The sequence below is a fragment of the Arthrobacter sp. Sr33 genome (assembly GCF_054511195.1).
Genome location: NZ_JBTNDD010000008.1, coordinates 1 through 56,663, shown reverse-complemented (window position 1 = coordinate 56,663; position 56,663 = coordinate 1). Strand labels below are relative to the sequence as shown.

The following is a 56,663-nucleotide window of genomic DNA, read 5'->3' as shown; positions in this document are numbered from 1 at the left end:
CGTGAGCGACGGGTGCCGCTGCAGCACATTACCGGCGTCGCGTATTTCCGCCGGGTGGAGCTGGCAGTGGGCCCCGGGGCGTTTATTCCGCGCCCGGAAACCGAATCGGTGGCGCAGCTCGCCATTGATCACGCCTTGACGCTGACCCGGCCCAGGGTGGTTGACCTGGGCACCGGGAGCGGTGCGATCGCCGCCGCCATCGCCGACGAAGTGCCTGGCGCCGACGTGTACGCGGTGGAGTTCAGCCCACTGGCGTATGCCTGGGCGGAACGCAATGTGGTGAGCCGGGGTGTGACGCTGATCCTTGGTGACCTGCGGGATGCGCTGGGGGAAGAAGACGGTAGCTTCGATGTGGTGGTGTCCAATCCGCCCTATATTCCGTCGGCAGCGGTTCCCCGGGAACCCGAAGTGGCGGACCACGACCCGCAGATCGCACTGTACGGTGGCGGCGCTGATGGCCTCGAGCTCCCCAAAGCGGCGGCGCTCAGCGCTGCCCGGCTGCTCGTCCCTGGCGGCTACTTCGTGATGGAACACGCCGAGGTCCAGGCACCCGCGATTGCCGCTCTTCTGACAGCAGACCTGAACTGGACCGCGGTTCAGACCCACCAGGACCTCACCGGACGCGACCGCTCCACGTCGGCTGTGCGTAGCCACCCTGCCCATCCCCACGCACCAGTGAAAGAATAATTCTGTGACCACCAGCTATGACTGCTCCGACCCCGCCCAGCGCAGCGACGGTTTAGCCCACGCCCAACGCGCCATCGCGGCCAACCAGTGTGTGGTGGTGCCCACCGACACCGTCTATGGCATTGCCGCCGATGCCTTCTCGCCGCAGGCAGTTGCCACCTTGCTGGCGTCCAAGGGGCGGGGGAGAAGCATGCCGCCTCCCGTCCTGATTCCCCGCGTACAGACGATGGATGGCCTTGCCGCCGAGATTCATCCGGACGCGAGAAAGCTGGCCGAGGCATTCTGGCCCGGCGGTCTGACCCTGATCTTCCGCGCGCAGCCGTCACTGACCTGGGACCTGGGCGACACTCTCGGCACCGTGGCACTGCGGGTGCCCGATGATCGGGTGGTCCTGGACCTGCTGGCCTTGACAGGTCCGCTGGCTGTCTCCTCAGCCAACCGCACGGGAGCGCCGGCCGCAACCACCGCCGCGGACGCCTTCGATCAGCTGGCGGGCTCCGTCCAGGTGTATCTGGAGGGCGGCCCGCGCAGCGCCACCGCCTCAACCATCATTGATGCGACGGGTGATGAACTGCGCCTGGTCCGTGCAGGCAGCATCAGCCTGGACCAGCTACAGGTCGTGGTGCCGGCACTCAAAGACCCGGCTGAGGCTACCGATTCGCCGGAGACTGCCGGCCCGAGCGACCCTGCCGGCCCGACCGGCCCTGACGACGCCGGGACGCCGCACTCTCCAACACCCCGCTGACACGTTGCTCGACCCGGATGCCCTGGGCTGCCGCCCAACCGGGCTCCTGGGCCTGGCCAAACCACATCAGCTCCACCCGGCGCAGGCTGCCGTGGAGCCGTTCGCCGGCAAGTTTCGATACCGCGTAGCCGGCGCGCAGCAGGACGCGGCACAGCCGTCGCGGCAGCACGATGGGCGTACCACCCGCAGCCTCCAGGACAGAGCGGACGGACATCCCCTCGCTCGGCTGGAGGACGACCAACGGGACCGGTCCCTCAAAGGTGCCCACCTTGACGACAAAATCGGCCAGTGATTCGACGGACGTGACCGGCGTCGCGGCAGTACCAGGGGCTGCAACGGAAGCCAGTGGTGAGGCAGCCAACCGGGCGAGCGCCGTCGTCGTCGGCCGGTTGGCACCCTGAACCGAGGTGGCGCGGACGATGACAATGCGTGAGGCGGACGCCGCCGCCTGAAGAGCCTGCTCGCCGAGGGCCTTGCTCCGGGAATAGGCCGAAAAAGGGGCGAGGTCCAGGGACTCGTCCAGTTGGTCCCGCTGCCCCTGGACGGCAGCACTGCTGAGGTGGATTAGACGATCGACCCCGGCCGCTGCACAGGCCTGCGCAAGGATTGTTGGCAGCAGGGCATTCGCTCCACGCAGTTCGGGGGTATCACCGCTGCGGGGTGCGGCCAGGCCTGCTGCGTTCACCACCACCGAAACCCCTGCCAGCGTGGCAGTGAGCCCGGCGAGGGTCGGATGGGTGGATCCCTCGGCAGCAAGCTCGGCCACCGTCGTCGCCTCGCTGCTGAGTCTGGGCGCCGGAGCGCCAGCCACGTCGAGGCCCGCGGCCTCGGCGGCCTGCAGGATCGCCGATCCGACAAAGCCGGTGGCGCCGAGAATCAGCCAGGACATGGTCAGCGGGTTTCCTTCACGTGGGCGGTTCGGTCGGGGTCGACCGGCGGCATTGGCTGCCACTCGGGGTCCCTGAGGATACCCCGCGATTCGATCCAGCCCCGCCACAGGGGAGCGAGACCGGACAGGGAGTGCTCGACAGCCACCAGCCGGAGCACCTCCTTGGCCGCAGTCAGGAGGGTTCCCAGGCCAAACCCCCAACGGTTGAACCTGCCATTGACGCGCAGGTACCGCGCCAGGTGGCCACGGTTCCGCATGCCGCAGTAGCGGCCCAGGTCGTTGGAATCATTCAGGTGGCGCACGCCAAGGTCGATCTGCTTCTGCGGTCTGGCCTTCTTCAGGACATATTCATTGATATAGGCGACCGGTTCGGACTGGGCGATCAGCCAACCGTAGGTGGTGTCGTCTCCGTTGAGGAAAAACCGTGGATCCGGTAGCCCAACGCGGCGCACCACATCGGCGTGCACCAGCATCCCCTCGAAACACCCAACATTGGTGTGGAACACCGGACGGTGCCTGAACACGTTGCCGCGGACCGGGAAGTGCACGCCAAGGAACGCATTGAAGTGGTGCTGCCAGAAAAACGGCTTGCCGGAGTGGTCGAAGCGGCGGCCGTGAAGGCACCGATAGGTTCCCATCCAGGGCTGAAACGCGGCGATCGCACCAGGCAGGGCTTCGACGTCGTCGTCCATCAGCCACAGCCATTCGGCACCCTCGGCGAGGGCCCGCTCAGCCCCAACCGAGAAACCACCGGACCCGCCAACGTTTTTCCGCAACCGATGATGGATCAACGGCATGGGAAGGTTCGCGGATGCGATCACCTCGTCGGTGTTGTCAGTGCTCGCATTATTGACGACGATGACGCTGCTCGGTGCGGGATCCAGGCGTGCGATCGTTTCCAGCAGGACGCGCAGGTAACCGGCGCGGTTGAAGGTGGTGACAACCACCGTCACCGCCGTGGCGGAGGAAGCCACCTCAGTAGCCCTGATCCGACGGTGGCCCGAAGCCACGCCCGCGGACACCGGTGGAATAGGCCTTGAACCACTCAGCGAATCCTCGGAGGTCGCGGTGCTTCAGGAAATATAGCGGGTACCCCACCCCATCAGCGACCAGCGATTTGACCCGCAGATACCGGCGGGTGAGGTACCCGCGGTTGCGGTAATAGAAGTAGCGTTTGAAGGCGGTCTCGGGCACCAGGACATGCAGCCGGTCACCGAGTACCTGCTGCGTCTCGGCCCACCCGGGAGGATGGCTGAGGGCGACTGTCGTCACGGTGCCGAAGGGGATCCCGGCCCGACGAAGGCGGAGCATGAAGTCAGTCTCATCACCGCGGATGAACAGTCGCAGGTCGGGGAGCCCCACCCTGAAAAACACGTCAGTACGAATCAGCGCACCATTGAAAAACTGGCCAACATCCTTGATGATCCCCAGCTTCTCGACCTCGGCCCGGTCATGCACCGATCGCCCCGCCACCCGGAACGGGAAGGACAGCCTGGTCGGTTCGCCGGGTGCCACAATCAAGGGCACGACGACGTCGAGTCCCTCGGCTTTGGCGGCCGCCAATAGAGTCCCAAGCGCCTCGGGGTCCTCGGGGTGGGCGTCGTCGTCCATGATCCAGACCCACTCGGCACCACTGGCCATGGCGGAGAGGATCGCCAGGGAAAAACCACCGGCGCCGCCCAGGTTGCTCAGGGAACGGGTGTAGTTCACAGGTGCATCGGATTCGCGGGCAATGCCTTCGATATCCTGCGTCCCGGAATCGACCAATGCAACCGATGTGAGCGGCACACTCTGTTGGGACAACGCCAGCAGGAGGGTACGGAGGTCGTCGGGGCGGTCAAAAGTTACTGCCGCAACGGCCACGGTATCCTGCAAAACAGTCCTTTCCGGTCCACTCACAACACGCCTCGAAGGCGGTCAGGGCCGGGTAGTGCGGTTAGTATTCTCGGGTAGAGAGAGTCTATTACACCAGCACGGGCTGAGATTCTGCCGTGAGGACTCTCAGCGCACGTTTGAACATTCGCCGAGCCGTTGTTAGGAACCATGAAACTCGCTGACAGCGTGGATCCAGCCCGGGACGGGTCCGGACACCGCACCACGCCCCGATCGGAGAAGCCAGCAATCTGGCTCTGGTCACAGTATATTTTCGACTCAGTCGCCTGGATTGTCGCAATTCTTCTGGCCCTGGTGCTTCGGTATGAACTGCTGATCAACCAGATCAATATGACCGGGGTAGTCGTGTTCTGCGCTGTGGCGCTTGTCGCCCAGCTCGCGGTCGGCCTGAGTTTTGCCCTGTACCGGGGCCGGTACAGCTTCGGCAGCTTCCACGAAGCCAAGCTGCTGGTCATCGTGACCGTCATCGTGTCGGTGATCCTCCTGCTGGTCAGTGTGGTGTTCTTCTCCATTATTGAGATCCCCCGCAGTATCGGCATCATTGCTTTCCCCTTCGCCTGCATGTTCATGGCGTCGACCCGCTATCTCAAGCGCATGTTCGTGGAGAGCAAAGCCAAACCCGGCGAAGACGCACAGCGGACCCTGATCTACGGCGCAGGGTTCCTCGGCGGGTCCCTTGTCGGCCGGATGATCCAGGACCGCGAATCCCCGTATTTCCCGGTGGGCCTGATCGACGACGACCCGGCGAAGAAGCATCTCAGGCTGGCGACGGTGCCTGTACTGGGTCGGCTGGAAGACCTCCCCGGCATCATCGCCCGCACCCGCGCCTCAGTCCTGGTGATCGCCTTCGCTGATGTCGAGGCGGCGCAGGTGCGCAAGGTGTCGGATCTGGTGGCTGGGATGAATATCAAGGTTCTGGTCCTCCCACCGCTGCGCGACATGCTGGCCTCCGGAGGATCCGGTGCTGGATTCTCCGATTTCCGGGAAGTTGCGGTCGAAGACCTGATCGGCCGTCGGCCCGTGGATATCCATGCAGATGAGGTGGCAGGTTACATCACGGGGCAAAAGATTCTGGTCACCGGAGCGGGCGGGTCTATCGGGTCCGAACTGTGCCGTCAACTCGCGCAGTTCAGCCCAGCCGAACTGATCATGTTGGACCGCGACGAAACCGGGCTGCAAACCACCCAGCTGTCGATGACGGGCCGCGGCCTGCTCACCGGCAGAGACACGGTACTGGCCGATATCCGCGACGCGGATACGCTGCTCGGGATTTTCGAGGAGCGCCGGCCCGAGGTGGTGTTCCACGCAGCAGCGCTCAAACATGTGTCACTGCTGGAGCAGTACCCGGAGGAAGCCTGGAAGACCAACGTGCTGGGCACGCAGAATGTGCTCAATGCGGCCAAGGCAGCGGGGGTGAAGCACTTTGTCAACATCTCGACCGACAAAGCCGCGAACCCCACAAGTGTGCTCGGACATTCCAAACGGGTCGCCGAGAAGCTCACCGCCTGGCAGGCCAGCCAGACCGCAAACAGCTACGTGTCAGTCCGGTTCGGAAATGTCATTGGGAGCAGAGGTTCGATGCTGCCCCTCTTTACCGAGCAGATCAGGGTCGGTGGACCGATCACTGTGACTGACCCGGAGGTCACCCGCTTTTTCATGACCATCCCTGAGGCATGTCAGCTGGTCATCCAGGCCGGGGCGATCGGACGCCCAGGCGAGGTACTCATTCTGGATATGGGCGAGGCAGTCAAAATTCTCGACGTCGCCCAGCGAATGATTGCCATGTCCGGGAAGGACATCGAAGTGGTATTCACCGGGCTGAGACCGGGGGAGAAGCTGCATGAGGAACTGGTGGGGTTCGGCGAAGACGGCGCGCGGCCCCTGCATCCCAAGATTTCCCACACGTCAGTGTCAACACTGGACCCGGTGCATCTGAACCTGGTCGACTGGAAGCGCAAGGGCGGAATCGAAGGTGTATAGCGTGCAGCTGGCGGTGGTGGTCGGGGCCGCCCTAGTGCTCAGTGCAGTGTTGCCTTTTGTCCTCAAACCCCTGCTGGAAAAGCTGGGCGTGCTGGACATCCCCAATGAACGCTCCTCCCACACCACAGTGGTCATTCGGGGGGTGGGTATCACCGTTGCGGTGGGAATCGCGGCGGGTCTGATCCTTTCTCTTGTTACCGGCCTGGTAGCTGTTGACCGGTCGCTGATCCTGATTATCCTGGGGATGCTTTCGGCAGCGGCGCTGCTCGGCTGGGTCGAAGACTACCGCGGCATCTCGATCCAGGTGCGTGCGGTGCTGCAGCTGGCGATCGGCGCGCTGGGCACAGCAGCCCTGGCGTGGACCATTGGCCAAAGCTTCTGGTGGGTGCCCGTCGGCGCACTGGCGGTGGCGGCCTACGTCAACGCAGCCAACTTTATGGACGGAATCAACGGGATCTCCGGCCTGCACGGGGTAGCAGTCGGAGTGTTCTACGCCGTGGCCGGAGTCCTCAACAGCCAGCTGTGGCTGGTCGTCGCAGGCCTGGTCGTCGCGGCAGCATTCGCCGGGTTCCTGCCCTGGAATCTGGGCAGGGGATTTGTCTTCCTCGGCGACGTCGGGAGCTATCTGCTCGGCGCATCGATCGCAGCCATTGCGGTGACAGGCCTGCTCGCGGGCGTGTACCTCGAGTATCTGCTCTCGCCGGTGCTGATCTACCTTGCTGACACCTTTACTACGTTCCTGCGCCGGGTCCGGGCCGGTGACCGTTGGTACGCCTCCCACCGGGAGCATGTCTACCAACGCCTCACCGATGTGGGTCTGACCCATGTGCAGGCGGCGCTGGTCGTCACCGGCGCATCGGTGCTTACCGGAGCCGCCGGATTTGTTGCCGCGACGGCATCGCCGCTCGGAGCGGTCGCCTTCTCGCTCCTCGCCGCAGCAGTAGTGACCCTTTATCTGTATTCCCCGCGAATCTTTGCCGGACGGGCGCGGGCCACCCGCGTACCGTAGGTTCCCACCTCTTCAGCCAGCACGGAGCGATTTCTATGTACGGTAGAATTGAACCGCAGTCCGCGGCATTCATCCCGTGGCCTGAGTCGGGGACTTCCCTCACATCGAATCTACGGATGGATTCCCTATGAGCACACCTGACGCCTCGGGCGTCGGTGCCCGTCGAGGCACTGCCCATCCCGCCGCTGATCCTTCGGGATCCCTGTGGTTGGGAATTCTGAAAAAATGCGTTCTGGTCACTACCTCAGCCATTGCTGTGACTGCTGCGGTCGCGGCTTTCGTCACTGGCCCGGGCGCTGCCTTGAGCGCGCTGTTCGGGTTCGCGGTCGTCGTCGCTTTCTTCGGCATCAGCCTCGCGGTCGGTCACTTCGCCGGCCGCAACAACCCCTCAGGCGCGATCGGCCTCTTCGCCGTAACCTATGCCATCAAGGTCGTCGGGTTCGCGGTTGTCCTCTTCGTGTTCGGCACTCCACCCTGGCTTGAGGCGAACTGGTTCTTCGGGGGAGCGGTGGGAACTGTGATCCTGTGGCAGACGGTGGAGCTCTACGTCTTCTCCAAGGCCCGGCACCAGCTCTACAACGACCCCGCGCCGACAGCGCCGGTACCAGGAAATGAGTTCGACCGTGGCTGAAACCCATCCTCAGGACCCCCAGCAGGGCGCCTCCCGAGCCGACGCCAGCGACGACGTCAGAGGCCCCTACGGCGAGGGCGGATACAACGCTGGGATAGCAGTCTTTAGCTATATTATTGGCGGGATACTCGTCTGGAGTTTGATAGGGTGGGGGCTGGACAACCTCCTGGGAACACAATGGATAGTGCTCGTTGGAGGTCTCTTGGGTGCAGTCGGGGGTTTCTACCTCTCCCATATGCATAACCTCACCCGCGCTACACCAGCTGATCCCGGTTCGACGCCGCGGGACAGTGGCGGGAAGGCTGGGGAGAACCCTAAGTGAATGTCGAAAACTTAATGTGTCGGAGCAGTAAATCCATGCCCGATCAGAACCTGCCCAACGATGGACACTGCAGAGAGGAAACGCGTTGATCGCGCTTGCGCTCCCGGCCACTACAACGGATGAGGGTTTCATAGCCCCCACAATTGACGACACCCACTACCGGGATATTTTCCCGTGGGGCGGTGAATACGGCGTCTGGTTCGAGGGTGGCTTCGGCAAGCAGATGCTGATGATCATCCTGTCAGTCATCTTTATTGCCATCTTCTTCATCATTGCCTCCCGCAAGGGAAAGCTGGTCCCCGGCAAAATGCAGTTCCTGGGGGAGTCCGCTTACGGATTCGTCAGGAACTCCATCGGTAAGGACATTATCGGCGGCAAGGACTTCATGAAGTATGTGCCGTGGCTCTTCACCGCATTCTTCTTCGTCCTCGTGAACAACATTTTCGGCGCCATTCCGTTCCTTCAGCTGCCGAGCTTCTCCCATCCAGGTAGCGCCTACGCCATTGCGGCGATTTTCTACCTCCTCTGGGTTGGCATTGGTATCAAGAAGCACGGACTGCGTTACTTCAAACTGGCAGTTGTCCCGTCAGGAGTTCCCTGGTACATCCTGCCGATCGTGGTACCCATCGAGATCATCTCGAACTTCCTCGTCCGGCCGGTGACCCACTCACTCCGACTCTTCGCCACAATGCTGGCAGGTCACCTCATCATCACCCTGGCCGGTTCGGCCATTGAATACATGGTGCTGACGGGAAACATCCTGCTGCAGGGTACGAGCGTGCTGGTACTCGTGGGAGCCGTCTCCATGTACATGCTTGAGGTGCTGATCATGATCCTCCAGGCGTACGTGTTCACACTGCTGGCAGCCATCTACATCGAAGGCGCACTCCACGCCGACGCTCACTAGTCCTCACGACTAGCCTAAATTTCACGACTAACACATACAGACTTCCCCGTCGGGGATGATCCCAAACAACCTGTCGCAGCAAGCGGCATCTTGAAAGGAACACAATGGAAGTACAGGGTAGCCTCAACCTCGTTGGATACGGTCTCTCCGCAATTGGTGGTGGTATCGGTGTAGGACTCGTCTTCGCCGCATACATCAACGGTGTAGCGCGTCAGCCAGAAGCCCAGCGGGTCCTCCAGCCCATCGCCTTCCTCGGACTGGCATTGACTGAAGCACTCGCCATCCTCGGCTTGGTCTTCGCGTTCGTTATCGGCGCGTAATTACGCGTCCGCTACGGTCCATAGACTAGCTAAAGAAAGACGGGTGAAACATGCTTAACGCAGCGATAATGGCGGCAGAAGAGGGCACAAGTCCTCTGGTCCCGAATCTGTGGGAACTGCTCGTTACGTTGGTGGGCTTCGCGGTGCTGATGTTCATCGTCATCAAGTTCGTGATGCCGGCGTTTGAGAAGACGTTCGCAGAGCGGACTGCAGCCATCGAAGGTGGCATTGCCAAGGCTGAAGCAGCACAGGCTGAAGCAAACGCAGCGCTTGACGAATACAAGCAGCAGCTGGTGGATGCACGCACTGAAGCCAACCGCATCCGTGAGGAAGCACGCGCCGAAGGTGCGCAGATCCTCGCGGAACTGAAGGAAAAGGCCGGGGCTGAGTCAGCTCGTATCACCGAGCAGGCACACGTCCAGATTGAAGCAGAACGTCAGGCAGCTGTTGTGTCACTGCGCGCCGAAGTTGGCACGCTGGCAACCGACCTCGCCAGCCGCATCGTCGGGGAGTCGCTCTCTGATGATCAGCGGTCCGCGCGGGTAGTCGATCGCTTCCTGGCCGACCTCGAAACTCAGAGCGCAGGTGCATCGAAGTAATGGCAGGTGTATCCAGCCAGTCCCTGGCAACGGCACTCAAAGATCTAGAAACCCGTCTGCCCGGCGCAACGCTGTCGCTCGCCGAGGAACTCTTCGGGGTCCTCGACATGCTCGACAACAACGCCGGTCTCCGTCGTGCGCTGACCGATCCTTCCCGCGAAGGCAGGGATAAAGCCGCACTGGTTTCGACCCTGGTAGCTGGCAAGGTCTCGGAGCAGACAGCGTCGGTGGTCAGGGATCTGGTCTCCATGCGCTGGGCAGTGGCCCGCGATCTCGGGGACGCGCTGGAAACCCTCGGCGCAACCGCTGCAATTGCTGTAGCGGAGAACCGGGACAATGGTGCAACGAGTCTTGAGGGTCTGGAAAACGACCTTTTCGACTTCATCAGGACCGTTGAATCAAGCCACGAATTGCAGCGTGCTCTGTCCGAGCGGCAGGCAACCGTCGACGCAAGGGTAAACCTCGCGTTGAAACTGGTGCCACACGCCGGAGCCGAAGCGCAGCTGTTGGTGCGTCAGGCAGTTCAGGCGCCCCGCGGCATCAAGCCCACTCACTTGGTGAAGCGGTTCGTAGAGCTCGTGGCCAAACGGCACGACCGCTGGATTGCGAACGTCAGCGTTACCCGTCCGCTGACCGATGAACAGTTCGCACGGTTGCAGCAGGGCCTCAATTCCCTGTTCGGTCGCGAGCTCAGGACCAATGTCACAGTGGAGCCGTCGCTAATCGGCGGGGTCCGCGTCCAGGTTGGCGATGAAGTGGTTGACTCCACGGTAATCGCCAGGCTGTCTGAACTGCGGCGAAAGCTAGCGGTGTAGGCCGGGCAACCGTCCTATCCCAGACACACAACAGACTTCAATCACACACCGGTCGCCGTGAAGCAGCGGCGATCACAACACAGGAGAGCAGGGACTGCAGATGGCCGAATTGACCATCAACGCCGAAGACGTCCGTAATGCGTTGAACGAGTTTGCGGCATCCTACGAGCCCGGCAACGCCGAACGCGTTGAAGTAGGCCGCGTAAGTACCGCCAGCGATGGCATCGCCAAGGTAGAGGGTCTGCCTTCGGTGATGGCCAATGAATTGCTGCGTTTCGAAGATGGCACTCTGGGCCTCGCCCAGAACCTCGACACCCGTGAAATCGGCGTCGTCGTCCTCGGTGATTTCACCGGCATCGAAGAAGGTCAGGAAGTCCACCGCACTGGGGAAATCCTCTCCGTGCCAGTGGGCGACGCCTTCCTTGGCCGAGTGGTTGACCCCTTGGGACAGCCCATCGACGATCTCGGCGAGATCAAGGCTGAAGCACGCCGCGCACTGGAGCTTCAGGCTCCCGGCGTGACCGAGCGTAAGTCGGTGCACGAACCCATGCAGACCGGTCTCAAGGCGATCGACGCCATGATCCCGATCGGCCGGGGCCAACGCCAGCTGATCATCGGTGACCGCCAGACCGGTAAGACCGCCATCGCGGTAGACACCATCATCAACCAGAAGGCCAACTGGGAATCCGGCGATGTCAAGAAGCAGGTTCGCTGCATCTACGTCGCAATTGGACAGAAGGCCTCCACCATTGCTGCGGTACGCCAGACCCTGGAAGACAAGGGCGCCCTGGAGTACACGACGATCGTTGCATCACCTGCCTCCGATCCTTCAGGCTTCAAGTACCTGGCCCCCTATGCAGGTTCGGCCATTGGCCAGCACTGGATGTATGCCGGCAAGCACGTACTGGTGATCTTCGATGACCTTTCCAAGCAGGCTGAAGCCTACCGCGCGGTGTCGCTGTTGCTGCGTCGTCCACCGGGACGCGAAGCCTACCCGGGCGACGTGTTCTACTTGCACTCCCGTCTGCTTGAGCGTTGCGCGAAGCTCTCCGACGAGCTCGGAGCGGGTTCGATGACCGGTCTGCCGATCGTCGAGACCAAAGCCAACGATGTCTCGGCGTTCATTCCGACCAACGTCATCTCGATCACCGATGGGCAGATCTTCCTGCAGTCGGACCTCTTCAACGCCAACCAGCGTCCAGCAGTGGATGTCGGCGTCTCGGTGTCACGGGTGGGTGGTTCAGCACAGGTCAAGGCCATGAAGAAGGTCTCGGGCACGTTGAAGCTGGACCTCGCGCAGTACCGGGACATGCAGGCGTTCGCCATGTTCGCCTCGGACCTGGATGCAGCATCGCGTCAGCAGCTGACCCGTGGGGCGCGCCTGATGGAACTGCTCAAGCAGGGCCAGTATGCACCGTTCCCCGTAGAGGATCAGGTTGTTTCGATCTGGGCCGGCACCAACGGCTACCTCGACGACGTACCGGTTGAGGACGTCCGCAAGTTCGAAGGCCAGTTCCTCGAGCACCTGCGGCACAAGTCGTCGGTCCTGACCACTCTGGCCGAGACCAACCTCCTTGAGGACTCCACCGTTGACGAGCTGAAGAAGCAGATCGACGACTTCAAGCAGGGATTCTTCGGCGAAGGCCACGATGGTCTGGTAGCCGGTCACGAAGAGTACAGCGCCCTCTCCGAGGACGAGGTCGACCAGGAGAAGATCGTCAAGCAGAAGCGCTAGGGAAACCGGTGCCGGGGTGCGTCAAGCGCCCCGGCACCACCCCCGGCCTTAGCCGTAATCCCCAGGTGGACTACGAAGGAAAGGACATGTATGGGAGCCCAGATCCGGGTCTACCGCCAGAAGATCACGTCGACCACGTCGATGAGGAAGATCTTCAAGGCGATGGAGCTGATCGCGACTTCTCGCATCGGCAAAGCAAGGGCACGAGTTTCCTCGTCCCTGCCCTACGCCAATGCGATCACCCGTGCCGTCTCAGCAGTGGCATCGCAGTCAGAGATCGATCACCCGCTTACCACCGAGCCGGAGCAGATTCGGCGATCGGCGGTTCTAGTGATGACCTCAGACCGCGGACTCGCAGGATCCTACTCAGCGAGCGTGCTGAAGCAGGCCGAATCACTGATCGAGCTGCTTCGGGAGGAAGGCAAGGAAGTCAAAACCTACCTTGTCGGTCGGAAGGCGCAGGCCTACTTCGACTTCCGCGACCGCAAATTCGAGAACGTGTGGATCGGCGGTACTGACGCGCCGGATTTCGAAACGGCACGCGAGATCGGCAAAGCACTGCTCGCCGAGTTCGGTACGGACTTCGAGGACGGCGGCGTCGACGAGATCCACGTGGTTTACACCCGCTTCAAGTCAATGGTGTTGCAGGAACCTACGGTAATCCGCCTGCTTCCCCTTGAGGTCGTTGAAGAGGAAGCAGCGTCCGAGTCGGATCTGTTGCCGCTCTACGAGTACGAGCCGGAGCCCGAAATGGTTCTGGACGCACTGCTTCCCCGCTACATCGAGTCGCGGATCTTCGCGGCCTTGTTGCAGGCCGCAGCGAGCGAACTCGCCGCTCGTCAGCGGGCAATGAAGTCCGCAGGCGACAACGCAACGGACCTGATCAAGAAGTACACCCGGCTCCGCAACACTGCGCGCCAGGCGGAGATCACCCAGGAACTGTCGGAGATTGTGGCAGGTGCGGACGCGCTCAGCGCATCCTGACTTCGCCCCGATCGACCAGTTCCAGAACCTGCTCCACCCTAGTTAGACTTAGCCCCACGCCATCTACGTAAGTGAAGTGAGAGAGATGACTGCCCAGACTATTGAGCACGGTAGTGACTCAGTTGCATCCGGCGGCACAGGTCGAATCGCCCGTGTCATTGGCCCGGTTGTCGACGTCGAGTTCCCGGCTGACGCCATTCCCGCAATCTACAACGCGCTGACCACTGAGATCACTCTCAATGGTGAGACGCACATGATCACCTTCGAGACCTCACAGCACCTCGGTGACAACCTGGTGCGTGCAATCTCGCTCCAGGCCACCGACGGTCTGGTCCGGGGAACCGTTGTCCACGACACCGGCAGCGCCATCTCGGTACCTGTTGGCGACGTCGTCAAGGGTCACATCTTCAACGTTCTGGGCAAGCCCCTCGACGTCGAGGAGTCTCAGCTGGAGATCACCGAACGGTGGCCCATCCACCGCAAGCCGCCGGCATTCGCCCAGCTTGAGGGTTCCACCGAGATGTTGGAAACCGGCATCAAGAGCATCGACCTGCTCACCCCGTACATCAAGGGTGGCAAGATTGGCCTCTTCGGTGGCGCCGGTGTTGGCAAGACGGTGCTGATCCAGGAAATGATTACCCGTGTGGCCCGTAACTTCGGTGGCACGTCGGTGTTCGCTGGTGTTGGCGAGCGTACCCGTGAAGGTAACGACCTCTGGGTAGAAATGGAAGAAGCAGGGGTCCTCAAGGACACCGCGCTGGTCTTCGGCCAGATGGATGAGCCACCAGGAACGCGCCTCCGGGTTGCCCTGTCAGCCCTGACCATGGCTGAGTACTTCAGGGACGTCCAGAAACAGGACGTGCTGTTGTTTGTTGACAACATCTTCCGCTTCACCCAGGCCGGTTCCGAGGTGTCGACCCTGCTGGGCCGGATGCCTTCCGCGGTGGGCTACCAGCCAAACCTTGCTGACGAGATGGGTCTCCTCCAGGAGCGCATCACCTCAACCAAGGGCCACTCGATCACGTCGATGCAGGCTGTGTACGTGCCTGCGGATGACTACACCGACCCGGCACCAGCTGCGACCTTCGCGCACCTCGACGCGACCACGGAGCTGTCGCGTGAGATCGCGTCCCGCGGTCTGTACCCGGCGATCGACCCGCTGACATCGACCTCGCGGATCCTCGATCCCCAGTACATTGGCCACGATCACTACAACACTGCGGTGCGCGTCAAGCAGATCCTTCAGAAGAACAAGGAACTGCAGGACATCATCGCTATCCTCGGTGTTGACGAACTGTCCGAGGAAGACAAGATTGTTGTCTCCCGGGCCCGCCGTATCCAGCAGTTCCTGTCGCAGAACACCTACACGGCGAAGCAGTTCACCGGTGTTGAGGGTTCCACCGTCAGCATCAAGGACACCATCGAAGGCTTCAACGCCATCGCCAACGGCGACCTTGACCACATTGCTGAGCAGGCGTTCTTCAACATTGGCGGTCTTGACGACGTCGAGCGCCAGTGGGCCAAGATCCAAGAGCAGACCGGAAAGTAGCTCTCATGGCTGAACTCGAAGTAGAAATCGTCGCGGCGGATCACTTTGTGTGGTCCGGCGCGGCGACCATGGTCAGGGCGCGCACCAGCGATGGCGAGATTGGCATCCTGCCTGGGCACGCTCCGATGCTCGCCATCCTGGCTGAAGGCGAAATGGCAATTGAACCTGTCTCCGGCGAACGACTGCTGGTTTCGGTTGACGGTGGTTTCTTCTCCGTCGACAGCAACCGGGTAGTAATCGTGGCCGACAACGCGAAGATCGGCGGCCCAGTGTCCGCGGAGACTCGCTGACAGATTCGGCGATGGACGGTCTCGGTATAGCGTTCATCACGCTCGCAGCGGTGTTCCTGCTGCTGGTGCTTGCCATTCTGGCCTTCGGTCTGCGACGCCTACAGCTCCGCGGGGCGCTAGGCACCTTCGACGCCTCCATCTGCTTCCCTCCCGAGGGATGGCGGATGGGGGTTTGTCGTTATACGGACCGTCACCTGGAATGGCTCAGGATGGCGTCCCTGAGCCCGCGGCCCCGCTACCGCTACCTGCGCAGTTCCCTGGAGCTCAAGGGATGGCGACAGCCAACCGAGGCTGAAAAGAGAAGGATTCAGCCCGGGGCGGTGGTGGTATGTCTGGACTATGAGGGTCAGGAATTGCTGTTGGCCATGAAGTTCGATGTATACGCCGGACTGTCATCCTGGCTTGAAGCGGGACCGGTTGTCGGGATCGGTACCTGGCGCTAGCGCTTCCTTTGAATAGCGTTTAACCACTGGGGACCTCCACGCAGCTGCGTGGAGGTCCCCAGTGGTTAAAGCACTTGCTGTCTAGCGGACAGCTTTGTCGCTAGAGGGCGGTAACCCCGGTAGCCTGGGGGCCCTTGGCGCCCTGACCGATTTCGAACTGAACACGCTGGTTCTCGTCGAGGGTCTTGAAGCCACCGGTCTGGATCTCCGAGTAATGTACAAAGACATCGCCGTCGGAGTCATCCGGGGTGATGAAGCCGAAGCCCTTTTCAGCGTTGAACCATTTCACAGTTCCCTGTGCCATTTGTTTCTCCTCCATAATGAAATGTTCTGACCCACACACTGCATGTGAACCCGGAGTCACTTCACGGAAACAACCTATCGGCACCCGAGATACACGGTTCCGTTTCGGATGTCACACGCTCGCAACATTGTCTTGCGAGCATGCTAAAACACGTACACAAAGACTGGAACAAGCATCACATAACGGCTAGTGCTGGTCAACGGAATTTCAACCATTGTTCGGTAAATTTATCGTCTCGAACAGAGCAAAAGTATTGGTCCGATCGCCTAGAGCGGAGCCAGCCAGACGCCTTCGCGAAGCACCGCCAGCAGGTGCAGGTCGGGGGAGACCACCACTGCGTCCGCCCGCAGCCCGAGGCGAAGACTGCCGAGCTCATCGGCAAGACCGAGCACATTGGCCGGTACGACTGTCGCCGACGTGATGGCGTCGAGGAGCGGTACCCCGGCGGCGACGGTCCGGCGCACCACATCGAGGAGCACTGCGGTGCCACCAGCGAGGGATCCGGTGCGATCAAGGGTGGCAACACCGTCGGTGACCGTGACCGCCGACGATCCGAGGTGATACGCGCCGTCGGGGAGCCCGGTGGCCGCCATGGAGTCGGTGACCAAAGTGATGTTTTCGGCGCCAACCAGTTCGAAGACGGTGAGAACGGTCTGAGGGTCGAGGTGGGCGTTGTCGGCGATCAGCTCGACGACGGCGTTGCCCGCCTTCGCGATCCTCAGGCAGGCGGCAACCGGCCCGGGGGAGCGGTGATGCAGGGGCGGCATTCCGTTGAAAAGATGGGTGACGGTGGGGCGTCCGGTGTACCCGTCGAATCCAGTGGAGTCCATCTCCTCCCATGCCAGTGCGAGGGAAGCGGCTGCGGTTGAGGTATCACAGTCGGTGTGCCCGAGCGAGGGGGTGATGCCGTGGGTGGTCAGCTCATCGATCAGGGCGTCCGCGCCGGGAAGCTCCGGGGCATAGGTCATCGTCTTCATCCGCCCCTGAGCCGCATCGATCAGCGCCGCCACATACTCCGGGGTGGGGGCGACAATGTGGTCGGGATTCTGGGCGCCGCAGCGAACCGTGGAGACAAACGGGCCTTCGGCGTGGATACCGGCAATCAAACCCTCTTCGGCCAGCTCCGCCAGAACTGAGAGTGCCCTCAACAGGTCGGCGGGGGGCGCCGTCATCGTACTGGCGAGGGATGTTGTGGTTCCGCTCCGTTGCAGGAAGTCAATCGCCATCCGGGCCTGGGTTGCATCGCCGCTGGTGAAGTCTCCACCGTTGGCGCCATGGCAGTGGGTATCGACGAGGCCGGGGAGAACGAGGCTTCCTGGTGGGAAGGTCCGCTCGGGCTCAGAGTCGCCGCCGCGGAACCCAGCCGCCGGTCCGGCGTAAGCGATGCGGTCACCGTCGTAGGCGAGGACACCGTCATCAATGATGCCCGACTCAGTGGCGATGCGTCCGCGGAGGTAGTTCACGGGTGAAGTTCCTGAATTTTCGCTGCTGGCCATACCCCGATTCTATGTGCAGCGGACCAATATGGCCTGGGCACAGCAGGGTCGGGGAATAGGGGGCTGGACTTCCCTGTTCCATCAGCCATGAAAGCAATCGTCTACTCCAGCACTGGAGCATCCTCAGTTCTCTCCCTCGCTGACCTTGAGGTCTCCGCCCCCGGTCCCGGCGAGGTACGGGTTCGGGTTGTTGCCTCCGGCGTCAACCCGACCGACTGGAAGGCCCGCGCCGCGGGTGATCTCGCCTTCCCCGAGGTGGTTCCGAACCAGGACGGCGCCGGACTGGTCGACGCCGTCGGCGAGGGAGTCACCGCTCTGAAGGCCGGCGACCGGGTGTGGATCTACCTTGCTGCCCACGGCCGCCCGACCGGAACCGCCCAGGAATTCGCTGTGCTCCCGGCAGACCGTGTTGTTCAGCTTCCTGAAGGCGTCAGCTTCGAGGTCGCCGCCAGCCTGGGCGTTCCGGCGATGACGGCTCACCGTGCACTGACAGTTCATGAGAACGGTCCGGCCCGGCTTGCACCGGAGGCCCTGGCTGGCCGGATCGTCCTTGTCCAGGGTGGTGCCGGGGCTGTTGGTCACGCAGCGATTCAGCTTGCGGTCTGGGCTGGTGCAACGGTCATTGCGACGGTCAGCAGCGAAGCGAAAGCCGGGCTGGCCCGCGCCGCTGGGGCCCAGCACGTGGTGCGCTACCCGGATGACTCGATGGCCGACCGTATCCTCGACATCGCGCCCGACGGCGTCGATCACGTGGTCGAGGTTGCTCCCGGTCAGAACGCCCTGCTTGACGTCGAGGTAATCGCCAACCACGGCAGCATCGCCTACTACGCGAATAACAACGGGGATAGTTTCACGGCTCCGATCGTCCCGAGCTTCGCGAAGAACGTTCGGTGGCAGGGGCTGCTCCTCTACACGGTGGGAACCGAGGCGCTCCACGCAGCCGCCGAGGACATCACCGTTGCCCTCCGCGCGGGCGCGCTGCCCGTTGGAGAGTCCGCAGGGCTTCCCATCACTTGGTTCGCCCTTGAGGACACGGCCGCCGCCCACGACGCCGTCGAGAATGGTGTCACCGGCAAGGTGCTGATCCGCGTGGCCGAGGCCTAGAAGAGGCGCGACTCGACGTCGTCGACGCCACGCATCATGTCGTAGTCGAGTACCAGGCAGTCGATACCCCGGTCCAGTGCGAGGACCCGGGCCTGCGGCTTGATCTGTTGGGCAGCGAAGATCCCTCGGACCGGTGCCATCAGGGGGTCCCGGTTGAGGAGCTCAAGGTAGCGGGTCAGTTGCTCGACGCCGTCAATGTCGCCGCGGCGCTTGAGCTCGATGGCTACTGTGGCACCGGCAGCATCACGGGCCAGGATGTCAACCGGTCCGATGGCGGTCATGTACTCCCTGCGGATCAGGGTGAAACCAGTTCCGGCCAGGTGGATCTGTTCGGCGAGTAGCCGTTGGAGGTCCGCTTCGACTCCGTCCTTGACCAGACCGGGGTCAACACCCAGATCATGGGAAGACTCATGGAACAGTTCGTGGATGTTAATGACCAGCCGGTCATCGCTCTTGGCATGCTGAACGTTCCACACCTCGGTGACGCCCAGTTCAGTGTCGGCCTCCTCGGGAGTGGAGATCCGCAGCGAGGCTGGCGGGCTCATCCAGTTGAGCGGCTTATAGGAACCACCATCGGAATGCACCAACACCGACCCATCGGCCTTCACCATCAGCAGCCGGGTGGCGAGGGGCAAATGGGCGCGGAGGCGCCCGATGTAATCGACTGAGCACTGGGCTATGACTAAACGCACGAAAGCCTTCCAGGGAACTTGTGTGGTGGGGAGTACCTAAATCGTCCCACAGGACGCGGCTGGACCCCGCCCCACCGAACGCCGGTTGTGCCCGAGTCGGCGATTCGTCAGGCAGACTTGACCTATGCCCCGCTCCAACCGCCCTCGCCGTCCCGGGAAGCCGTCAGCGCAGCCCGGGAGGAAGGCAGAACCGGTGCCGGAAATCGACCTGGAGCGTGCCCGGGCGGGGATACCGACCCGGGAAAGCGCTCCCGACGGCGAATGGTCCGTCCGGCGGATCACCGAGCGCAACGCGGCCAAGGACTATGTCTGTCCCGGGTGCCACCGGGTGATCCCACCCGGTCTTGCGCACCTGGTGGTCTGGCAGGAGGACTCCCTGTTTGGTGCAGCGGCCGGGCTCGCTGGCCGGAGGCACTGGCACGTCAATTGCTGGCGGACCCGCAGCTACCGGTACTGAACCGCCCACTGCAGTTCCCCTAGACTGAAACGATGACTTCCACCGTAACCAGTTATGAGTTCACCGAGTCCGACGGGCCCATGGATATCAGGGCGTCAACGGTCCTCCCGGCGCGGCGCACCGAGATCGAACTGCGCACCACCGACGGACTACGCCTGGTGGGCGAATTCGCTGAGCCAGCGGACAGGCCGGCCCGTGCCACTTTGGTGATGATGCATCCGCTGCCGACTGCAGGTGGGTTCATGGACTCCCACGTTTTCCGCAAGGCCTCCTTCAGGCTTCCGGCACTCGCGGACATTGCGGTGCTGCGGTTCAACACCCGTGGCACGTGCTCGCCGCGGGGCTGCAGCGAAGGCGAGTTCGATGGTGGGGTTGCCGAGCGCGCCGACATTGAGGCCGCCGTCGCCTGGGCGGCCGAGCATAGCCCAGGCAACATCTGGCTGGTGGGCTGGTCCTTCGGCACCGAGCTGTGCCTGAAGTACGGCGCCCTTGATCCGATCGCCCCGCTGATCCAGGGGGCGGTGCTGTTGTCGCCCCCACTGCATCGTGCTGGGGAAGAAGATCTTGAGGCATGGGCCGCGTCCGGCCTGCCGCTCAAGGTGCTGGTCCCCGAGCACGACGATTACCTGCAGCCAGCGGCAGCGACCGAGCGGTTCGCGCGGATCCCCCAGGCCGAGGTGATCGGCGTCGACGGCGCCAAGCACCTGTGGGTGGGGGAGAAGTACGCCGCCCGGGTCCTGGATGAAATCACCGACACCGTGCTGCCCGGGGCATCGCAGTCACTGCCCACTACCTGGACCGGAGCCGCAGCCACAGCGTCCTGACAGTCCTGGCTTACTGACTGTCCTGGCGGGCGATAAAGACTTCCTTGAGCAGCAGCATCACCGCTGCGGCTGTCGGAATGGCAATCAGTGCGCCCAGCACACCCAGGAGGCTTCCGCCGGCAATAACGGCGATGACTGCAACCGAACCGGGTACCGCCACTGCGCGCTGCATGATCCGCGGCGAGATGAAGTATGCCTCGACCTGCAGGTAGGCGAGGTACAGCACCGCGAAGAGCAGCGCCGTCTGCCAGCCGGCAGTCATCGCGACCGCCGTCACGATCACTGCCGCAATCAGGGCGCCCACCAGGGGGATGAAGGCCAGCAGCGCGACGACGAAGGCCAGGAGGACCGAAAAGGGCACCTGCGCGATCGTCATGAAAACGAAGGCGAAGGTCGCGTTGAGGATGGCCACACAGGCCTGCCCAATCACGTAGTTGCCGACGCTGCTGGTGATCTCCTCCGCCAGCGACTCCACCCGGGGGCGGCGCGAGCGCGGCGCCAACCGGTACGCCCACTTCTTCATTGCGGGCAGCGAGGACAGGAAATAGAGGGTCAGGACCAGGACAATGAGGGTACCGAACAGGCTGTTGATAATGACGGTGCCAACGCCCAGCACACCGCCGAAGATGCCGCCTACCGCGTCCGAGTCGTTGAAGAAGTTGTTGACTTCCTCGGTGACACGTTCCCGGACCTGGAACTGTTCATCGACAGTCTGGAAGAACTCGGAGTTGAGGAAATCATCAACGAAACCGGGCGCCCGATCCACAAACTGGCTGGTCTGGTTCACGATGGTGGGAATCAGGGTGGCGAAGAAGGCCGCGATGATGCCGGCAAGCAGCAACAGCGCCACCGCAATCCCTGCCGGGCGGGGCACCTTCTTCTTTTCCAGCCACCGGACAATGGGGTCGAGCCCCAGTGCAATGAACATTGCCGCGCCAATCCACAGCAGCAGTTGGCCCACGTTGGTGATCATGAAGTAGGCGAGCAGAGCCAGCCCCACGCCCACCGTCCCCATGAAACCGAAGTGAATCGGGTGATGACGCATGGACTGGGGCTGGGCGTTTCCGAACTTCAGCCGGTCGTCACCGAGTGAGACGTCGTCGTCGGTAGGCACCGGCGCGGGGATCCGCTCGGGCGGGAACTCAAACCGGAGCCGCGGCTGGGCGCCAGGAATAGGCCGGCGGAGCCCGCGAAAAATTGCCCTGATCATGCTGCGGTGAGATGGGCTGGCAGCGGAAGCCGCTGGTGCACCGCCCTGCCCGTCAACTGAGGCGGCGGGACGGGGGAGCGGCTCGCCCGCCGGAACATCCTGATGATCACTCACGCTTCATTCTGCTTTCCCAGTAGTGCATGCGGCGGGCAATAAGGTTCAAAACCGCTAAAGCAAGGTTAGCGAAACACTAACAGCCTACTGTCGGCTTACCGTGTCGGGCCGGGGACCCGACGTCGTGCGCCAGGTCTGCGCGCATGCCGAGAGTGACCACCTCCATAAAAATCCCGCCGCGGGGCCGAAGTTCGTTACGATGGGACGTTAGATCAAGGTATTGCACAAGACATCGCGTCGTCGGACCTCCGTCGGCGCCTGACGCGCGGCCGTGCTGCGCACGAGCAACGATAGGTATCTGAGTGCGTTTGAAGATTGCAGTCCCCGCTTTGGTGATCGGTGCGCTGCTGATGCTCCTGGGCATCGGCCAGCTCACGTTCTGGTCCCCGCCGGAAACCGTGACGGCCTCCGTCCCCGCGGGGTCCGAGGCCGGCCCGGTCACCGTGATCGATGCCGGTGCGAAGGCTCCAGACGCAGACGACGTCGACATTACGGTGCGCAGCGAAGGTACCTTCACGCTCGCCGTCGGACGTGCCGGGGATGTCGACGCCTGGGTGGGCGACGCCGCGCACCTGCGGGTGACCGCCATTGCCGAGGAGGGCCTGGAAACCACGTTCACCGAGGGTGAAGAGACGGTCCCGAACCCCAGTGGCTCCGATCTCTGGACCAGCGAGGAAACCGCCGATGGCAGTGTGACCTACCGCTGGCTCGATCCGGCCGAGGGCGATTGGTCAATCCTCCTGGCAGCCGACGGTGAGAACCCGGCACCCACCGACATCTCGGTCACCTGGCCGAACGAGGCGACCACCGGCTGGGCGGTGCCCCTGATTGTGATCGGTGCGCTTGCCATCGTGCTGGGGATTGCCCTCTTCTTTGTCACACCAAAGCGCAACCGGCCCGCTGCCGAGGGCTCGCGAGCCCACCAGCGCCGCATGGAAACCCGGAAGAAGCCGAAGCGGGCAGGCGGAGCATCCTTCGGGGTGGCCGTCGTCGTTGCAGGGCTGACCGTCTCGGGCGCCGGGCTGGCTCACGCCAGCACCTCCGATCCAAGTTCAATCCCGAGCCCGGATCCAAGTTCGGACCCGAGCTCTACCGCGTCAGCGACTTCCGAAGCGGCCGACGAACCGGCCCCACCCGTACTGCTGGAAAGCCAGCTGGAACGAATTCTGGCCTCGGTGGCGACTGTCGTTGCGGAAGGTGACGCGGCATCCGATGCGGAGCTGCTTGAGCCGCGGGTCGCCGAGGCGGCCCTGGCGCTCCGGACCGCCAACTATGACGTCCGGTCCCAGGCCAGTGACGTCCCGGAGCCCACTCCGGTGGCTGCCGAGCCCGTCCTGACCACAATGGTTTCATCGGAGACCAGCTGGCCCCGCACCGTCGTCGCCCTGACCCAGTCCGACGAGAACCCGGTGCCGCACGCACTGGTCCTGGTCCAGGCCGACCCCCGGTCGAACTACCAGCTCAGCGCCGCAATCCAGATGCTGCCCGGCACCACCTTCCCGGCCTCCGACGGTGCCGCAGGGGTAGCCGAGGTACCGGTCGACGTCGCAGGTGAGCTTGCGTTAGCCCCCCAGGACGCGATGGACGCGATCGCCGACTTCCTGTCGGAGCCCGACGGCGACAACGCCGAAACCTTCGAGGCTAATTCCTTTGCGGATGCCATCACCTCGTTCCAGGCCGACGTCGTCGCCGATCCGGGTAACGACTCTGCCGACATTACCTTCGTGCATGAGTCCGAGCAGGACTTCACGCACGCCCTGTCCACCAGCGACGGCGGCGCGATGGTCTTCGGCTACCTGAACCACACCTATTCCAGCGTCCCGCGCGGCGCCGGTGATTCGATCGACCTCGACGGCACCGTTTACGAGTCGCTGACCGGCGAAACCTCAACCGACGAGGGCATCGACGTGCGGTATGGCGAAGCGGTAATGATGTATGTACCGCCTGCCGGCAGCGATGAGCGCATCCGGGTCATCGGTGCCGCCCAGCAGTTGCTCTCCGCCGAACTTCGGTAACTTCCACCAGAGACCACCCTTGAAAGGCGGAACCATGAGTATTCCAACCAACCGCGGGCCCCTCCCGCCGTCGTCAATGAACCTGCACGGAGCCGTGGATCTGTCGGCTTTGAAGGCACGGGCCGACGCCGCACGGACCGCCCAGCAGGGCGGGACCCCCGCCCCCGCAGCACCCCCGGCGGATTCGGCACCCGGAGCCGCCAGCGCAGGGGCAGGCAGCCCCTACGTCGTTGAGGTCACCGAGCAGAGCTTCCCTCAGCTGGTTCAGCTGTCATCGCAGGTTCCGGTGATCGTGGATCTGAGGGCTTCCTGGAGCGAAGAATCGTCCCGCGTCACAGCGGTGCTGGAAGCGGTGACGGTCGAAAATGACGGTCGGCTGCTGCTGGCCAAGGTCGACGTCGAGACGCAACCCCAGATAGCCCAGGCCTTCCAGGCACAGACGGTGCCCACCGTGGTGGCGGTCCTGAAGGGTCAGCCGGTGCCGCTGTTCGAGGGCGCGCTGCCCGAAGCCCAGATCCGGTCCTTCATTGACGAATTGCTGAAAGTGGCGGGCTCGAACGGCGTCTCAGGGTCGCTGCGGGAAGGTGCCGACGGCGAGGAGGCCGCTCCCGAAGAGCCGCCGCTGCCGCCCCTGCATCAGGCCGCCTTCGATGCCATCGAGGCCGGTGACTACCCCGCTGCCGCCGCCGCCTACCGGCAGGCCCTGGCAGAGCAACCAGCAGACGCCGAGGCGAAAGCTGGGCTGGCCCAGGTGGAACTGATGCAGCGGCTCAAGGATGTCGACGCCGAGACGATCCGGCAGCGCGGAGCCGACGAGCCCGACTCGGTGGAGAGCCAGCTCGCCGTCGCGGACCTGGACATTTCGGGAGGCCACGTCGAGGACGCGTTCGCCAGGATCGTCTCGTTCATTGGACGGACCGCGGGGGAACCCCGCGAAGTTGCCCGGGTGCGATTGATTGACCTGTTCGACGTCGTCGGGATCAGCGACCCGCGCGTCACCAAGGCGCGGGGAGCACTGGCACGCGCCCTGTTCTAGATTTTCATCCGCCGGACGGAGCCTGTGGGCGGTAATTCGTCCCTTTGGATGACGATGGGTCTCTCTTGACGTTGCTAGCGTGGAGGGATGAGCACACCATCTATGCCTTTGTCCCCGGGCCCAGCCGGCGGTCCCGCTTTTCCGGAGAGCCCGGCGCTGGTGATCCGGGGACTCGCCAAACGTTTTGGCGAAAAGATCGCCGTGAACGGCGTCGACCTGGATGTCCCCACCGGTTCGTTTTACGGACTGGTGGGCCCGAACGGCGCTGGCAAGACCACGACGCTGTCGATGGCCACGGGTTTGCTGCGCCCGGACTACGGCCAGGTGTGGGTGCATGGCGTGGACGTGTGGGCTCGGCCGCTCGAGGCGAAGAAGCTGATGGGGATTCTCCCCGACGGGGTGCGGCTGTTCGACCGGTTGACCGGGGAACAGTTGGTGACCTACGCGGGCCTGCTGCGCGGTATGGACCGCGACACGGTGGCGGAGCGGGTCGCGGACCTGCTCCGTGCGCTCGACCTGACTGACGACGCCGGCACCCTGGTGGTCGATTACTCGGCCGGCATGACCAAAAAGATCGCCCTGGCCTCGGCGCTGATCCACGCGCCGTCCCTGCTGGTCCTCGATGAGCCGTTCGAATCGGTGGACCCGGTATCGGCAGCCAACATCCGCGACATCCTGAACAGCTATGTCAGCTCCGGCGGTTCAGTCATCGTCTCCAGCCACGTCATGGACCTGGTCCAGCGGATGTGCGACCACGTTGCGGTGATCGCTGCCGGCACAGTCCTGGCCGCCGGCACCGTCGATGAAGTGCGCGGGGACTCCAGCCTCGAGGACCGGTTCGTGGAACTGGTGGGCGGACGCAACACCGCGGAGGGACTCACATGGTTGCGCACCTCCTAAGGCTCAAACTCACCCTCCTGCGGAACTCCCTCAAACGCAGCACCTGGGCACTGATCGGCGTGATCCTGGGCGGCCTGTACGGTCTGGGAATGCTGGGCCTGCTGACCCTGGTGCTGTTTGCCTTTGGTACCGCTGAACCGGAGATTATTCGCAACGTAGTGGTGATTGCCGGGTCAGCAGTCGTGCTCGGCTGGATTGTGGTGCCGATGGTCTCTTCGGGCATCGATATGACCCTCGACCCAGCGCGGTTCGTTACCTTCGCCGTCCCGATGCCGCAACTGATCGCCGGGCTCGCGCTGGGCGCGGTCATCGGCATCCCGGGGATCATCACCTTACTTGCCGCGCTCGGTCAGGTTGGTACTTGGCGGCTCTACCCTGCCGCAGCAGTGGTGGCGGTGGTGTGCGCTATTCTGGCCACCCTGTTGTGTGTCGTGGCCTCACGGTTGGCGGCCACGGCAGTCATGTCGCTGACCTCGTCGCGCACGTTCAAGGATGTCAGCTCCATGGTGGTGCTGGTGCCGATCATCCTGCTGGGGCCCATCATCGCCGGGATAGCGGCCGGGTTTGAACAGTCGGTCGGATTTGCCGGCGAGCTGGCGGCCATCCTGGGGTGGACGCCGCTGGGTGTCTTCTGGGCGGTTCCGGCGGACGTGGCCGACGGCGCCTACCTCACCGCCGCGCTGCGGTTCGCCTTCGGCGTCGCTACCCTCGCCCTGCTGGCCTGGCTCTGGCAGCTCAGCCTGGCCCGGGCGTTGGTGACGCCTGCCCACAACGCGGTGACCCGAAAAGCGGCAGGCAACCTGGGCTTCTTCAGCCGGTTTCCGGCGACTCCCACCGGGGCAGTTGCCGCCCGCGCCTTGACCTACTGGGCGCGGGATCCCCGTTACCTCGGGTCCATCGTGATTGTCCCGCTGGTCCCGCTTCTCATGCTGTTTTTCGCCTACCAGTCCGGGGACTTCACCACGCTGAATTTCGTGGGCCCGATCATCGCGTTCCTCCTCGCCTGGTCCATTTCGGCCGACATTTCCTATGACAACACGGCGTTCTGGCTGCACCTTTCCACCGGGGTGAGCGGGTGGGCAGACCGGGCGGGCCGCGCCTTGGCGGTAGCTGTGATCGCTGCCCCCGCGATGCTGGTCTTCACCGTGGGTCCGCTGTGGATTTCCGGCAGCCTTGAGCAGTTGCCGGTGATGCTGGGCCTGTCGGTGGGTGTCCTGCTGACCGGGATCGGGTTCTCCAGCGTGGTCTCCGCCCGGTACACCTACAATGTGCCGCTCCCGGGCGAGAGCCCGCTGAAAACACCGCCGGGAACCGGATTCTCCATGTTCGCAGTCCAGATTATTGGCTGGCTGGTCCTCACCGCGCTGGTGCTGCCGGAACTCGGACTCGCCATCGCCTACTTTGTCACCGGCAACAGCGTCTTCGGTTGGCTTACGCTGGTAGTTGGTTGCGTCCTGGGTGCCGCGCTGCTGATGGGCGGCGTGAAGCTGGGCGGACAGTGGTACGACCGGAGGGCCCCCGAACTGCTGCAGGCAGTGGCCGTCAACAAATAGCTCAGACGATAGGACAGCTGATGGAAGTAGTAATCCTCCCTGATCAAGCGGCCATTGCAGCTGTGGCAGCCGACGCGATCGAGGACCTGGTTCGACGCAAGCCGAACGCGGTGCTGGGCCTCGCCACTGGTTCCTCCCCGCTCGGGGTGTATGACGAGCTCGCACGCCGGCACCACACTGGTTCGTTGAGCTTCGCCGACGTCCACGGCTTCGCCCTGGACGAATATGTGGGGCTACCTGTTGGCCACCCGGAGTCCTACCGGGAGGTGATTCGGCGGGAGTTCACGAACCGGATCGACATTCACCCGGACAACGTCCATGGCCCCGACGGTGCCGCAGACGACATTCCCGCCGCGTGCGCCGCCTTTGAGCAGGCTATCCGGGAGGCCGGGGGAGTCGATCTTCAACTACTCGGGGTAGGTACGGACGGGCATATCGGCTTCAACGAACCGGGCAGTTCCCTGGCATCACGGACGCGGATCAAGAGCCTGATCGATCAGACCCGGAAGGACAACGCCCGCTTCTTCGACAGCATTGACGAGGTGCCGCACCACGTGGTGACCCAGGGGTTGGGCACCATCATGGACGCGCGCCACGTGGTGCTGATCGCCACCGGGGCGCAGAAAGCCCGGGCGGTCCACGACTTCGTGGAGGGGCCGGTAGCCGCCATCTGCGCGGCATCCGTTCTGCAAATGCATCCCCACACCACCGTTCTCATCGATGAGGCCGCCGCTTCTGGGTTGAAACTAGCGGATTACTATCGCCATACTTACGCGAACAAGCCTGCCTGGCAGGGAATCTAGCCGACCCCGCGACAGGCTGGACGACCTGAGCAACGATAGGATGGAAACCATGAGTACGCCTGCAGATCCCTATGACAATGACCCCCGCAGCGACCCGCGGAGCGACCCCCAACGCTCAGGGTCCACCGCGACGCTGGAGCGCGAAGAGCTCCGCGAGGAACTGGAACCCGGCGACCGCGAACGCCTTGCGCACTACGTGCGCAAGGAAAAGATCATGGAGTCCGCGCTGTCCGGGGACCCGGTGATCGCGCTGTGCGGCAAGGTCTGGACACCGGGCCGTGACCCCCAGAAGTTTCCGGTCTGCCCCGAGTGCAAAGACATTTACAACGGAATGCGTCCGGGCAAGGACGACAAGGACAAATAGGTGCCGGCGCAGTCGAGCTAGGTGTCGGCGCGGCACCGCCGCTTCGTCGCGGGCTGACCAAGTCGTAGGTTGACTAAGGATTCATGACAGATCGCCCCGCCCCGAACACGGCAGAGCCCGCTACCGGGCAGCCAGCCAGCCTGCGCCCCCTGACCATCGGGATCATTTCCATCATCACCTGCGCCGCTTTCGAGGCGATGGCGGTCACCACTGCCATGCCTGCGGTGGTCGAGGAACTCGGTGGGGTGTCCGGCTACGGGCTGGCCTTCTCGATGTATCTGACAGCGTCGTTGCTGGGCACCGTCATTGCCGGTACCTGGTGCGACAGGGTAGGTCCCCGCCCCGCGCTCGCCGTCGGCCTGACGCTGATGATCGCGGGTCTGCTGGTCTCAGGTGCCGCGGGCGAATTCTGGCTGGTTACTGCGGGCCGGGCAGTGTCGGGGCTGGGGGGCGGTTTCATGGTGGTGGCTGTCTACGTCATCATCGGAGGAGCCTACCCCCAGCATCGCCAGCCAGTGATCTTCGGGTGGTTATCCGCGGCCTGGGTGCTGCCGTCCCTGATTGGACCCGCCGTGGCTGGCTACCTGGCGGAGGAGTTCACCTGGCGCTGGGTGTTCCTGGGGGTCGTGCCGATTGTCCTGGCAGCGTTTGTCATGGTCTGGCCGAAAACCGCGTCACTGACAACCCCCGAGCCAGGTGCCGGTAACCGCGGTGACGGACGACGGCGGTCCCTGACCGGGATGGCCCTTGCCGGCGGCGTGCTGGCCGCCCAATTCGCCATCAACCGGCTCGCAGCGCAGGGCCTGGGGGACAGCGCCGGGTCAATAGTGCTCCTGCTCCTCGCCGCCGGGGGCGTCGCCGTCGCAGCGCTGACCTTCCCCCGCCTGCTGCCGAAGGGGACAGTGCGGCTCGCCCGAGGGTTGCCGAGCATCATCGCCACCCGCGGCCTGGTCACCGCCGCGTTCTTCGGCGCCGAGGCGTTCCTTCCCCTGATGCTGGTGACATCGCGTGGCATGAATGAGGCGACCGCCGGCCTCACCCTGAGCGCCGGCGCCCTGGGGTGGAGTGCGGGGGCCTTTGTGCAGGCTCGTGTCACCTTCCGCCGACAGTGGCTGCTGGTCCTTGGGGCGTCGATCCTGTCGACCAGCGTCGGCGGACTGGCACTGGTCTCGGTTCCGACGGTGCCCTTCTGGGTTCTGGTGGTGGTGTGGACCCTTGCCGGTTTTGCCATGGGAATGACCCTGTCGAGCACCTCGGTGCTGGTCCTGAAGCTCTCACCGGCAGAGGAGCGGGGGAAAAACTCCTCCTCGCTGCAACTCAGCGACCAGATGGGTGGGGTGGTCGGAAGCACCATCGCGGGAGGGCTTTTCGCCCTGTTACGTGACCCGTCGAACCCGGGACAGGTGGGCGTGTTTGTTGCGATCTGGCTGGCTCTGTGCCTCTTCGCGGTTGCCGGTATAGTTGCCGGTTCGAGGGCGGTGCTGGGATCCTCCGATGAGCCGGCTAGTCCCCACCCAGACACAGACAGGCATGGAAAGGTCTCTTCTTAAGCGTGAGTAATAACATGCTCTTCGGCGTTGCCCCTGCCACAGGTGCATCGCTGCCACCGGCCTACCCGGAACGCGCGGCGTGGGGTACGGCGCCGAAACTCCGGCAGTGGCAGGAGCAGGCGCTCGCCAAGTACTTTGCCACCGGCCCACAGGATTTCCTCGCCGTTGCCACCCCGGGCGCGGGTAAAACCACTTTCGCGCTGCGGGTTGCCACCGAGCTCGTGGAACGCGGCACCATCAACCGGATCACTATCGTCGCGCCGACCGACCACCTGAAGCGGCAGTGGGCTGACGCCGCGGCGCGGATTGGCCTGGCGATCGACCCCAACTTCCGGAACGCTGACGGCCGTCACGGTCAGGGTTTCATCGGCGTGGCAGTGACCTACGCCCAGGTGGCCAGCAAGCCGATGCTGCACCGTGCCAAGACCGAAGCCGCCAGGACCCTCGTCATCCTGGATGAGATTCATCACGGTGGCGATGCCCTGTCCTGGGGTGACGGTATTCGTGAAGCCTTCGAACCGGCGACCAGGCGGCTGGCGCTCACCGGGACGCCGTTCCGTTCGGACACGGCGGCCATCCCTTTCGTCGAGTACGCGGCCGACGCCGACGGTATTCGACGCTCCAAGTCCGATTACACCTACGGCTACGGCGAGGCCCTGCGGGACCACGTGGTGCGGCCTGTCATTTTCATGGCCTACTCGGGCCAGATGCGGTGGCGCACCAGTGCCGGCGAGGAGATGGCGGCTTCGCTCGGCGAAGCGTCAGTCACCAAGGACATCACCGCTCATGCCTGGCGGACGGCGCTGAACCCCACCGGCGAGTGGATCCCGGCGGTCCTCGCCGCGGCCGACAAGCGGCTCTCCGAGGTGCGGCGGACGGTATCCGACGCCGGCGGCATGGTGATCGCCACCGACCACGACGACGCCCGGGCCTATGCTGGCCTGCTCAAGAAGATCACCGGCGAATCACCGGTAGTGATTCTCTCGGATGATGCGAAGGCGTCGGAGAAGATCGAGGAGTACTCGGCTGGCGAGCAGCGCTGGATGGTAGCGGTCCGGATGGTCTCCGAAGGCGTTGACGTACCGAGGCTCGCCGTCGGGGTCTACGCAACCTCGACAGCGACGCCGCTGTTTTTCGCCCAGGCGGTGGGACGCTTTGTGCGTGCCCGACGCCGGGGAGAGACCGCTTCGGTCTTCCTGCCATCGGTGCCGAACCTGATGATCCTCGCCAACCAGCTGGAACTTGAGCGTGACCATGCCCTGGACCGTCCGGCGACTGACGAGGACGGATTCGCCCCCGAGGAAGCGTTGATGGAGGAGGCGAACCGTGCCGAGAAAGCCTCCGACGAACTGACCAAGCAGAAGTTCGAGGCGCTTGAATCCCAGGCGTCCTTTGACCGGGTTCTTTTCGACGGCGGTGAGTTCGGTACCGGCGGCGAAATGGGCAGCGAGGATGAACAGGATTTCCTCGGCATTCCGGGGCTGCTCGACGCTGACCAGGTGGGAGTTTTGCTGCGCCAACGCCAGCAGGAACAACAGACCCGGCGGGGACGCAAGGGCGTCGCGGTGGCGCCAGCCCCCGAGCCGCTGGTCGTTGATCACCGGCTACTCACAGAACTACGGGGTGAGCTCGCCAAGAACGTATCAGCCTGGTCGGCACGCTCCGGCATGCCCCACGGTGTGGTGCACACCGAGCTGAGGAAGGCCTGCGGCGGTCCGGCCGTGGCACAGGCCAACGAGGATCAGCTCCAGCGGCGGCTGAAGAAGTTGCAGGACTGGTTCATCGGCCGGAAATAGCCGCCCGGTGCACTACCGCGAGGGGTGAGGGACCTGAGCGCGCGGCAGCGAAGGCCAGGTCCTACTCGACCAGTTCGACGCCGGCTTCTTCGAGTTCCTCGAGGGTAGTCTCGACGCCGTCGGGGTGGACCCCGCGGGTGTAGCGGACCAGGACCGAGGTGGTGTAGCCGGCCGCTACAGCGTCCAGGGCGGTTGCCTTGACGCAGAAGTCGGTGGCGAGGCCAACCACTGCCACCTCATCGACCTCCCGCTCACGGAGCCAGTCATCGAGTGTCACCGGGTCTTCTGTCGACCCCTCAGCCAGGGCGCCGAGCTTCTGCTCGCCGGTGGGAACCTCGTCTTCGGGGGCGAGGACGCCCTCAAAGCCCGAGTACGCCGCCTCGAACTGGCCTTTCCGGAAGACTGCTTCGACATTCTCGGTATCCAGGTCCGGGTGGAACCGTGATCCCTTGCTGTCGGCGACGCAGTGGACCGGCCAGGAGTGGAGGAAATCGGGGGTCTGTGAAAAGTGGGCTCCAGGGTCGATGTGCCAGTCCTGGGTGGCGACAATGTGATCGAACTCCCCGCCCTGCTCGTCGATGAAGTCGCTGAGCAGGGAGGCGAGGTCGGCGCCGCCGTCGACGGCTAGCGACCCACCTTCACAGAAATCGTTCTGGACGTCGACAATGATCAGGGCGCGGGTCATGGTTCCTCCTCGTATTCGGTGGGGATGGCGGGTTCTCCGCGCTGCAGTCGCATGACCGAGCCCGGCAGTTCGGTCATGGACGACCGGTGGTGTTCGACGGCGCGGCGCACCGCATCGGCCCCGGTCCAGCCGGGCAGGATGTCGCCGTCGCTGACAAATTGCTGCAGCAGCGGCCGGTCGTTTCCGTCGTCGTGAGGCGAGCGGCCAATTCCCACCACCTCGGTTGTGGCGATGCCCGCGTCGTTGAGGCGGCGGAGTGCGTATTTGCGCCCGCCGCGCGAGGCCTTGTTCAGTGCTGACTTCGCTACTGAAACGAATTCGCCGTCGTCATCGGTCCGGCTCACCAGTTTGTAGACCAGGCCCGCGGTCGGGGCGCCCGAACCGGTGACCAGTGAGGTGCCGACGCCGTAGGAATCCACGGGAGCGGAGGCGAGGGAGCCAATCGCAAACTCGTCGAGATCCGAGGTGACCACAATCCGGGTGTTGTGGTTGCCCAGGTCATCGAGCAGCTGACGGACCCAGCGGGCCTGGGCCACGAGGTCGCCCGAATCCAGCCGCACCGCACCCAGCTCCGGTCCAGCCACCTCGACGGCGGTCCGGACGCCGCGTTCGACGTCGTACGTGTCCACCAGCAGCGATGTTCCGGCGCCCAGCGTGGCGACCTGGGCGGCGAAGGCATCCCGCTCCGTGTCGTGCAGCAGGGTGAAGGAGTGGGCTGCGGTGCCGACGGTCTTCACGCCGTACCTCCGACCGGCCTCGAGGTTGGAGGTGCTGGCGAAACCCCCAATGATGGCCGCCCGCGCGGCGGCCACCGCAGCCTCCTCCTGGGTGCGGCGCGACCCCATCTCGATGCAGGGACGGCTGCCGGCCGCCCCGGTCATCCGTGACGCGGCCGAGGCAATCGCGCAGTCGTGGTTGAGGATGGAGAGCACCAGGGTTTCCAGGATGCAGGCCTCGGCGAAGGTTCCCTCAACGATCAGGATGGGGGAGTGCGGGAAGTACGCCTCGCCCTCGGCATAACCCCAGACGTTCCCGCCGAAGCGGAAGTCGGCCAGCCAGTCAAGAGTGAGGGTGTCCACCACTCCGGCCGCTGACAGGTGGTCCAGCTGTTCAGTGCCGAAGCGAAAGTTTTCGAGGCTCTCCAGCAGGCGTCCCGTTCCGGCCACCACCCCATAGCGTCGGCCCTCCGGGAGGCGCCGTGCGAAAGCTTCGAAAACCGATTTCCGGTGCGCAGCCCCGGAATGCAGGGCGGCCTGAAGCATGGTCAGCTCGTAGTGGTCCGTATACAGGGCGGTGCTGGCCCGGGTGCTGACGACCGGGGCGGAGTTGGTGGGGCTCACAGTCACGACTCTAACCCGTTTGGGCGCCGACACAACCGGAATCCTGTCACCCGACCTGCGTTCTACAATGGTGCTATGACTGTTGGCACCGCTCCGGACACCGAACGGCTCGAGGAAACGGACACCGACCAGCTGACCGCTAGTGATATCCCGTGGGTAGTGATCGTCTGGAATGATCCGGTCAATCTCATGAGTTATGTCAGCTACGTGTTCCAGACCTATTTCGGGTACAGCGAAGCCAAGGCGAACAAGCTCATGATGGAAGTCCACGAGGCGGGTAAGTCGGTGGTCGCCGGTGGCAGCCGGGAAGAGGCCGAGCGGGACACGCTGGCCATGCATTCCTACGGACTCTGGGCGACGTTCCAGAAGTCCGACGCCCCCTGAGGCGAGCTACCCAGTAACTGTGCGTTAAGGAGAATTCTTGGCCAAGGCATTCAAGGCAACCCGTCGTGGGATCATCGGCACCCTGGATCCGGGGGAGCGGCAGCTGCTGCGCAAGCTGTTCGAGGACATCATCGAACTGCTGGAGCCCGCCGAGCCAGCCAATGCCGATCCGCTCGCCGCCATGGTCGGCGTGGATAGCACCGCGGTCACCCCCTCAGACAGCGCCGTGAGAAGGTTGCTGCCGGATGCGGTCCGGAACGACGACGGCGAGGCGCTGGAATTCCGCCGGCTGACCGAACGGTCCCTCCGCGAGGACAAGATCGGCACCCTGCGCGGCAGTGCCCTGCTGCTGGAGTCCAGCCCGCTGACCCTCACCGCCGAGCAGGCCCGGCTGATGGCCCGGGCGCTCAACGACGTCCGGCTGGTCCTCGCGGACCGGCTGAAGATCGAAACCGACGAGGACGCGGCCCGCCTTCACAACATTGACGACGTCGCCGACGCCGACGACGTCGAGACCTACCTGGCGCTGGTGTACAACTTTGCGAGCTGGCTTCAGGAGTCACTGGTCCAGGCCCTGTTTGGGCTGAAAGACAAGTGAACGAGGCCTGCTGCGCCGCTGTGGTCGAAGGCTGTGACTAATTCCACTGGCGTCGGGTTCGTCTAATCCCGGTGACAGGTCTTATGGTCGGTAGGTTATGACCTCCGTCCCGGGCGATTTTTCAGCAGTGAAGCGAACCGAGGCCCCGATCGGCATTTTCGATTCGGGCGTCGGTGGGCTGACAGTTGCGCGCGCCGTGATTGACCAGCTCCCGCGCGAGTCGATTCTCTACGTCGGCGACACCGCTCACGGCCCCTACGGCCCGTTGCCCATTGCCAAGGTTCGCGCCCACGCGCTGGGCGTAATGGATGAGCTGGTGGATTCAGGCGTCAAACTCCTGGTTATTGCCTGCAACTCCGCGTCAGCGGCCGTGCTCCGTGACGCCCGCGAACGCTACACCGCCCGCTACGGCATCCCGGTGATCGAGGTGATCCAGCCAGCGGTCCGGCGGGCCGTCGCTGCAACCCGGAGCGGGAGGATCGGGGTGATCGGCACCTCAGCCACGGTGGGCTCCCGCGCCTACGAGGACACCTTCGCCGCCGCTCCGCACCTGTCCATCACCTCAGCCGCCTGTCCCGAGTTCGTCGAATTTGTCGAAGCTGGGATCACCTCGGGTCCTGAACTCCTCTCGACCGCCCAGCGGTACCTGCAGCCGCTGAAGGAGGCGGGAGTGGACACGCTGGTGTTGGGGTGCACCCATTACCCCCTGCTGACCGGGGCGATCTCCTATGTGATGGGGGATGCGGTCACACTCGTCTCAAGCGCCGAGGAAACCGCGAAGGATGTCTATCGTGCGCTGATCTCCCACGACCTGGAGCGGGTGGGGGAGGCTCAGCCCAGGCACCACTTCGTCGCCACCGGCGACGCCCAGCGGTTCGGTGAGCTGGCCCGCCGGTTCCTGGGACCCGAGGTCCTCAGCGTAGAACACGTCGACCATGTGGCCGCCCAGTATCCCACCGGAAGTATGGCCAGGATCACCCCGGAGATGATCGCCACTGCGCGCGCCGATGCGAGGGGGAACTCCTAGCCATGAAGCTGACCATCGTGGGCTGTAGCGGGTCGTTTCCTGGCCCCCAATCGCCGGCGTCGTGCTACCTGGTGACCGCGACGGTGCCCGACGGCGACAGCACCCGGACCTGGCGGATCCTCCTCGATCTCGGCAACGGCGCCCTGGGCGCGCTGCAGCGTTACATGGACCTGCGCGATATTGATGCAGTGTTCCTCAGCCATCTGCACCCCGACCACTGCATGGATCTCTGCGGTCTGCACGTTGCGGTGCACTGGGATCCCAACGGCTGGCACCGGCCGCGGATCCCGGTGTGGGGCCCCGCGGGTACCGCCGACCGGATGGCGACCGCCTACGGGCTGGACCTCGACCCCGGCATGCATGAGGACTTCGACTTCCAGATCTGGAAATCCCGCGCCGCCGTCACCCTGGGGCCCTTCACCGTCACGCCGTACCCGGTGCTGCACCCGGTCGAGGAGGCGTATGCCCTGCGCGTCGAGGTCGCGGGCGACAATCCCGGCGACCCGCCCCGGGTGTTGACCTACTCCGGCGATACGGATGCCTGCGACGGCCTGATCGAGGCCGCCGCCGGGTCCAATGTTTTCCTGTGCGAGGCGGCGTTCCACGAGGGCCGCGACGACGCGATTGAGGGCGTCCACCTTACCGGCCGGCGGGCCGGGCAGGTGGCGGCAGCGGCGTCGTCGGACCGGTTGCTGCTCACCCACATCCCGGTGTGGAATGACGCCAACAGGACCATCGAGGAGGCCAGGACCAGCTACCGTGGGGATCTCGCCGTCGCGGTTGCTGGCGTTTCCTACGAGATCTGACGCCAAAAAAGTACCGCCCCCGCACACGAGTGGTTGCCCAACAGCGCACTTGCGGCTCGGCCACTTTTCCGCCGGCCCGTAGACTTAAGCCCATGACTCCAGCAGACACTTCCTCGCCCATCGCTGCCATCCTCCGGGCGGACGGCCGCACCCCGGACCAGCTCCGACCCATCAGCATCACCCGCGGCTGGTCCAACCAGGCCGAAGGGTCGGCACTCATCGAGTTCGGCAACACCCGTGTCCTCTGCACCGCATCACTGACCCAGGGCGTACCCCGCTGGCTCAAGGGCGAGGGCAAGGGCTGGGTCACGGCTGAGTACGCCATGCTTCCCCGCGCCACCAATACCCGATCGGACCGCGAATCGGTCAAGGGCAAAATTGGGGGCCGCACCCACGAGATTTCCCGTCTGATCGGGCGGTCTTTGCGCTCCATCATTGACACGAAGGCGCTGGGGGAGACCACCATTGTGCTGGACTGTGACGTACTCCAGGCCGACGGCGGCACCCGCACTGCAGCGATCACGGGCGCCTACGTGGCGTTGGCCGAAGCAATCCGCTACGCCAAGGAAAACAAGCTCATCGCCGCGTCGGCGCAGCCCCTCATCGACACGGTCGCCGCGGTCAGCGTCGGAATCATCGACGGCGTGCCCATGCTTGACCTGCCCTACGTCGAGGACGTCCGCGCGGAAACGGACATGAACGTGGTGGTCACTGGCAGCGGCAAGTTCGTGGAGGTCCAGGGCACCGCCGAGGGTGCACCGTTTGATCGTGACGAGCTCGACGCACTCCTTGACCTGGCCCTGCTCGGCACTTCCCAGCTGACCCAGATCCAGCTCGACATCCTTGGTGAGGGTGCCGGTGTCTGAGAACACCGGGAACGGTCGACCGGCTGTGGCAGCACCCAGGCTGGTGCTCGCCACCCGTAACGCGGGCAAGCTCCGGGAACTGCGTGAACTGCTGCGGGGCCAGGTTCCTGGTCTTGACGTTGATACGCAGGTTATTGACGCTGCGACAGCCGGCGCGCCCGACGTCGTCGAAAGCGGCACCACCTTCGAAGCCAATTCCCTCCTCAAGGCGCGGGCGGTGGCGGCGGCAACCGGGCTGGTGGCAGTTGCCGACGACTCGGGTCTCGCCGTCGACGTGCTCGGCGGTGCGCCGGGGATCTTTTCGGCACGGTGGGCAGGACGCCACGGTGATGATGAGGCCAACCTGCAGCTCCTCCTGGCCCAGCTCGCCGACATACCGGGGGCACAGCGCGGCGCATCATTCGTCTGCGCCGCCACGGTAGCCCTCCCGGATGGGACCGCCCAGGTGGCTCTGGGCGAGCTCAGGGGATCCCTCCTCAACGAGCCCCGGGGAGCCGGTGGATTTGGGTACGACCCCATTCTGCAGCCGGCAGGCCGTGAGGAGAGTTGTGCCGAGCTGTCGTCGGAGGAGAAGAATTCGATCAGCCACCGCGCGAGAGCCTTCAAGGCTTTGCTGCCCCACCTGATCGAAGCGTTGCGCTGAATCCCGCCTCCGCTCCCAGCAAAGCCCAGGCTCGTAGGGCAAAATTGGTCAGGATATGACTATTTCCTCGCAAACAGCACCGACCACCCCGACCGGCGGCGGGTCGGCGCTGGACAGCATTTCCGATTGGGCCGTTTCCATGATGGAAACCATCGGCGCGCCCGGCGCCGGTCTGGCGATCGCACTGGAAAACCTCTTTCCACCACTGCCCAGCGAAGTCATCCTGCCGCTGGCGGGCTTCACGGCAAGCCGGGGTAGCTTCACCCTGTTCGAAGCCATCTTCTGGACCACCGCAGGCTCACTGGTCGGTGCGCTGATCCTGTACCTGCTGGGCGCCTGGCTGGGACGCGACCGGATGCGAGCCATCGTGTCCCGGGTCCCACTGGTCGATCTGGAGGATGTGGACCGCGTAGAGGCCTGGTTCGACCGCCACGGCTACAAGGCAGTGTTCTTCGGCCGGATGATTCCGCTGTTTCGCAGTCTGGTCTCCATCCCGGCGGGCATCGAGCGGATGTCGATCTGGATATTCATTGCCCTCACCACCGCAGGAAGCCTCATCTGGAACTGCATCTTCGTGCTGGCCGGTTTCTACCTCGGGGAAAACTGGCACGTTGTCGAAGCCTATGCGGACGTGTTCCAGAAAATCGTGATCGCCGCCGTCGTCGTATTCCTTGGCTACTTTGTGGTCAGCCGGATCCTGAAGATTCGCCGCAATCGGGCTGAGCGGGACCCGGCCTGACACACGGCCTCCTGCCGATGGTGCAGCTGTGGCGAGTGTCCCCAATCGCCCGAGCGGCAGTGGCGGGTTCGAGGCGTGCTTCACCCGCCAACTGCGCAGGAGTTCCCGACGGCGTCGTGCCCACCACAGCCGTCCCAAAAAGCCTTGGCATCGCCCGCCCCCGGTTGTATGGTTAGTTACATCAGTAACTAACCAATTGACCAGCTGACTGGTCACCGGGGGGCCAGATGATCGATGACAGTAGGCCCATCTTCCTTCAGATAGCCGAAGAGATCGAAAACGAGATTGTCGAGGGAACCCTGGCCGAAGAGGCGCAGGTCCCATCAACGAACGAGTTTGCCGCTTTCCATCGCATCAACCCGGCGACCGCCGCCAAGGGCGTCAACCGACTCGTGGACGAGGGCATTCTCTACAAGCAACGGGGAATAGGAATGTTTGTTGCCACCGGTGCCCGCGCCGCGCTCCTGCAGCGCCGGCGGGACCAATTCTTTGACCAATACGTCCGCCCGCTGGCGGTAGAGGCTCGGAAGCTGGGAATCAGCCCCTCCGAACTGGCGGAAATGGTCCGCTCCAGCGAATCAGTTTCGGGGGGAACACCATGAGCAGCGTTATCGAAACACATGATCTGATCAAGACCTACCGCAACTCCACGGCGCTCGACGGGGTGAGCCTGTCGCTGCAGCCCGGGAAAATTTACGGCCTCCTCGGACGTAACGGGGCAGGCAAAACCACCCTGATGTCCATCCTCACCGCGCAGGGTTTCCAGACCTCCGGGACAGTCGCCGTCTTCGGTGAGAGTCCCTACGAGAATGAACGGGTGCTGAGCCGCATCTGCTTCATCCGTGAATCGCAAAAGTATCCAGATGCGTTCACGCCCAAGCATGCCTTCCGGTCGGCGGCGTTGTTTTTCACCAACTGGGACCAGGCACTTGCCAACCGATTGGTCGAGGATTTCCAGTTGCCCCTCAAGCGATCGATCAAGAAGCTCTCCCGCGGGCAACTCTCGGCCGTCGGCGTCATCATCGGTCTGGCATCCCGCGCCGAACTGACGTTCTTCGATGAGCCCTACCTTGGTCTGGACGCCGTGGCGAGGCAGCTGTTCTACGACCGGCTCGTCGAGGACTACGCGTTACACCCGCGGACCGTAGTGCTCTCCTCCCACCTGATCGATGAGGTGGCGAATCTCCTGGAACACGTGATTGTGATCGACAAAGGCCGCATCATCATGAACGACGACGCCGAGAGCATCAGGGGTTCGGCGTTCACGGTGGTCGGATCCGCAACCGTGGTGAAGGCTTTCCTTGCCGGCCGGGAAATTCTTCACACCGACAACTTCGCCTCACTGGCCTCGGTGACTGCCGTCGGCGTGCTCACGCCGACGGAGAAACGCGAGGCCGCAGAGCTGGGCCTGGAGCTCGCTCCGGTCTCACTGCAGCAGCTGGTGATCCGTCGAACCTTGGCAGCGACCAGCGGCGATCTGGACGCCGTGCACAACCACTCGCTGGAGGTATCACAATGAGTCGTGTAGTCAATGTCATGCGCATGCAGCTCAGCAACAGATGGACCTTTATCGGCATTCCGGCCGTAATCCTCGTGGCGTCCTTCGGGTTGAGCTGGGTCATCTGGTCCTTCATTCCCTATGAGGGAGCAAAATATTCGGGCGGTTCCCAGGCCATCATGTGGTACTTCCTGGCGCTGGGAATCCAGTCGCTCACCCTGACCTTCCCCTTTTCGCAGGGACTGAGCATCAGTCGCAAGTCCTTCTTCCTCGGGACCCTCGGCTTGTTCTCGATCATTGCGGCAGTGACAACGGCACTCTATTACGTGCTCGGCCTGATCGAGATAGCAACTGACGGGTGGGGACTCAACGGCAGATTCTTCGCGATTGACTGGATTGCCGAAGGATCCGGCCTGCCGATGATGGTCTTCTACTTCACGGCGATGATGGTGCTGTTCCTGGTTGGCTTCTGGGCCGCGACCATCTACAAACGGTGGCAGACCACGGGACTCCTGATCACCGGGATCGGGACTGCAGTCGTGCTGGTCGGCCTCGTCTTCTACCTCACCCGCCAGGAACTCTGGGGCCAGGTGGGCCAGTTCCTCAGCAGCCAGACCCAGCTGAGCGTCGCAGGCTGGCTCGCCGTCGTCGGCCTGGCGCTGGCGGGCGGGTCCTACCTCACCCTGCGACGGGCCGTGCCCTAGCTCAGCGTGGGGCGAACAGCTCACGTTGCAGGTCGATGCCTGGCTGGTGGAGCATAGCGTCGATGCCCAGCTCCTGCGCGGCAGCGACATTGACCTGGGCATCATCAACGAAGGTGACCTCATGTGGTTCGGCGCCAAGGTCCCGCAGCACGTGTTCGAAAATTTCCCGCTGCGGCTTCACCAGCTGGAGCACCGAACTGAAGTACATCTTCGTGAAGTACCCGGTCCAGGACGCCTGCTCAAACCTGGCCACCATCGGGGCAGGCATATTCGAGAGCAGCGCCAGCCGGGCACCCTGGCTGCTGAGTTCCTCGAGGACATCGAGGGTTTCCAGGTTGAAGTGGGACCACTGGTTGGCATCCAGCGTGTCGAGCAGGTCCGTCCGGCTCTCAGTGACGTCGCGTCCGGTGACCAGCGACCAGTATTCGACGCTGGTCTTGCGGCCAGCATCGAAGTCTAACCGGTGCTGCCAGTAGGGCGAGCCGGGGTCCATCAGCTGGACGCCAGCAGCATCCTCGAGGTTCAGCCAGTCCTCGGGTGTGGGCGCATTGGAGATCACCATGCCGTAATCGAACAGGTACCACTGTGTCTTTCCCATACCTCAGGGTAGGGGACTGTGGCAGGTATCTCCCGGCGCGCGGGTGAACGTTAGGTAAAATCCGTCGGTTCAACCCGTAGCGTTGACCCGGTGGGAATTGAGTTCACAGCAATCGATTTTGAGACAGCAAACGGGTTCCGTGGCTCGCCCTGCGCGGTTGGCTTGGCCAAGGTGCGGGACGGCAGGATCGTGGACGAGGCCCACTGGCTGATGCGCCCTCCCGCGGGGCACGACCATTTCGACTGGCGCAACGTACGGATCCACGGCATTTCCCCGGAGATGGTGGCGACCCAGCCACGGTTTGGGGACCTATTCCCGGAGATCGGTGCTTTTATTGGCGACGACGTCCTGGTGGCACATAACGCGGCCTTCGATCTGGGCGTCATCAGGTCGGGACAGGAAGTTTCCAACATCGCGGGCCCGGCCTACAACTACACCTGCACCGTGGTGCTCTCCCGGCGCAGTTATTCGCTGCCCTCGTACTCGCTGCCCTTCGTCGCCGAGGCGGCCGGAGTCCCGCTGGTCAACCACCATGATGCAGTTGAGGATGCCAGGGCGTGTGCCGGCATCATGATCGACATCGCCAGGATGAACGGTGCGGACTCGCTGGCAGAACTAGCCGCGCTGCAGCGGCTCCCACTCTCGATCCAGGATGCCTACGTACCGGGAATCAACCCTGTCTCGAAGGCGACGCGCGGTGCCCTGGCCCGTGGCCCGGTTGCTACCCGGACCGGCCCCTCCGGGTGGCCCGAGGAGGGCTTGAACCCGCCCGCGAATGGCGCAGCCGATCCGGCAAACCCGCTGTACGGCCAGACGGTGGTGTTCACCGGCACGCTCGGCATGCCCCGTCCGCAGGCCAAGGAACGGGCCGCGCGGCTCGGCGCCCAACCAGCGAGCACGGTCACCCAACGCACCACAGTATTGGTGGTGGGCGACGGATTTGAGGCCTCGGATCTGCGCAATGGACGCGTCACCGGCAAAGCCCGGCGTGTTCTCGACCTCCACGAGCGAGGCCAGCGGATCGAGGTCCTCTCGGAAGCCGAGTTCCTGCAGATGACTGAGGGCCGCTGGCCCGTCGACAGTCCCTGACCGGTCTACGGTCCCTGACCTGCTTACGGTTCCAGCCGCTCTACAGGGCCAGCTGGACCCCGGTGAGCTCCTCCGACGCGTCGATCAGCCGGGAAGCGGTGTTGCGCTCGCGGGCGTGCGGATGCGCCGGCACCGACGTCGGGTGACCCCGTAACTGGAACCAGCCGCTCGGCCCGCAGTAGGAGCCGTTGTCGACGCCCGGATCACCCACCGCCCGAACCAGGGGCCACGCCCCGGTGTCCTTGCCGTGCGAGACGGGTGCCAGCACGCGGCGCTGTGCAGCGGGTGGGGTGTCGTTCAAACCGATTCCGGGTCGGTGCGGGGTGAGCATGTCCAGGGCCAGACCCGGATGGGCCACGATGCTCTGTACCGGGCTCCCCAGCAGGTGAAGCCGGGCAGCGAGTTCGAAACCGAAGGTCATGACAGCCAGCTTCGACGTCGCGTAGGAGCGCGGATTGTTGTACTTCGCTGGCATCAGGTCGGCAGTGTTCAGCCGGACCCAGCGGTGGCTGATGCTGCCCAGATGAACCACCCGGCCGCGCGCAGCGGTGAGGGCAGGCAGCAGACCCGCCGTGAGGGCAAAATGCCCCAGGTGGTTGGTGCCGAACTGCAGCTCAAAACCATCCGCCGTGTGCTGGCGTCCGGCCGCGCCCACAACTCCGGCGTTCGCCAGGAGCGCATCGAGGGGACCCCGTGAGGAGAGCACTTCCACGGCCTGCCGTACCGAGTCGAGCCGGGCCAGATCGAGCTCCTGGTAGTGGACGTCTGCGTCGGGAACCCTGCGCCGGATCGCTGCAATGGCCGCCGTGACCTTCTGCTCATTGCGCGACGCCATCACCACGGTCGCCCCGGCCGCCGCCAGCTGCTCGCAGGCAAAATAGCCGAGCCCGGCGTTCCCTCCGGTGACCACCACGGTGCGGCCGCTCAGATCCGACAGGTGAGCGGGACTCCAGTTATCCATGAGCCAAGACTAGGCACAGCAGGGGCCAGCCCAAGAATCGACCAGAACCGCCCCAGGGAAAGGCTCAGCCGGTCGAGGTGGTTTCCACCAACAGCTGAGCCATCGCGCTGACGGTTTCGGCACCCTCCAGCAAGGACACCCACGCGGCGGGCAGCCCCTGCACCCCGTAGAGCGCGCCGAGAATGTTGCCGGCGATCGACCCCGTCGTGTCGCTGTCACCGTCGTGATTGACAGCGAGGCATAACGCAGCGCGGAAGTGGTCCTCTACTCCCGCGGTCGTCTCGGTTGCCAGCACCGCATACACGGCAATCGCCAGGGCTTCGTCAGCTGTCCACCCACCGCCGAGGGCTGCCGTCATCAGCTCAGGCGAGACACCGCCGTCGTCGGCCAGTTCGACAGCGGTCTCAAGGAGGCGGACCAGCTCGGGTACCGCCGAAGCGGCTGCCCGGGAGACGGCGGCAGCCACCGCCTCAGCGAGAGGCTTGCCATCACGGGCGATTGAGTGGATCAGGACCGCGACCACGGCAGCGCCGTGCTGGGCCGTGGGGTGGCCGTGGGTCAGTGCGGCGGCGTTCATCGCCAGCCGATCGGCAACCTCGACAGGAATATGGGGCACCAGCCCAAACGGGGCGGAACGCATCACCGTGCCGGAGCCTTTGGCGTCAAGATTCAGTGGCCGCGCCTGGGTGCCCATCTCTCCGCTGCGGAGTGCGCTGAGGCACGCCGCGCCGGGCCGGCGGCGGTGCTGAAGGACTTCCTGGGCATCGATCCAGCGGGGCGGGGGAGCAGGCGCCGACGACGACGGCGTCTCGCCCTGCGTCGCCAGCCACCGCAGGTAGGCCAGCCACAGGCAGGCGGTCTCATCAGCCGCCACTCCATCATTGGCCCATTGGATGGCATCAACGAGTCCGTCGACCGTATACAACGTGAGCTGGGTATCGTCGGAAAACCGGAACGTGTCCGGCAAAGCGTCGGGGGAGGTCACACCGTGTGGACCGTAGGCTGTCCGGATGGATTGCAGGTCGAGTTCTTCGACGGCATAGCCGAGGGCATCGCCGAGGGCACCGCCCAGCAGGCAGCCATGAACACGGTCGGAATAAGTCGGGGCAACAGGCACCTCAACAGTCTAGTGTCGGGTATGGTGCTACTGCCCCGTCCACCGGCGTCGCCCGCTCACAGCGGGCATCCAGCAACAAGTGGAACGCTGGACGGGTTTGCCTGACCGGATCGTACGGTCCCGACAATAGAGTCGACCCCCATCTCGACTCTCCCATTCAGCTTGAAGGAATACGTTCACCATGACGCAGACATCTCTGCCCAGCCACGATCTGCACGCGGACCCGGAACACTCCGGGCGCGCTGCCGGGATCAAAGACTTTCCACTGGTGGCCCGGTCCCTCGCCGAAGCAGCAGGCTCGTTCCTGCTGGTCCTCGCGGGACTGGGCGTCACCATCCTGAACACCCAGACGGGTGTTCAGCCGACTCTCGCCTTCGGTCTGGCGCTGATCGGAGCGATGGTCGCGTTCGGCTATGTGTCGGGGGGTCACTTCAACCCGGCGGTCACGCTCGGCTCGGCAATCGCAGGTAAAACCTCGTGGGCCTCGGTACTGCCCTACATTGTGGCGCAGGTGGTCGGCGGGGTTGTCGCAGCAGTGTTTATCTGGTTGCTCCTGAGCGCCAACCAGCAGTTTGCCGGTAGCGTCCAGGCCCTGTTCGCCGTCTCGGCCAACGGTTACGCAGACAATTCGCCCACCCAGTTCGCCCTGAGCAGCGCTCTCCTCGCCGAGGTTGTCGGCACCGCGATCTTTGTCGCCGTCGTGCTGGGGGCTACCTCCCGCACCGCCACTGGTGCGCTGCGCAACGCCGGTGGGCCCTTCGCCATCGGGCTGGTCTACGCCGCGCTGCTGACCTTCCTGCTCCCCATCACCAACGGGTCGTTGAACCCAGCCCGGTCAACCGCCGCCGCCATCTTCTCCGAAGGCTGGGCCATCGAGCAGCTGTGGCTGTTCTGGGTAGCACCGGTGCTCGGCGCAGCGATCGTTGGACTGATCTACCGCAGCACCGAGCTGTTTGGTGGACGCAAGAGTGAAGCCGGGGTGGCTGGGGCGGCCGACGGATCCGTCGCCGCACCTGCCGACGACGACGCAGCCCCGGCAGTCACCGGGGTCAACGCCCCATCGCAGACCACCGGGGTGACGTCGGCTGACCGCTACCCGGCCGGCCATGCACGCACCGGTGACACGGCCGAGGATGGTCAGGTTGACCGTCCCGCCGGGACCGACGAGGCACGGAGGTTCTTCGACGGATCCGACGATCGCCGCGACGAAAAGTAGGCTAAAACCGGGCCAAAGTCCGCACCGCCGGGAACCCTCCGCAGGAATGTCAGTGGGGGCCGGTAGCTTGGAATCATGAGGCTACTGCACACATCCGATTGGCACCTGGGACGGTCGTTCCACGGTGTGGGTACCCTTCAGGCGCAACGGATTTTCATCGACCACCTCGAGAAATCTGTCCGCGAGCATGAAGTCGATGTGGTGCTGATCGCCGGCGACGTCTACGACCGTGCACTGCCCGGCGTCGACGTCGTCGGCCTCTTCGACGACGCGCTGGATCGTCTCACCGGGGCGGGAGCGCAGGTGGTGGTTTCCAGTGGAAACCACGACTCCGCCACCAGACTGGGATTCGGCGGTCGCATTCTGGAACGCGGCGGAGTGCACTTACGCACCCGGCTTGAGGACATTGCGCGGCCGGTCCTTTTCCCCCTTGACGACGACGGCGCCGAGCTGGCCGTCTATGGCCTGCCCTACCTCGAGCCGCGGCTGGTCGCAGGTGGGCTCGGAGCCGAGGCCCCGACACACACCAGCGTGACCAGGGCAGCCCTGGACCGGGTCCATTCGGACCTGGCGCATCGCCGGGCGGCCGGGACCGTCCGGTCCCTGGTCATGGCGCACACCTTCGCCAGCGGCGGTATCACCTCGGCCAGCGAACGCGATCTCAGCGTGGGTGGGGTTGGTGCCGTGCCCCTCGATCTCTTTGAATCCTTCGACTACACGGCCCTGGGGCACCTTCATGGCCAGCAGCAATTGGCACCCAATGTGCGGTACTCCGGTTCGCCCCTGCCCTATTCGTTCTCGGAAGCCAACCAGGCCAAGGGCGCCTGGCTGGTGGACATCAGCGCCGACGGGCTGGGTGAGGTCAGTGCAATTAACTGGCCAGGGTACCGCGAGCTGGCGGTCCTGACTGGGGAACTTGAGGACCTGCTGGCGGACCCGCGCCATGACTGGGCCGAGAACGCCTATTGCCACATCACCCTCACCGACGCTGACCGGCCCGCCCAGGCTATGGAGCGCCTGCGGAGCCGCTTCCCCACCACCCTGGTATTGAACTTCGAACCGGCCGGTGACCGGCAACGCGCAGCGCAGACCTACAGCCAGCGCATCGCCACGGCCACTGATGATGTGGAGGTGTGCTGTGGCTTCTTTGACCACGTCCGGTCCCGTCCAGCGAACGATGGCGAACGCGCTGTCATCACCTCCGCCCTTGAGACAGTCCGTTCGGCACAGGTCGAACGATGAGGATCCACCGCCTGGAACTTCAGGCGTTCGGCCCCTTCGCTGAACGCCAGCAGGTCGACTTCGACAGGTTGGGTGCCCACGGTCTGTTCCTCCTGAACGGCCCCACGGGCGCCGGAAAATCGAGCGTACTCGACGCGATTTGCTACGCGCTCTATGGATCGGTGCCCGGCGCCCGGCAGGGTGCAAAGCGGCTCCGCAGCGACCACGCACCCGAGTCGCTGGCCCCCGAGGTGACCTGCGAGTTCAGCGTGGGCGGTCGCCGGTTGGAAGTGATCCGCAATCCGCAATGGAATCGCCCGGCCAAGCGGGGCAAGGGGACCACCTCCGAGCCGGCCCGCACCCTGCTGAGGGAGCAGGTCGACGGCGAATGGGTCCAGAAATCCGCCCGAAACGATGAAGCCGGCGACGAGATCCAGACCCTTCTCGGCATGAATCGTGAGCAGTTCACCCGGGTGGTGATGCTGCCACAGGGCGAGTTCGCCGCTTTCCTTCGCTCCGATGCGAAATCCCGCCGGGAACTGCTGCAGCGGCTCTTCTCCACCGACCGTTTCGAACAGGTGGAGCAAGTCCTCGCTGAACGAGCCAGGGCGCTCGGCGGCCGGGTCGCCGACGCCGAAGCCGGGTTGACCCACATCTTCCGTCGGGCCCTGGATGAGGTGGAGCGCCATGCCCTCATAGGGGGAGAGGCGGACCCCGCCCCCGATTCCGCCCCTGGGTCCGACGCGGCTCCGGAAACCCAGGAAGCCGGACCGGAAACCATCAGCGGCTTGCAGGTGCGTCTCGCCGGTGCGCTGGAAGGTGCAACCCAGACTTCGACCAAGGATTCGCAGGAGCTTGCTGCATTCCGACAGGCACACCAGGAGACGTCGGCCCTCCACGCGCGCCAGGGTGCACTGGCGAAGTTCAGGGCTGACGAGGCCGCGCATCTGGCCCAGCGTGAGGATGCGGAAGCGTTTCAGGCTGCAGTGGAACGGGATCGGAAGGCCCGCATCCTTGAGGGTGGCCTCCGCTCATTGGATCAGGCAGAGCGGACGCTCAGCCACGCCACCGCCGGGGCGAAGGTCGCAACGCTCCGGATCGCCGAATCCGAGGTGGCCGGATCCCTGGTGCCCGGCCTCAATCCAGACGACGTCATTTCCGTCATCACCGCCGCCGACGGCGTCGACGTGAGCCCTGACGGCGTCGATGTGAGCCCTGCCGGCGTCGACGGCGCGGGGTCCAGCCTTGACGAGACGATCGGCGTGCTCGATGCTGCCTGCACCAGTGCCACCTCAGACCTCGGGGTGCTGCGCTCGGCACTGCCGGAGGAACAGCGTCTGCAGTCGCTGGAGCACAGGCTCGCCAAGGCGGCGGCCGAGCAGGAACGGATTGAGGCAGCCCTTGCGGACTGCTCGGGTGCCCAGGAGGAGGTCCGTGCCGAGGCCGCCGATGCCCGTGCGGAGCGTAGCGAGCTTGAGCGTCAGGTCAACCAGGAATCGACGCTGGGGGAGCGGGTGGCAGAGGGCAAGCGGCTCCTGACCACGATCGCGGCCCTCGGGACCGCGCGGGACAGGGTCCTGGGCGAGGAGGAGAAGTACACGGCAGCCGAACGGCGCTTCCTTGAGCTCAAGGGTCACTGGCTGGATACCCTCCGGCAACGCCTGGAACAGGCTGCAGCCGAGTTGGCTGACCGACTCACCGACGATAGTGACTGCCCGGTCTGCGGCAGCCGGTCCCATCCCCGGCCGGCCTCGGCCGATCTGGACACCCTGGTCACCCACGACCAGGAAGAGGCTGCACACCGGAAGCAGGACGCCGCCGAGCAGGAGCTGGACCGGATCCGACGAGTGCGGGACGAGGCAGTCCTGGAGGCCGCCAGGTTGGAGGCGCAGGGTGGTGGCAGGGATGCTGCCGACGTGCAGGAGGACCTCACGCGGGACACTGGCCTGCTGGCGGAAGCCGTCGCAGCACGACAGGCATTGGAGCGCGTCACGGCCCGGCTGGTCGAGTTGACCAAACGCGAAGAAAGCCTCACTGCCACCTACAACGGGTTGACAACTTCACTTGCTGAACTGCGGTCACTGATTGCCGGGCTGGAGGAACAGCGAGGGGAAGTGACGGGGCGGCTGGTCACGCTCCGCGACGGGTATGACACCCTGGCGGAACGGATTACTCAGCTGTCGGCGGGACACGAAGCTATTGCCACCTGTCGGGACGCCCTGCAGGGCCTGATCCGTGCCCGCGACGGCCACGATCAGGCGTTTGGCTCGCTGGCCGAGGGACTGTCGAACTCGTCATTCGACGACCCGGATGAGGTGCGCGCGGCCCTGCTGCCGTCGGCTGAGCTGCAGCGCGCCGAGCAGTTCCTCAGCGGCTATCAGCGCACCACGCACCGGCTGGAAGCTGACCAGGGCCTGCCGGAGATTGCCGGGGCACTTCAGGACGAGGCAGCCGGTCTGCCGGCAGTGACCCGCGAAGTGCTTGAAGCAGCGGCAGCGGCGGAGAGTGAATCGGCTGCACGCGCCGCGAAAAGTGAGGTCAAACGTCGGATGATCGAGGAGTCGGCCGCACAGCTTGAACGCTATGCAGCCGAAATGGGCCGCCAGGAGAAGCTGGTGCTGCCGCTGCGGACCGAGTATGAACTCGTGAAATCGTTGGCCGACACCGCGGCCGGAGGCGGAGACAACTCGTACAAGATGAGTCTTGGCACCTACGTGCTGGCTGCACGCCTGGAGCAGGTAGCGGATGCAGCGACTGAACGGCTGCTGGCCATGTCTGATGGGCGCTATGCTCTCGTGCACAGTGATGCGCTATCGGGCAACAAGAAGTCGGGCCTGGGACTCAACGTCATCGACGGCTGGACCGGAAATACGAGGGACACGGCAACCCTCTCAGGCGGCGAATCCTTCATGGCGGCCCTGGCGCTCGCCCTCGGCCTGGCCGACGTCGTTCAGGCCGAGTCAGGGGGAATCGAGATCGAGACACTGTTCGTTGATGAGGGCTTCGGTAGTCTCGATGACCAATCCCTGGAACAGGTCATGGACGCTCTGGAAGGGCTTCGGGACGGCGGCCGCATGGTGGGGCTGGTCAGCCACGTCGCCGAACTCAAGCAGCGCATCACCGCCCAGCTTCAGGTGATCAAGGGACGAAACGGATCCACCCTGCGGATTGTCGACCAGTTACCGGTCGACCAACTGCCCATCGACCAACTGCCCATCGACGATCAGCCCACCGGTCCGCATCAGACGGATGGGCTGCAGACGGTGTAAATTGAGGGTTGTCACCGGGTTGGGCGCATCGGGAGGGGGGACGATGCGCAATCAGCTGTATCCGGAAAGACCCTCACCATGACACTACCCGCAGTATCCGCTAGCCGGCTGGGACGCTATGGCCGGCTCCCGGCCCTCGCCGGATCTTCTTTCCTCACCATCGGCTTCTTCGCCCGGCTGCCCCTGGCCATGTTGACTGTCGGGGCCCTGACCCTGGTTACGGCGGCCAGCGGGTCGGTAGCAACCGGAGGGTTTGCCGCCGGAGCGGTCGGCGTCGGTTCGGCGCTGGGAGCCCCTATTCTCGGGTACCTTGCCGACCGCACCGGGCAACGGCCCGTGCTGCTCGTCTCGGCGGTCCTGAACACTATGGCGATTGCCCTGGTGGTCACGGCCAGTTACTCAGTGCCTGACTTTTCGGCGGCCTCCACCGCACTCATTCTCGGGGCAGCCTTCGGCATGGGATTGACCTGCCCGCAGATCGGGCCACTGGCCCGGGTGCGGTGGATCGCCCTGACCCGCGGAACCCAACAGGGCGATCTGGATACGGCGCTGTCCTACGAGAGCACCGCGGATGAACTGACCTTCGTTCTGGGGCCAGCACTTGTGGGCCTGTTGGCGAGTGTGATTGCCCCCTGGCTGCCGCTGGCCCTCGCCGCCGTGCTGACCATCGTCATGGTGAGCGCGTTCGCAATTCACCCCACGGTCCAGGCCGTGGTGCCGCTAAGCCGGCGTCCTCACCCTGCCCGGGAGGGGGAGCCCAGCACCCGCCGGAGGGAGCCCGGCAGCCGACGGTTCTGGTTGCTGGTTCCGCTCCCGGTGCTTGGCATGGTTGCAATGGGTACCTTCTTCGGCTCAACGCAGACGGCCCTGATCGCGTTCGCCGGCGAGTTCGGGGCTGCTACGTCGGCGGGTCTGCTGTACGCCGTGATGGGTCTGAGCTCAGCGGCGGCGGCGCTGTCGGTGGCGTACTGGTCAGCCAGATTCTCGGCGTCGTTTCGCTGGATCATCTCCGCTGGCGGGATGAGCCTGCTCAGCCTGTTCCTCTTCATCCCGCAGGAGGTCCCGCTGATGCTGCTGGTGCTGTTCGTCCTGGGTATCCCGGTGGGACCCACGATGGTCACGATTTTCAGTATCGGCTCCCTGGTGGCCCCGAAGGAACTGATGGGGACGGTCATGACCCTGCTGGCCAGCGGAATTGTCGCTGGGACGGCGATCGGGGCCGCAGTGGCCGGGACCCTGGCGGAAGCGAACGGCTTCAGTTCTGCCTTCGTGGTTCCGGTAGCTGCGGCTGGTGCGCTGCTGGTGCTGGGAGTCGTTTCATTGACGGTGCCCCGGCAGCATCAATCCGATTAGCCCGCTGCACCCCATACCCCAATACCTGCACCCAGCACCCCGCGCCTCGGCCTGGGTGGGGGTGGGGGTGGCCTCAGCGCAACTGTTGTTCGATGGTCCGCGCGCAGTCCGCGAGTTGAGCACCAAGCTCCGCCGGAGTGTGCTGGCTGCGGATGTAGACCAGCGCTACGGCTGCCGGTAGTTGACCGGGGATGCGGACCGGTACGGCTACCGAGGAGACGCCCTCAATCACCTCATCGTGGCTCACCGCGTAGCCGGTGCGCTGCGCGGTGCGGGCGGCTTCCCGGTACTGCTGGCCAGGGGCAAAACGAGCCCAGTCCTGTTCAGTCATTGCCGATTGGATGGCAATTCCCGGCGCTCCGGCGCTCACCGAGTGGCGGGTGCCAGGCCGCTGGGCAACGGTGGCACCGGTGTGCCGGGGCTCTACCGTGACCAGCGTGACGCAGTCATGTTGGTTCAGGACGGCAACGAAGGCGGTCATGCCCAGGCTATTGGCCAAATGGGTCAGTTCGGGCAGCGCCGCCGACTGCAGATCGCCCGCCACGCCGCGGGCCAGCGCGGCGAGGCCGGGGCCCGCCTGCACCCGACCCGCAGCATCCCTCACCACCAGCGAGTGGTCTTCAAGGGTCCGCAGGATGCGGTAGGCGATGGAGCGGTGCACCCCAAGCTGCGTGGACAGCTCGGCGATGGACAGGGGAGTGCGCGCTTCGGCCAGGATTTCCAGGGCACGGATGCCCCGAGAGAGGGTCTGGGAATGTGATGACGGTGCCACCGTAGCGCTGGTCTGCACACTGTCCATGGCGTCCTCTCGGGTGGGCGGCTGTTGTCTTCGTCACTTCCGCCAATATTTCACTATCAGAATGAATTGTTCAACTATAGAACAGCTAGGCTGTCCTTAACGCTAGTACAGGCACGTCAAGGGAGTTTGACCATGACCGCTTCACCGCAGGACGGGAGTGCAGCCAGCAGTGGCGCACCCGTTCGTCGGCGCTCCCTGAACGTACCGCGGGCCCACCACTTCAGGGGAAGCCTTGGCCGGTTCGCGACCGGCGTCGCGATCGTCACCTTCGACGGCGCCACCAAGCGTCATGGGATCACCGTCAATTCCTTTACCTCGGTGTCGATGGATCCGCCGCTGGTGCTGGTGAGTATCGCCCGCAGCACCACGGCCCACGACGAGTTGGCCGGCAGACCGTTCACCGTCAACATCCTCGGCGCCGAGCAGCGCCAACTGGCCCTGCACTTCGCCGGGCGACCCGTTGATGAGCCGCTCTGGGTCGAGGGGGAAGGTGCGCCACGTCTGGGAAACGTCCTGGCCTACTTTGAGTGCACTCCGTGGGCAGCGTACGACGGCGGCGACCACACCCTGTACCTCGGCGAGGTGCAGGATTTCAACTACCGCAAGGGCGATGCCCTGGCGTACGCCAACAGTAGCTTCACGACCATCCCGGAAGACCAGCTGGGGATGGAAGACCTACTCTGACCGGGTCCACCAAAACCCCAGGCAGCTGAACCGCACGACTTCCTCAAGGACTGAAGACAATGGGCATCCGATCCGGCACGCAGTACCTGGACACATTGAATTCCATGCGACCGCACGTGGTCATCGATGGTCAGGTGGTCAGCGAAAACATCGCCGATCACCCTGCGTTCAGGAATGTGGCGCGGTCCTACGCCCGGCTATTCGATCTGCAGCACGATCCCGAGTATGCGGACCGGCTGACGTACCCATCGCCGTCGAGCGGTGACCGGGTCAACGCCTCCTTCCTCGTGCCGCGCACGGTCGCGGACCTGGAACGGCGTCGTGCGGCGACGGCCTGTTGGGCCGAATATTCGCAGGGTTTCCTGGGCCGCACCGGGGATTACATGAATGGGTGCCTGACCGCGCTGAGCGCGGCCGAACACTGGTTTGCCCAGGCGGACCCCATGTTCGGCGAGAACATTCGCCGGTACTACGAGTTCTGCCGGGAGAATGATCTCCTCACCACCCACACGCTGATTCCGCCGCAGGTCAATCGGTCGGTGTCGGGATCGGAGCAGCTGGGTGGTCACCTGTCGGCCCGCATCACCGAGGAACGCGACGACGGAATCATCATCAACGGTGCCCGCATGCTCGCGACCAACGCCCCCATCGCCGATGAACTGCTCGTCTTCCCATCCACCCTGTTGCGCGGAACCCCCGAGGATGCGCCGTATTCCTTCGCGTTCGCGCTCCCCAACGACGCTGAGGGTCTGAGGTACCTGTGCCGTACCCCCCTCCACAATGGTGGGTCGATCCACGACGAGCCGCTGGCTTCGCGGTTCGAGGAAATGGACGCCGTCGTCATATTCGACAATGTGTTCGTGCCGAACGAGCGCATCTTCATGCTCGGGCACCCCGACCTCTGCAACGGCTTCTACTCCGAAACCGGCGCCGGGGCGCTGATGACCCACCAGGTGGTCACGCGGACCATAGCCAAGAGCGAGTTCTTCCTCGGCCTGGCAGCGGAGTTGTCGGAGTCCATCGGTATCGGCGGATTCCAGCACATCCAGGAGGATCTCGCCGAGCTCATCCAGACGGTCGAAATCGGCAAAGCCCTGCTGCGGGCGTCCGAGGTCGATGCCACACCGAACGACGACGGCGTGATGTTGCCGAAGTGGACCACACTCAACGCGGCACGCAACTGGTATCCGAAGGTGGCCCAGCGCTTCCCCCAGATTATCCGCAAATTATCCGCCAGCGGCCTGATGGCGCTCCCGGGCGAGGCCGATCTGGCCAGTGCGGCGCTGCCGGATATCGAACGGTATCTCCAGACCAAAACGCTCACCGGACCCGAACGGGTGCGGCTATTCAAGCTGGCCCATGACGCGTCAATCTCCGGTTTCTCGGGTCGTCAGGCCTTGTATGAGTATTTCTTCTTCGGCGACCCGGTTCGGATGGCCGGGGCACTGGTCAAAAGCTATGACACTGCCCCTGTCCAGGCGCGGGTGCGCGAGTTCCTGGCTCGTACCGACTAGGCGCGCCGCCGCATTTCGACAGGCTTCCCGGCAGGTCTTCCGGCAAGTCGTCGCCGGGGAGCGTGCATTAGGCCATCCCGGGGTAGTATGATCAGCGTCACAAACCGAACGTTCTGTCAGTAAATAGTCCGTCCCACCCTGGAGTACACAATGACGTCTTCTTCCACCAGCGTTGGCCAGCCCAAACAACGCGTGACCCGCGAGGAACGCAAGGTTCTGGCGGGGACCCTGGTCGGCACCACCATCGAGTGGTACGACTTTTTCATTTTCGCCCAGCTGACCGCGACAGTCCTGGCCGGGCTCTTCCTGACACCCCTGTCGGATTCGAACCCCGGCCTGGCCCAGATCCTGTCGTTCGCCCTGATCGGCATCAGCTTCCTCTTCCGTCCGCTCGGGGCGATCGTCGCGGGTCACCTCGGTGACCGGATTGGCCGCAAGGCCGTGCTGGTGATGACCCTGCTCCTGATGGGTGGGGCGACCGCTCTGATCGGCCTCCTGCCGACCTACGCGCAGATCGGCATCTGGGCACCCATCCTGCTGATCCTGTTCCGCATCATCCAGGGCTTCTCCGCCGGCGGTGAATGGGGCGGTGCAGCACTCATGGCCGTGGAGCACGCACCCGTACACCGGCGCGGACTCTTCGGGGCCTACCCGCAGATCGGTGTCCCCATCGGGATGATCCTCGCGACCAGCCTCCTGTTGCTGCTGCGAACGGTTCTGACCGAAGATGAGTTCCTGGCCTGGGGCTGGCGGATTCCGTTCCTGCTGTCGGTGGTCCTGATCGTGGTGGGATACCTGATCCGCCGCTCGGTCGCCGAGAGCCCAGTGTTCAAGGAGATGGCGCAGCGCAAGGCGGAAAGCAAGGCGCCACTTCGTGAACTGTTCCGGAACCACACCAAGAACGTGCTCCTGTCGGCTGCCATCTTCATCGGTAACAACGCCGCCGGGTACCTCCTGATTGCCTTCTTCATCTCGTATGCCACTGGGCGTCTGGAACTTCCCATCCAGGAGGTGCTGCTGGCAACAGTGCTGGCCTCCTTCGGCTGGCTGATTTTCACCATGGTGGGAGGCTGGCTCTCCGACAAGATTGGCCGGGTCCGGACCTTCCAGATCGGCTATGCCTGGGTCTTCGTCTGGATGATCCCGATGTTCATGCTGATCGACACCGGCGACATCGTGCTCTACGGGGTGGCCCTGTTCGTCCTGACCATTGGGTTGGGTCTGTCCTACGGCCCCATGTCGGCCATGTACGCCGAAATGTTCCCCGCCCAGGTGCGGTACTCGGGCATCTCGATCGGCTACGCCCTCGGCGCAATCCTCGGCGGAGCGTTCGCTGCCACAGTGGCGCAGGCGCTCCTTGAGGCGTACGAATGGTCGGGTTCCGTGGCGATCTACATCATGGTGCTGTGTGTGATTTCCTTCATCGGCGTCAGCCTGGTCAAGGAGACCAAGGGCGCACCGCTGGGCGTGTCTCACCACTAGCGCGTCATACTGCATCAACGGGGCCGGCAGCGGCGGGAGACCTCCCGCCGCTGC

57 protein-coding genes (1 of these 57 running past the window's edge) are annotated in these 56,663 nt (G+C 64.3%); 44 read left to right on the top strand and 13 right to left on the bottom strand.

All coding sequences use genetic code 11. The features are described from left to right. A protein-coding gene (gene prmC / locus ACX80T_RS11710) for a peptide chain release factor N(5)-glutamine methyltransferase (protein ID WP_459304494.1) crosses the window boundary here: on the top strand, window positions 1-687 show its 3' portion. The gene continues 207 nt to the left of window position 1, outside the view; the window shows 687 of its 894 coding nt (coding positions 208-894); its start codon lies beyond the left edge, outside the window; its stop codon occupies window positions 685-687. A 4-nt stretch (window positions 688-691) separates the two neighbouring features. Next, window positions 692-1,432, top strand: a complete 741-nt coding sequence (locus ACX80T_RS11705; RefSeq protein ID WP_019483134.1) for an L-threonylcarbamoyladenylate synthase — start codon at window positions 692-694, stop codon at window positions 1,430-1,432. Here ACX80T_RS11705 and ACX80T_RS11700 read toward each other — a convergent pair. Genes ACX80T_RS11700 through ACX80T_RS11690 form a run of 3 tightly spaced genes read right to left on the bottom strand, consistent with a single transcriptional unit; the run spans window position 1,338 to window position 4,196 of the window. Next, complete coding sequence (locus tag ACX80T_RS11700) at window positions 1,338-2,321, bottom strand: NAD-dependent epimerase/dehydratase family protein (protein WP_459304493.1); 984 nt, start codon at window positions 2,319-2,321, stop codon at window positions 1,338-1,340. The genes ACX80T_RS11705 and ACX80T_RS11700 overlap by 95 nt on opposite strands. 2 nt (window positions 2,322-2,323) lie before the next feature. Continuing rightward, a complete protein-coding gene (locus ACX80T_RS11695; RefSeq protein WP_459304492.1) occupies window positions 2,324-3,295 on the bottom strand; it encodes a glycosyltransferase in 972 nt (323 codons plus the stop codon). Window position 3,296: 1 nt separating this feature from the next. Then, window positions 3,297-4,196 (bottom strand): glycosyltransferase, encoded by a 900-nt coding sequence (locus ACX80T_RS11690; protein ID WP_459304491.1) that lies wholly within the window; start codon window positions 4,194-4,196, stop codon window positions 3,297-3,299. A 168-nt stretch (window positions 4,197-4,364) separates the two neighbouring features. On the opposite strand from ACX80T_RS11690, the gene ACX80T_RS11685 reads away from it, so the two are divergent. The 13 genes from ACX80T_RS11685 (at window position 4,365) to ACX80T_RS11625 (ending at window position 15,798) form a co-directional block, all read left to right on the top strand. Then, window positions 4,365-6,194 (top strand): polysaccharide biosynthesis protein, encoded by a 1,830-nt coding sequence (locus tag ACX80T_RS11685; protein WP_459304490.1) that lies wholly within the window; start codon window positions 4,365-4,367, stop codon window positions 6,192-6,194. A gap of 1 nt (window position 6,195) precedes the next feature. Continuing rightward, complete coding sequence (locus ACX80T_RS11680) at window positions 6,196-7,203, top strand: MraY family glycosyltransferase (protein WP_459304489.1); 1,008 nt, start codon at window positions 6,196-6,198, stop codon at window positions 7,201-7,203. A 127-nt stretch (window positions 7,204-7,330) separates the two neighbouring features. Further along, entirely contained in the window at window positions 7,331-7,834 is a 504-nt protein-coding gene (locus ACX80T_RS11675) for a hypothetical protein (RefSeq protein WP_019481295.1), read from the top strand. Then, window positions 7,827-8,156 (top strand): hypothetical protein, encoded by a 330-nt coding sequence (locus ACX80T_RS11670; RefSeq protein ID WP_019481294.1) that lies wholly within the window; start codon window positions 7,827-7,829, stop codon window positions 8,154-8,156. Before ACX80T_RS11675 ends, ACX80T_RS11670 begins: the two co-directional genes overlap by 8 nt. Window positions 8,157-8,241: 85 nt before the next feature. Continuing rightward, complete coding sequence (atpB, locus tag ACX80T_RS11665) at window positions 8,242-9,063, top strand: F0F1 ATP synthase subunit A (protein ID WP_019481293.1); 822 nt, start codon at window positions 8,242-8,244, stop codon at window positions 9,061-9,063. Between the two features lie 104 nt (window positions 9,064-9,167). Beyond that, entirely contained in the window at window positions 9,168-9,383 is a 216-nt protein-coding gene (locus tag ACX80T_RS11660; protein WP_019481292.1) for an ATP synthase F0 subunit C, read from the top strand. Window positions 9,384-9,433: 50 nt separating this feature from the next. Next, a complete protein-coding gene (locus tag ACX80T_RS11655; protein ID WP_024475444.1) occupies window positions 9,434-9,982 on the top strand; it encodes a F0F1 ATP synthase subunit B in 549 nt (182 codons plus the stop codon). Then, entirely contained in the window at window positions 9,982-10,797 is an 816-nt protein-coding gene (locus ACX80T_RS11650; RefSeq protein WP_019481290.1) for a F0F1 ATP synthase subunit delta, read from the top strand. The genes ACX80T_RS11655 and ACX80T_RS11650 overlap by 1 nt, the downstream gene beginning before the upstream one ends. Window positions 10,798-10,897: 100 nt before the next feature. Further along, a complete protein-coding gene (gene atpA / locus ACX80T_RS11645; protein ID WP_019481289.1) occupies window positions 10,898-12,532 on the top strand; it encodes a F0F1 ATP synthase subunit alpha in 1,635 nt (544 codons plus the stop codon). Between the two features lie 90 nt (window positions 12,533-12,622). Then, the gene (locus ACX80T_RS11640; RefSeq protein ID WP_459304488.1) at window positions 12,623-13,516 is read left to right on the top strand and encodes a F0F1 ATP synthase subunit gamma; all 894 of its coding nucleotides are present in this window, start codon (window positions 12,623-12,625) and stop codon (window positions 13,514-13,516) included. Between the two features lie 85 nt (window positions 13,517-13,601). Further along, window positions 13,602-15,065, top strand: a complete 1,464-nt coding sequence (gene atpD / locus ACX80T_RS11635; RefSeq protein WP_019481287.1) for a F0F1 ATP synthase subunit beta — start codon at window positions 13,602-13,604, stop codon at window positions 15,063-15,065. Between the two features lie 5 nt (window positions 15,066-15,070). Then, window positions 15,071-15,355, top strand: a complete 285-nt coding sequence (locus ACX80T_RS11630; protein WP_019481286.1) for a F0F1 ATP synthase subunit epsilon — start codon at window positions 15,071-15,073, stop codon at window positions 15,353-15,355. A gap of 11 nt (window positions 15,356-15,366) precedes the next feature. Next, window positions 15,367-15,798 (top strand): DUF2550 domain-containing protein, encoded by a 432-nt coding sequence (locus ACX80T_RS11625; protein ID WP_019481285.1) that lies wholly within the window; start codon window positions 15,367-15,369, stop codon window positions 15,796-15,798. 100 nt (window positions 15,799-15,898) lie between these two features. Here the strand turns inward: ACX80T_RS11625 and ACX80T_RS11620 are convergent, their stop codons facing one another. Continuing rightward, window positions 15,899-16,102, bottom strand: coding sequence for a cold-shock protein (locus ACX80T_RS11620; protein WP_019481284.1), 204 nt, complete (start codon window positions 16,100-16,102; stop codon window positions 15,899-15,901). Between the two features lie 266 nt (window positions 16,103-16,368). Next, the gene (locus ACX80T_RS11615; protein WP_019481185.1) at window positions 16,369-17,598 is read right to left on the bottom strand and encodes an N-acetylglucosamine-6-phosphate deacetylase; all 1,230 of its coding nucleotides are present in this window, start codon (window positions 17,596-17,598) and stop codon (window positions 16,369-16,371) included. 87 nt (window positions 17,599-17,685) lie between these two features. On the opposite strand from ACX80T_RS11615, the gene ACX80T_RS11610 reads away from it, so the two are divergent. Continuing rightward, the gene (locus ACX80T_RS11610) at window positions 17,686-18,702 is read left to right on the top strand and encodes an NADPH:quinone reductase (RefSeq protein WP_459304487.1); all 1,017 of its coding nucleotides are present in this window, start codon (window positions 17,686-17,688) and stop codon (window positions 18,700-18,702) included. On the opposite strand, the gene nucS is transcribed toward ACX80T_RS11610, so the two are convergent. Next, on the bottom strand, window positions 18,699-19,394 hold the full coding sequence (gene nucS, locus ACX80T_RS11605; RefSeq protein WP_459304486.1) for an endonuclease NucS: 696 nt from the start codon (window positions 19,392-19,394) through the stop codon (window positions 18,699-18,701). The genes ACX80T_RS11610 and nucS overlap by 4 nt on opposite strands. Window positions 19,395-19,518: 124 nt before the next feature. On the opposite strand from nucS, the gene ACX80T_RS11600 reads away from it, so the two are divergent. Together ACX80T_RS11600 and ACX80T_RS11595 are read left to right on the top strand one after the other, a co-directional pair. After that, a complete protein-coding gene (locus ACX80T_RS11600; protein WP_024476289.1) occupies window positions 19,519-19,851 on the top strand; it encodes a hypothetical protein in 333 nt (110 codons plus the stop codon). Window positions 19,852-19,883: 32 nt separating this feature from the next. Further along, window positions 19,884-20,675, top strand: a complete 792-nt coding sequence (locus ACX80T_RS11595) for an alpha/beta hydrolase (protein WP_019481189.1) — start codon at window positions 19,884-19,886, stop codon at window positions 20,673-20,675. A gap of 10 nt (window positions 20,676-20,685) precedes the next feature. On the opposite strand, the gene ACX80T_RS11590 is transcribed toward ACX80T_RS11595, so the two are convergent. Then, window positions 20,686-21,999 (bottom strand): AI-2E family transporter, encoded by a 1,314-nt coding sequence (locus ACX80T_RS11590; protein ID WP_459304485.1) that lies wholly within the window; start codon window positions 21,997-21,999, stop codon window positions 20,686-20,688. Window positions 22,000-22,301: 302 nt separating this feature from the next. On the opposite strand from ACX80T_RS11590, the gene ACX80T_RS11585 reads away from it, so the two are divergent. From ACX80T_RS11585 to ACX80T_RS11550, 8 genes are all read left to right on the top strand, one after another. Then, window positions 22,302-24,014: a hypothetical protein gene (locus ACX80T_RS11585; protein WP_459304484.1), complete on the top strand. Its 1,713-nt coding sequence runs from the start codon at window positions 22,302-22,304 to the stop codon at window positions 24,012-24,014. A gap of 34 nt (window positions 24,015-24,048) precedes the next feature. Further along, complete coding sequence (locus tag ACX80T_RS11580; protein ID WP_459304483.1) at window positions 24,049-25,050, top strand: co-chaperone YbbN; 1,002 nt, start codon at window positions 24,049-24,051, stop codon at window positions 25,048-25,050. 87 nt (window positions 25,051-25,137) lie between these two features. After that, a complete protein-coding gene (locus ACX80T_RS11575; RefSeq protein ID WP_459304482.1) occupies window positions 25,138-25,950 on the top strand; it encodes an ABC transporter ATP-binding protein in 813 nt (270 codons plus the stop codon). Then, window positions 25,932-27,503: a transporter gene (locus tag ACX80T_RS11570; RefSeq protein ID WP_459304481.1), complete on the top strand. Its 1,572-nt coding sequence runs from the start codon at window positions 25,932-25,934 to the stop codon at window positions 27,501-27,503. Before ACX80T_RS11575 ends, ACX80T_RS11570 begins: the two co-directional genes overlap by 19 nt. A gap of 20 nt (window positions 27,504-27,523) precedes the next feature. Continuing rightward, window positions 27,524-28,306 carry a glucosamine-6-phosphate deaminase gene (gene nagB / locus ACX80T_RS11565; protein ID WP_019481195.1) on the top strand — a complete coding sequence of 261 codons (783 nt, stop codon included), beginning with the start codon at window positions 27,524-27,526 and terminating at the stop codon, window positions 28,304-28,306. Window positions 28,307-28,355: 49 nt separating this feature from the next. Then, window positions 28,356-28,670 (top strand): DUF3039 domain-containing protein, encoded by a 315-nt coding sequence (locus tag ACX80T_RS11560; RefSeq protein WP_019481196.1) that lies wholly within the window; start codon window positions 28,356-28,358, stop codon window positions 28,668-28,670. A gap of 83 nt (window positions 28,671-28,753) precedes the next feature. Then, entirely contained in the window at window positions 28,754-30,220 is a 1,467-nt protein-coding gene (locus ACX80T_RS11555; RefSeq protein WP_019481197.1) for an MFS transporter, read from the top strand. A gap of 14 nt (window positions 30,221-30,234) precedes the next feature. Beyond that, window positions 30,235-32,016: a DEAD/DEAH box helicase gene (locus tag ACX80T_RS11550; RefSeq protein WP_116778639.1), complete on the top strand. Its 1,782-nt coding sequence runs from the start codon at window positions 30,235-30,237 to the stop codon at window positions 32,014-32,016. Window positions 32,017-32,077: 61 nt separating this feature from the next. Here the strand turns inward: ACX80T_RS11550 and ACX80T_RS11545 are convergent, their stop codons facing one another. Beyond that, window positions 32,078-32,701, bottom strand: coding sequence for an isochorismatase family protein (locus ACX80T_RS11545; RefSeq protein WP_019481199.1), 624 nt, complete (start codon window positions 32,699-32,701; stop codon window positions 32,078-32,080). Next, complete coding sequence (locus tag ACX80T_RS11540; RefSeq protein ID WP_019481200.1) at window positions 32,698-34,047, bottom strand: nicotinate phosphoribosyltransferase; 1,350 nt, start codon at window positions 34,045-34,047, stop codon at window positions 32,698-32,700. Before ACX80T_RS11540 ends, ACX80T_RS11545 begins: the two co-directional genes overlap by 4 nt. Window positions 34,048-34,116: 69 nt before the next feature. On the opposite strand from ACX80T_RS11540, the gene clpS reads away from it, so the two are divergent. The 10 genes from clpS to ACX80T_RS11490 all read left to right on the top strand — a co-directional run bounded on the left by clpS (window position 34,117) and on the right by ACX80T_RS11490 (window position 41,306). Then, entirely contained in the window at window positions 34,117-34,425 is a 309-nt protein-coding gene (gene clpS, locus ACX80T_RS11535) for an ATP-dependent Clp protease adapter ClpS (RefSeq protein ID WP_019481201.1), read from the top strand. A gap of 37 nt (window positions 34,426-34,462) precedes the next feature. Beyond that, window positions 34,463-35,023, top strand: coding sequence for a DUF2017 domain-containing protein (locus ACX80T_RS11530; protein ID WP_019481202.1), 561 nt, complete (start codon window positions 34,463-34,465; stop codon window positions 35,021-35,023). 97 nt (window positions 35,024-35,120) lie between these two features. Beyond that, entirely contained in the window at window positions 35,121-36,050 is a 930-nt protein-coding gene (gene murI / locus ACX80T_RS11525) for a glutamate racemase (RefSeq protein ID WP_019481203.1), read from the top strand. Between the two features lie 2 nt (window positions 36,051-36,052). Further along, complete coding sequence (locus tag ACX80T_RS11520) at window positions 36,053-36,856, top strand: MBL fold metallo-hydrolase (RefSeq protein WP_459304479.1); 804 nt, start codon at window positions 36,053-36,055, stop codon at window positions 36,854-36,856. Window positions 36,857-36,948: 92 nt separating this feature from the next. Continuing rightward, on the top strand, window positions 36,949-37,722 hold the full coding sequence (gene rph, locus ACX80T_RS11515) for a ribonuclease PH (protein ID WP_019481205.1): 774 nt from the start codon (window positions 36,949-36,951) through the stop codon (window positions 37,720-37,722). Then, window positions 37,715-38,365, top strand: a complete 651-nt coding sequence (gene rdgB, locus ACX80T_RS11510; protein WP_019481206.1) for an RdgB/HAM1 family non-canonical purine NTP pyrophosphatase — start codon at window positions 37,715-37,717, stop codon at window positions 38,363-38,365. Before rph ends, rdgB begins: the two co-directional genes overlap by 8 nt. Window positions 38,366-38,420: 55 nt before the next feature. After that, a complete protein-coding gene (locus ACX80T_RS11505; RefSeq protein ID WP_019481207.1) occupies window positions 38,421-39,104 on the top strand; it encodes a DedA family protein in 684 nt (227 codons plus the stop codon). A gap of 227 nt (window positions 39,105-39,331) precedes the next feature. Further along, window positions 39,332-39,706, top strand: coding sequence for a GntR family transcriptional regulator (locus ACX80T_RS11500; protein WP_019481208.1), 375 nt, complete (start codon window positions 39,332-39,334; stop codon window positions 39,704-39,706). Then, window positions 39,703-40,623: an ABC transporter ATP-binding protein gene (locus tag ACX80T_RS11495; RefSeq protein WP_019481209.1), complete on the top strand. Its 921-nt coding sequence runs from the start codon at window positions 39,703-39,705 to the stop codon at window positions 40,621-40,623. The genes ACX80T_RS11500 and ACX80T_RS11495 overlap by 4 nt, the downstream gene beginning before the upstream one ends. Continuing rightward, a complete protein-coding gene (locus ACX80T_RS11490) occupies window positions 40,620-41,306 on the top strand; it encodes a hypothetical protein (protein ID WP_026040859.1) in 687 nt (228 codons plus the stop codon). Before ACX80T_RS11495 ends, ACX80T_RS11490 begins: the two co-directional genes overlap by 4 nt. A gap of 1 nt (window position 41,307) precedes the next feature. On the opposite strand, the gene ACX80T_RS11485 is transcribed toward ACX80T_RS11490, so the two are convergent. Further along, window positions 41,308-41,904 carry an HAD family hydrolase gene (locus ACX80T_RS11485; RefSeq protein WP_019481211.1) on the bottom strand — a complete coding sequence of 199 codons (597 nt, stop codon included), beginning with the start codon at window positions 41,902-41,904 and terminating at the stop codon, window positions 41,308-41,310. 90 nt (window positions 41,905-41,994) lie between these two features. Between ACX80T_RS11485 and ACX80T_RS11480 the strand changes: the two genes are divergently transcribed. Then, entirely contained in the window at window positions 41,995-42,993 is a 999-nt protein-coding gene (locus tag ACX80T_RS11480; RefSeq protein ID WP_019481212.1) for a 3'-5' exonuclease, read from the top strand. Window positions 42,994-43,033: 40 nt separating this feature from the next. On the opposite strand, the gene ACX80T_RS11475 is transcribed toward ACX80T_RS11480, so the two are convergent. Together ACX80T_RS11475 and ACX80T_RS11470 are read right to left on the bottom strand one after the other, a co-directional pair. Further along, complete coding sequence (locus ACX80T_RS11475; protein ID WP_026040860.1) at window positions 43,034-43,954, bottom strand: SDR family NAD(P)-dependent oxidoreductase; 921 nt, start codon at window positions 43,952-43,954, stop codon at window positions 43,034-43,036. A gap of 64 nt (window positions 43,955-44,018) precedes the next feature. Then, window positions 44,019-45,071, bottom strand: a complete 1,053-nt coding sequence (locus ACX80T_RS11470; RefSeq protein ID WP_019481214.1) for an ADP-ribosylglycohydrolase family protein — start codon at window positions 45,069-45,071, stop codon at window positions 44,019-44,021. A gap of 181 nt (window positions 45,072-45,252) precedes the next feature. Here ACX80T_RS11470 and ACX80T_RS11465 point away from each other — a divergent pair, with 181 nt between their 5' ends. The 4 genes from ACX80T_RS11465 (at window position 45,253) to ACX80T_RS11450 (ending at window position 52,130) form a co-directional block, all read left to right on the top strand. Beyond that, window positions 45,253-46,287, top strand: a complete 1,035-nt coding sequence (locus ACX80T_RS11465; protein ID WP_019481215.1) for an aquaporin — start codon at window positions 45,253-45,255, stop codon at window positions 46,285-46,287. 75 nt (window positions 46,288-46,362) lie between these two features. Continuing rightward, a complete protein-coding gene (locus ACX80T_RS11460; RefSeq protein WP_459304478.1) occupies window positions 46,363-47,529 on the top strand; it encodes an exonuclease SbcCD subunit D in 1,167 nt (388 codons plus the stop codon). Continuing rightward, entirely contained in the window at window positions 47,526-50,777 is a 3,252-nt protein-coding gene (locus ACX80T_RS11455; protein ID WP_459304477.1) for an AAA family ATPase, read from the top strand. The genes ACX80T_RS11460 and ACX80T_RS11455 overlap by 4 nt, the downstream gene beginning before the upstream one ends. 78 nt (window positions 50,778-50,855) lie before the next feature. Next, window positions 50,856-52,130 (top strand): MFS transporter, encoded by a 1,275-nt coding sequence (locus ACX80T_RS11450; protein ID WP_024476309.1) that lies wholly within the window; start codon window positions 50,856-50,858, stop codon window positions 52,128-52,130. 73 nt (window positions 52,131-52,203) lie between these two features. Here ACX80T_RS11450 and ACX80T_RS11445 read toward each other — a convergent pair whose 3' ends face one another. Then, window positions 52,204-52,929 (bottom strand): IclR family transcriptional regulator, encoded by a 726-nt coding sequence (locus tag ACX80T_RS11445; RefSeq protein WP_019481219.1) that lies wholly within the window; start codon window positions 52,927-52,929, stop codon window positions 52,204-52,206. A 132-nt stretch (window positions 52,930-53,061) separates the two neighbouring features. Here ACX80T_RS11445 and ACX80T_RS11440 point away from each other — a divergent pair, with 132 nt between their 5' ends. The 3 genes from ACX80T_RS11440 to ACX80T_RS11430 all read left to right on the top strand — a co-directional run bounded on the left by ACX80T_RS11440 (window position 53,062) and on the right by ACX80T_RS11430 (window position 56,609). Continuing rightward, window positions 53,062-53,613 carry a flavin reductase family protein gene (locus tag ACX80T_RS11440; RefSeq protein ID WP_459304476.1) on the top strand — a complete coding sequence of 184 codons (552 nt, stop codon included), beginning with the start codon at window positions 53,062-53,064 and terminating at the stop codon, window positions 53,611-53,613. Between the two features lie 59 nt (window positions 53,614-53,672). Further along, a complete protein-coding gene (hpaB, locus tag ACX80T_RS11435) occupies window positions 53,673-55,127 on the top strand; it encodes a 4-hydroxyphenylacetate 3-monooxygenase, oxygenase component (protein WP_459304475.1) in 1,455 nt (484 codons plus the stop codon). Window positions 55,128-55,277: 150 nt separating this feature from the next. Beyond that, on the top strand, window positions 55,278-56,609 hold the full coding sequence (locus tag ACX80T_RS11430) for an MFS transporter (protein WP_019481222.1): 1,332 nt from the start codon (window positions 55,278-55,280) through the stop codon (window positions 56,607-56,609). The last annotated feature ends 54 nt before the right edge of the window (window positions 56,610-56,663 follow it).

Bases quoted from the DNA above. Each gene is read 5' to 3' on its own strand.
- murI (WP_019481203.1), top strand. From the start codon at position 35,121: ATGACCTCCGTCCCGGGCGATTTTTCAGCAGTGAAGCGAACCGAGGCC.
- ACX80T_RS11485 (WP_019481211.1), bottom strand. From the start codon at position 41,904: ATGGGAAAGACACAGTGGTACCTGTTCGATTACGGCATGGTGATCTCC.
- ACX80T_RS11560 (WP_019481196.1), top strand. From the start codon at position 28,356: ATGAGTACGCCTGCAGATCCCTATGACAATGACCCCCGCAGCGACCCG.
- clpS (WP_019481201.1), top strand. From the start codon at position 34,117: ATGACTGTTGGCACCGCTCCGGACACCGAACGGCTCGAGGAAACGGAC.
- ACX80T_RS11700 (WP_459304493.1), bottom strand. From the start codon at position 2,321: ATGTCCTGGCTGATTCTCGGCGCCACCGGCTTTGTCGGATCGGCGATC.
- ACX80T_RS11620 (WP_019481284.1), bottom strand. From the start codon at position 16,102: ATGGCACAGGGAACTGTGAAATGGTTCAACGCTGAAAAGGGCTTCGGC.
- ACX80T_RS11575 (WP_459304482.1), top strand. From the start codon at position 25,138: ATGAGCACACCATCTATGCCTTTGTCCCCGGGCCCAGCCGGCGGTCCC.
- ACX80T_RS11550 (WP_116778639.1), top strand. From the start codon at position 30,235: ATGCTCTTCGGCGTTGCCCCTGCCACAGGTGCATCGCTGCCACCGGCC.
- ACX80T_RS11625 (WP_019481285.1), top strand. From the start codon at position 15,367: ATGGACGGTCTCGGTATAGCGTTCATCACGCTCGCAGCGGTGTTCCTG.
- ACX80T_RS11465 (WP_019481215.1), top strand. From the start codon at position 45,253: ATGACGCAGACATCTCTGCCCAGCCACGATCTGCACGCGGACCCGGAA.
- atpD (WP_019481287.1), top strand. From the start codon at position 13,602: ATGACTGCCCAGACTATTGAGCACGGTAGTGACTCAGTTGCATCCGGC.
- ACX80T_RS11640 (WP_459304488.1), top strand. From the start codon at position 12,623: ATGGGAGCCCAGATCCGGGTCTACCGCCAGAAGATCACGTCGACCACG.
- hpaB (WP_459304475.1), top strand. From the start codon at position 53,673: ATGGGCATCCGATCCGGCACGCAGTACCTGGACACATTGAATTCCATG.
- ACX80T_RS11440 (WP_459304476.1), top strand. From the start codon at position 53,062: ATGACCGCTTCACCGCAGGACGGGAGTGCAGCCAGCAGTGGCGCACCC.
- ACX80T_RS11475 (WP_026040860.1), bottom strand. From the start codon at position 43,954: ATGGATAACTGGAGTCCCGCTCACCTGTCGGATCTGAGCGGCCGCACC.
- rph (WP_019481205.1), top strand. From the start codon at position 36,949: ATGACTCCAGCAGACACTTCCTCGCCCATCGCTGCCATCCTCCGGGCG.
- ACX80T_RS11520 (WP_459304479.1), top strand. From the start codon at position 36,053: ATGAAGCTGACCATCGTGGGCTGTAGCGGGTCGTTTCCTGGCCCCCAA.
- ACX80T_RS11655 (WP_024475444.1), top strand. From the start codon at position 9,434: ATGCTTAACGCAGCGATAATGGCGGCAGAAGAGGGCACAAGTCCTCTG.
- ACX80T_RS11630 (WP_019481286.1), top strand. From the start codon at position 15,071: ATGGCTGAACTCGAAGTAGAAATCGTCGCGGCGGATCACTTTGTGTGG.
- ACX80T_RS11570 (WP_459304481.1), top strand. From the start codon at position 25,932: ATGGTTGCGCACCTCCTAAGGCTCAAACTCACCCTCCTGCGGAACTCC.
- ACX80T_RS11600 (WP_024476289.1), top strand. From the start codon at position 19,519: ATGCCCCGCTCCAACCGCCCTCGCCGTCCCGGGAAGCCGTCAGCGCAG.
- ACX80T_RS11430 (WP_019481222.1), top strand. From the start codon at position 55,278: ATGACGTCTTCTTCCACCAGCGTTGGCCAGCCCAAACAACGCGTGACC.
- ACX80T_RS11495 (WP_019481209.1), top strand. From the start codon at position 39,703: ATGAGCAGCGTTATCGAAACACATGATCTGATCAAGACCTACCGCAAC.
- atpA (WP_019481289.1), top strand. From the start codon at position 10,898: ATGGCCGAATTGACCATCAACGCCGAAGACGTCCGTAATGCGTTGAAC.
- ACX80T_RS11610 (WP_459304487.1), top strand. From the start codon at position 17,686: ATGAAAGCAATCGTCTACTCCAGCACTGGAGCATCCTCAGTTCTCTCC.
- ACX80T_RS11505 (WP_019481207.1), top strand. From the start codon at position 38,421: ATGACTATTTCCTCGCAAACAGCACCGACCACCCCGACCGGCGGCGGG.
- ACX80T_RS11450 (WP_024476309.1), top strand. From the start codon at position 50,856: ATGACACTACCCGCAGTATCCGCTAGCCGGCTGGGACGCTATGGCCGG.
- ACX80T_RS11545 (WP_019481199.1), bottom strand. From the start codon at position 32,701: ATGACCCGCGCCCTGATCATTGTCGACGTCCAGAACGATTTCTGTGAA.
- ACX80T_RS11615 (WP_019481185.1), bottom strand. From the start codon at position 17,598: ATGGCCAGCAGCGAAAATTCAGGAACTTCACCCGTGAACTACCTCCGC.
- ACX80T_RS11455 (WP_459304477.1), top strand. From the start codon at position 47,526: ATGAGGATCCACCGCCTGGAACTTCAGGCGTTCGGCCCCTTCGCTGAA.
- ACX80T_RS11660 (WP_019481292.1), top strand. From the start codon at position 9,168: ATGGAAGTACAGGGTAGCCTCAACCTCGTTGGATACGGTCTCTCCGCA.
- ACX80T_RS11460 (WP_459304478.1), top strand. From the start codon at position 46,363: ATGAGGCTACTGCACACATCCGATTGGCACCTGGGACGGTCGTTCCAC.
- ACX80T_RS11675 (WP_019481295.1), top strand. From the start codon at position 7,331: ATGAGCACACCTGACGCCTCGGGCGTCGGTGCCCGTCGAGGCACTGCC.
- ACX80T_RS11685 (WP_459304490.1), top strand. From the start codon at position 4,365: ATGAAACTCGCTGACAGCGTGGATCCAGCCCGGGACGGGTCCGGACAC.
- ACX80T_RS11595 (WP_019481189.1), top strand. From the start codon at position 19,884: ATGACTTCCACCGTAACCAGTTATGAGTTCACCGAGTCCGACGGGCCC.
- ACX80T_RS11650 (WP_019481290.1), top strand. From the start codon at position 9,982: ATGGCAGGTGTATCCAGCCAGTCCCTGGCAACGGCACTCAAAGATCTA.
- ACX80T_RS11555 (WP_019481197.1), top strand. From the start codon at position 28,754: ATGACAGATCGCCCCGCCCCGAACACGGCAGAGCCCGCTACCGGGCAG.
- nagB (WP_019481195.1), top strand. From the start codon at position 27,524: ATGGAAGTAGTAATCCTCCCTGATCAAGCGGCCATTGCAGCTGTGGCA.
- ACX80T_RS11490 (WP_026040859.1), top strand. From the start codon at position 40,620: ATGAGTCGTGTAGTCAATGTCATGCGCATGCAGCTCAGCAACAGATGG.
- ACX80T_RS11580 (WP_459304483.1), top strand. From the start codon at position 24,049: ATGAGTATTCCAACCAACCGCGGGCCCCTCCCGCCGTCGTCAATGAAC.
- ACX80T_RS11445 (WP_019481219.1), bottom strand. From the start codon at position 52,929: ATGGACAGTGTGCAGACCAGCGCTACGGTGGCACCGTCATCACATTCC.
- ACX80T_RS11500 (WP_019481208.1), top strand. From the start codon at position 39,332: ATGATCGATGACAGTAGGCCCATCTTCCTTCAGATAGCCGAAGAGATC.